This window comes from Methylobacterium sp. Ger2507 (assembly GCF_055231875.1).
In genome coordinates this window covers 1,748,802-1,802,700 of the sequence record NZ_JBUYVC010000001.1, presented here as the reverse complement: position 1 = coordinate 1,802,700, position 53,899 = coordinate 1,748,802, and the positions used below count along the sequence as shown (strand labels likewise).

The 53,899-nt window shown below is 67.0% G+C and carries 60 protein-coding genes and 1 other RNA gene (2 of these 61 only partly in view); 27 read left to right on the top strand and 34 right to left on the bottom strand.

The window, feature by feature from the left end; all coding sequences use genetic code 11:
• Both scpA and ACV7NL_RS08415 read left to right on the top strand, forming a co-directional pair.
• Positions 1–771 carry the 3' portion of a methylmalonyl-CoA mutase gene (scpA, locus tag ACV7NL_RS08420; protein WP_056484203.1) on the top strand. It extends 1,395 nt beyond the left edge of the window, so 771 of the gene's 2,166 nt are visible here — the last part of the coding sequence; its start codon lies beyond the left edge, outside the window; its stop codon occupies positions 769–771.
• A 142-nt stretch (positions 772–913) separates the two neighbouring features.
• A complete protein-coding gene (locus tag ACV7NL_RS08415; RefSeq protein ID WP_463355393.1) occupies positions 914–1,507 on the top strand; it encodes a YgjV family protein in 594 nt (197 codons plus the stop codon).
• On the opposite strand, the gene ACV7NL_RS08410 is transcribed toward ACV7NL_RS08415, so the two are convergent.
• Complete coding sequence (locus ACV7NL_RS08410) at positions 1,489–3,024, bottom strand: YifB family Mg chelatase-like AAA ATPase (RefSeq protein ID WP_056179565.1); 1,536 nt, start codon at positions 3,022–3,024, stop codon at positions 1,489–1,491. The two genes, ACV7NL_RS08415 and ACV7NL_RS08410, sit on opposite strands and share 19 nt — an antisense overlap.
• Before the next feature lie 159 nt (positions 3,025–3,183).
• Here ACV7NL_RS08410 and ACV7NL_RS08405 point away from each other — a divergent pair, with 159 nt between their 5' ends.
• The gene (locus ACV7NL_RS08405) at positions 3,184–3,447 is read left to right on the top strand and encodes a PepSY domain-containing protein (RefSeq protein ID WP_156633762.1); all 264 of its coding nucleotides are present in this window, start codon (positions 3,184–3,186) and stop codon (positions 3,445–3,447) included.
• A 39-nt stretch (positions 3,448–3,486) separates the two neighbouring features.
• Here the strand turns inward: ACV7NL_RS08405 and ACV7NL_RS08400 are convergent, their stop codons facing one another.
• A complete protein-coding gene (locus tag ACV7NL_RS08400) occupies positions 3,487–3,951 on the bottom strand; it encodes a DUF5991 domain-containing protein (protein ID WP_463355392.1) in 465 nt (154 codons plus the stop codon).
• A 153-nt stretch (positions 3,952–4,104) separates the two neighbouring features.
• On the opposite strand from ACV7NL_RS08400, the gene ffs reads away from it, so the two are divergent.
• The 4 genes from ffs to ACV7NL_RS08380 all read left to right on the top strand — a co-directional run bounded on the left by ffs (position 4,105) and on the right by ACV7NL_RS08380 (position 7,241).
• Positions 4,105–4,201, top strand: an RNA gene (gene ffs, locus ACV7NL_RS08395) — signal recognition particle sRNA small type.
• Positions 4,202–4,269: 68 nt separating this feature from the next.
• On the top strand, positions 4,270–6,192 hold the full coding sequence (locus ACV7NL_RS08390; RefSeq protein WP_463355391.1) for a DNA polymerase III subunit gamma/tau: 1,923 nt from the start codon (positions 4,270–4,272) through the stop codon (positions 6,190–6,192).
• Between the two features lie 65 nt (positions 6,193–6,257).
• Entirely contained in the window at positions 6,258–6,578 is a 321-nt protein-coding gene (locus ACV7NL_RS08385) for a YbaB/EbfC family nucleoid-associated protein (RefSeq protein ID WP_463355390.1), read from the top strand.
• Positions 6,579–6,935: 357 nt separating this feature from the next.
• On the top strand, positions 6,936–7,241 hold the full coding sequence (locus tag ACV7NL_RS08380) for a hypothetical protein (RefSeq protein ID WP_056179552.1): 306 nt from the start codon (positions 6,936–6,938) through the stop codon (positions 7,239–7,241).
• 81 nt (positions 7,242–7,322) lie between these two features.
• Here ACV7NL_RS08380 and ACV7NL_RS08375 read toward each other — a convergent pair whose 3' ends face one another.
• Entirely contained in the window at positions 7,323–8,939 is a 1,617-nt protein-coding gene (locus tag ACV7NL_RS08375; RefSeq protein ID WP_463355389.1) for a phosphoenolpyruvate carboxykinase, read from the bottom strand.
• Between the two features lie 440 nt (positions 8,940–9,379).
• Here ACV7NL_RS08375 and recR point away from each other — a divergent pair, with 440 nt between their 5' ends.
• The 5 genes from recR (at position 9,380) to ACV7NL_RS08350 (ending at position 12,738) form a co-directional block, all read left to right on the top strand.
• A complete protein-coding gene (gene recR / locus ACV7NL_RS08370; protein WP_463355388.1) occupies positions 9,380–9,985 on the top strand; it encodes a recombination mediator RecR in 606 nt (201 codons plus the stop codon).
• A 114-nt stretch (positions 9,986–10,099) separates the two neighbouring features.
• The gene (locus ACV7NL_RS08365) at positions 10,100–10,615 is read left to right on the top strand and encodes a peptide deformylase (RefSeq protein WP_463355387.1); all 516 of its coding nucleotides are present in this window, start codon (positions 10,100–10,102) and stop codon (positions 10,613–10,615) included.
• Between the two features lie 106 nt (positions 10,616–10,721).
• A complete protein-coding gene (gene fmt, locus ACV7NL_RS08360; RefSeq protein ID WP_463355386.1) occupies positions 10,722–11,666 on the top strand; it encodes a methionyl-tRNA formyltransferase in 945 nt (314 codons plus the stop codon).
• 19 nt (positions 11,667–11,685) lie between these two features.
• Complete coding sequence (gene truA / locus ACV7NL_RS08355; protein WP_056484169.1) at positions 11,686–12,450, top strand: tRNA pseudouridine(38-40) synthase TruA; 765 nt, start codon at positions 11,686–11,688, stop codon at positions 12,448–12,450.
• A gap of 96 nt (positions 12,451–12,546) precedes the next feature.
• Positions 12,547–12,738, top strand: coding sequence for a hypothetical protein (locus ACV7NL_RS08350; protein ID WP_056484166.1), 192 nt, complete (start codon positions 12,547–12,549; stop codon positions 12,736–12,738).
• A gap of 137 nt (positions 12,739–12,875) precedes the next feature.
• Here the strand turns inward: ACV7NL_RS08350 and dapE are convergent, their stop codons facing one another.
• Complete coding sequence (dapE, locus tag ACV7NL_RS08345; RefSeq protein WP_056484163.1) at positions 12,876–14,072, bottom strand: succinyl-diaminopimelate desuccinylase; 1,197 nt, start codon at positions 14,070–14,072, stop codon at positions 12,876–12,878.
• Between the two features lie 110 nt (positions 14,073–14,182).
• On the opposite strand from dapE, the gene ACV7NL_RS08340 reads away from it, so the two are divergent.
• On the top strand, positions 14,183–14,965 hold the full coding sequence (locus ACV7NL_RS08340) for a HesA/MoeB/ThiF family protein (RefSeq protein ID WP_056484578.1): 783 nt from the start codon (positions 14,183–14,185) through the stop codon (positions 14,963–14,965).
• 18 nt (positions 14,966–14,983) lie between these two features.
• Here ACV7NL_RS08340 and ACV7NL_RS08335 read toward each other — a convergent pair whose 3' ends face one another.
• The gene (locus ACV7NL_RS08335) at positions 14,984–16,831 is read right to left on the bottom strand and encodes an ABC transporter transmembrane domain-containing protein (protein WP_056484160.1); all 1,848 of its coding nucleotides are present in this window, start codon (positions 16,829–16,831) and stop codon (positions 14,984–14,986) included.
• Positions 16,832–17,009: 178 nt separating this feature from the next.
• On the opposite strand from ACV7NL_RS08335, the gene rpmE reads away from it, so the two are divergent.
• A complete protein-coding gene (gene rpmE, locus ACV7NL_RS08330) occupies positions 17,010–17,264 on the top strand; it encodes a 50S ribosomal protein L31 (protein WP_055948879.1) in 255 nt (84 codons plus the stop codon).
• 147 nt (positions 17,265–17,411) lie between these two features.
• Here rpmE and rcdA read toward each other — a convergent pair whose 3' ends face one another.
• Positions 17,412–17,945, bottom strand: a complete 534-nt coding sequence (gene rcdA / locus ACV7NL_RS08325) for a protease adaptor protein RcdA (RefSeq protein ID WP_056179522.1) — start codon at positions 17,943–17,945, stop codon at positions 17,412–17,414.
• 667 nt (positions 17,946–18,612) lie between these two features.
• Here rcdA and rpmH point away from each other — a divergent pair.
• The 5 genes from rpmH (at position 18,613) to ACV7NL_RS08300 (ending at position 22,412) form a co-directional block, all read left to right on the top strand.
• The gene (gene rpmH / locus ACV7NL_RS08320) at positions 18,613–18,747 is read left to right on the top strand and encodes a 50S ribosomal protein L34 (protein WP_055947927.1); all 135 of its coding nucleotides are present in this window, start codon (positions 18,613–18,615) and stop codon (positions 18,745–18,747) included.
• A gap of 84 nt (positions 18,748–18,831) precedes the next feature.
• Positions 18,832–19,404, top strand: a complete 573-nt coding sequence (rnpA, locus tag ACV7NL_RS08315) for a ribonuclease P protein component (protein ID WP_463355385.1) — start codon at positions 18,832–18,834, stop codon at positions 19,402–19,404.
• The gene (gene yidC, locus ACV7NL_RS08310) at positions 19,397–21,259 is read left to right on the top strand and encodes a membrane protein insertase YidC (protein ID WP_463355384.1); all 1,863 of its coding nucleotides are present in this window, start codon (positions 19,397–19,399) and stop codon (positions 21,257–21,259) included. The genes rnpA and yidC overlap by 8 nt, the downstream gene beginning before the upstream one ends.
• A 134-nt stretch (positions 21,260–21,393) precedes the next feature.
• On the top strand, positions 21,394–22,044 hold the full coding sequence (gene yihA / locus ACV7NL_RS08305) for a ribosome biogenesis GTP-binding protein YihA/YsxC (protein ID WP_056179514.1): 651 nt from the start codon (positions 21,394–21,396) through the stop codon (positions 22,042–22,044).
• A complete protein-coding gene (locus tag ACV7NL_RS08300) occupies positions 22,041–22,412 on the top strand; it encodes a DUF423 domain-containing protein (protein ID WP_056484154.1) in 372 nt (123 codons plus the stop codon). Before yihA ends, ACV7NL_RS08300 begins: the two co-directional genes overlap by 4 nt.
• A 275-nt stretch (positions 22,413–22,687) precedes the next feature.
• Here the strand turns inward: ACV7NL_RS08300 and ACV7NL_RS08295 are convergent, their stop codons facing one another.
• Together ACV7NL_RS08295 and ACV7NL_RS08290 are read right to left on the bottom strand one after the other, a co-directional pair.
• A complete protein-coding gene (locus tag ACV7NL_RS08295; RefSeq protein WP_463355383.1) occupies positions 22,688–23,311 on the bottom strand; it encodes a carboxymuconolactone decarboxylase family protein in 624 nt (207 codons plus the stop codon).
• Positions 23,312–23,346: 35 nt separating this feature from the next.
• Positions 23,347–24,792 (bottom strand): short-chain fatty acid transporter, encoded by a 1,446-nt coding sequence (locus tag ACV7NL_RS08290; RefSeq protein ID WP_056484148.1) that lies wholly within the window; start codon positions 24,790–24,792, stop codon positions 23,347–23,349.
• 229 nt (positions 24,793–25,021) lie between these two features.
• Between ACV7NL_RS08290 and ACV7NL_RS08285 the strand changes: the two genes are divergently transcribed.
• Positions 25,022–25,372 (top strand): hypothetical protein, encoded by a 351-nt coding sequence (locus ACV7NL_RS08285; protein WP_156633758.1) that lies wholly within the window; start codon positions 25,022–25,024, stop codon positions 25,370–25,372.
• Between the two features lie 72 nt (positions 25,373–25,444).
• On the opposite strand, the gene clpB is transcribed toward ACV7NL_RS08285, so the two are convergent.
• A complete protein-coding gene (gene clpB, locus ACV7NL_RS08280) occupies positions 25,445–28,075 on the bottom strand; it encodes an ATP-dependent chaperone ClpB (RefSeq protein WP_463355382.1) in 2,631 nt (876 codons plus the stop codon).
• A 230-nt stretch (positions 28,076–28,305) separates the two neighbouring features.
• Between clpB and ACV7NL_RS08275 the strand changes: the two genes are divergently transcribed.
• A complete protein-coding gene (locus ACV7NL_RS08275; protein WP_463355381.1) occupies positions 28,306–29,082 on the top strand; it encodes an MOSC domain-containing protein in 777 nt (258 codons plus the stop codon).
• A 43-nt stretch (positions 29,083–29,125) separates the two neighbouring features.
• Here the strand turns inward: ACV7NL_RS08275 and ACV7NL_RS08270 are convergent, their stop codons facing one another.
• Positions 29,126–29,401, bottom strand: coding sequence for a hypothetical protein (locus ACV7NL_RS08270; RefSeq protein ID WP_056179498.1), 276 nt, complete (start codon positions 29,399–29,401; stop codon positions 29,126–29,128).
• Between the two features lie 218 nt (positions 29,402–29,619).
• Positions 29,620–29,829: a hypothetical protein gene (locus ACV7NL_RS08265; protein WP_056179495.1), complete on the bottom strand. Its 210-nt coding sequence runs from the start codon at positions 29,827–29,829 to the stop codon at positions 29,620–29,622.
• Positions 29,830–30,086: 257 nt separating this feature from the next.
• On the opposite strand from ACV7NL_RS08265, the gene argB reads away from it, so the two are divergent.
• Positions 30,087–30,983 carry an acetylglutamate kinase gene (argB, locus tag ACV7NL_RS08260; protein WP_056179492.1) on the top strand — a complete coding sequence of 299 codons (897 nt, stop codon included), beginning with the start codon at positions 30,087–30,089 and terminating at the stop codon, positions 30,981–30,983.
• A 20-nt stretch (positions 30,984–31,003) separates the two neighbouring features.
• Here the strand turns inward: argB and ACV7NL_RS08255 are convergent, their stop codons facing one another.
• The 4 genes from ACV7NL_RS08255 to ACV7NL_RS08240 form a co-directional block, all read right to left on the bottom strand.
• Positions 31,004–32,602 carry a SpoIIE family protein phosphatase gene (locus ACV7NL_RS08255; RefSeq protein WP_463355380.1) on the bottom strand — a complete coding sequence of 533 codons (1,599 nt, stop codon included), beginning with the start codon at positions 32,600–32,602 and terminating at the stop codon, positions 31,004–31,006.
• Between the two features lie 101 nt (positions 32,603–32,703).
• Complete coding sequence (locus ACV7NL_RS08250; RefSeq protein ID WP_463355379.1) at positions 32,704–33,567, bottom strand: GGDEF domain-containing protein; 864 nt, start codon at positions 33,565–33,567, stop codon at positions 32,704–32,706.
• Positions 33,564–33,950, bottom strand: a complete 387-nt coding sequence (locus tag ACV7NL_RS08245; RefSeq protein ID WP_463355378.1) for a DUF1987 domain-containing protein — start codon at positions 33,948–33,950, stop codon at positions 33,564–33,566. The genes ACV7NL_RS08250 and ACV7NL_RS08245 overlap by 4 nt, the downstream gene beginning before the upstream one ends.
• Before the next feature lie 14 nt (positions 33,951–33,964).
• A complete protein-coding gene (locus ACV7NL_RS08240; RefSeq protein ID WP_282103752.1) occupies positions 33,965–34,501 on the bottom strand; it encodes a SiaB family protein kinase in 537 nt (178 codons plus the stop codon).
• Positions 34,502–34,927: 426 nt separating this feature from the next.
• On the opposite strand from ACV7NL_RS08240, the gene ACV7NL_RS08235 reads away from it, so the two are divergent.
• Entirely contained in the window at positions 34,928–35,656 is a 729-nt protein-coding gene (locus tag ACV7NL_RS08235) for a pyrimidine 5'-nucleotidase (protein ID WP_056484576.1), read from the top strand.
• Positions 35,653–36,075 (top strand): metallopeptidase family protein, encoded by a 423-nt coding sequence (locus ACV7NL_RS08230; RefSeq protein WP_463355377.1) that lies wholly within the window; start codon positions 35,653–35,655, stop codon positions 36,073–36,075. The genes ACV7NL_RS08235 and ACV7NL_RS08230 overlap by 4 nt, the downstream gene beginning before the upstream one ends.
• Before the next feature lie 62 nt (positions 36,076–36,137).
• Here ACV7NL_RS08230 and ACV7NL_RS08225 read toward each other — a convergent pair whose 3' ends face one another.
• The 5 genes from ACV7NL_RS08225 to ACV7NL_RS08205 all read right to left on the bottom strand — a co-directional run bounded on the left by ACV7NL_RS08225 (position 36,138) and on the right by ACV7NL_RS08205 (position 40,115).
• Positions 36,138–37,376: a peptide ABC transporter permease gene (locus ACV7NL_RS08225; protein WP_463355376.1), complete on the bottom strand. Its 1,239-nt coding sequence runs from the start codon at positions 37,374–37,376 to the stop codon at positions 36,138–36,140.
• Positions 37,377–37,507: 131 nt separating this feature from the next.
• Positions 37,508–38,032: a DUF2937 family protein gene (locus tag ACV7NL_RS08220; protein WP_056180067.1), complete on the bottom strand. Its 525-nt coding sequence runs from the start codon at positions 38,030–38,032 to the stop codon at positions 37,508–37,510.
• Between the two features lie 66 nt (positions 38,033–38,098).
• Complete coding sequence (locus tag ACV7NL_RS08215) at positions 38,099–38,278, bottom strand: hypothetical protein (protein ID WP_244476930.1); 180 nt, start codon at positions 38,276–38,278, stop codon at positions 38,099–38,101.
• A 116-nt stretch (positions 38,279–38,394) separates the two neighbouring features.
• Positions 38,395–39,396 (bottom strand): WD40 repeat domain-containing protein, encoded by a 1,002-nt coding sequence (locus tag ACV7NL_RS08210; RefSeq protein ID WP_463355375.1) that lies wholly within the window; start codon positions 39,394–39,396, stop codon positions 38,395–38,397.
• Positions 39,397–39,431: 35 nt separating this feature from the next.
• Complete coding sequence (locus ACV7NL_RS08205) at positions 39,432–40,115, bottom strand: YoaK family protein (protein WP_056179465.1); 684 nt, start codon at positions 40,113–40,115, stop codon at positions 39,432–39,434.
• 168 nt (positions 40,116–40,283) lie between these two features.
• On the opposite strand from ACV7NL_RS08205, the gene ACV7NL_RS08200 reads away from it, so the two are divergent.
• The 3 genes from ACV7NL_RS08200 to ACV7NL_RS08190 are packed head-to-tail and all read left to right on the top strand — an operon-like array spanning position 40,284 to position 42,248.
• A complete protein-coding gene (locus ACV7NL_RS08200; protein WP_056179462.1) occupies positions 40,284–40,712 on the top strand; it encodes a response regulator in 429 nt (142 codons plus the stop codon).
• A 44-nt stretch (positions 40,713–40,756) separates the two neighbouring features.
• Complete coding sequence (locus ACV7NL_RS08195; RefSeq protein ID WP_056179460.1) at positions 40,757–41,119, top strand: hypothetical protein; 363 nt, start codon at positions 40,757–40,759, stop codon at positions 41,117–41,119.
• 55 nt (positions 41,120–41,174) lie between these two features.
• Positions 41,175–42,248 (top strand): ROK family protein, encoded by a 1,074-nt coding sequence (locus ACV7NL_RS08190; RefSeq protein WP_056484114.1) that lies wholly within the window; start codon positions 41,175–41,177, stop codon positions 42,246–42,248.
• Positions 42,249–42,266: 18 nt separating this feature from the next.
• Here the strand turns inward: ACV7NL_RS08190 and ACV7NL_RS08185 are convergent, their stop codons facing one another.
• The 14 genes from ACV7NL_RS08185 to ACV7NL_RS08120 all read right to left on the bottom strand — a co-directional run.
• A complete protein-coding gene (locus ACV7NL_RS08185; RefSeq protein ID WP_056484110.1) occupies positions 42,267–42,875 on the bottom strand; it encodes a DUF2939 domain-containing protein in 609 nt (202 codons plus the stop codon).
• Between the two features lie 20 nt (positions 42,876–42,895).
• Positions 42,896–43,453: an RNA pyrophosphohydrolase gene (locus tag ACV7NL_RS08180; RefSeq protein ID WP_463357084.1), complete on the bottom strand. Its 558-nt coding sequence runs from the start codon at positions 43,451–43,453 to the stop codon at positions 42,896–42,898.
• A 61-nt stretch (positions 43,454–43,514) separates the two neighbouring features.
• Positions 43,515–44,735, bottom strand: a complete 1,221-nt coding sequence (locus ACV7NL_RS08175; protein WP_463357083.1) for a divergent polysaccharide deacetylase family protein — start codon at positions 44,733–44,735, stop codon at positions 43,515–43,517.
• A 134-nt stretch (positions 44,736–44,869) separates the two neighbouring features.
• Entirely contained in the window at positions 44,870–46,192 is a 1,323-nt protein-coding gene (locus ACV7NL_RS08170) for a S41 family peptidase (protein WP_056179446.1), read from the bottom strand.
• Complete coding sequence (locus ACV7NL_RS08165) at positions 46,192–47,481, bottom strand: murein hydrolase activator EnvC family protein (protein ID WP_463357082.1); 1,290 nt, start codon at positions 47,479–47,481, stop codon at positions 46,192–46,194. The genes ACV7NL_RS08170 and ACV7NL_RS08165 overlap by 1 nt, the downstream gene beginning before the upstream one ends.
• A 47-nt stretch (positions 47,482–47,528) precedes the next feature.
• Positions 47,529–48,032 carry a 23S rRNA (pseudouridine(1915)-N(3))-methyltransferase RlmH gene (gene rlmH, locus ACV7NL_RS08160; RefSeq protein ID WP_056484101.1) on the bottom strand — a complete coding sequence of 168 codons (504 nt, stop codon included), beginning with the start codon at positions 48,030–48,032 and terminating at the stop codon, positions 47,529–47,531.
• 13 nt (positions 48,033–48,045) lie between these two features.
• Complete coding sequence (rsfS, locus tag ACV7NL_RS08155) at positions 48,046–48,387, bottom strand: ribosome silencing factor (protein ID WP_338011489.1); 342 nt, start codon at positions 48,385–48,387, stop codon at positions 48,046–48,048.
• A gap of 172 nt (positions 48,388–48,559) precedes the next feature.
• Complete coding sequence (locus ACV7NL_RS08150; RefSeq protein ID WP_056484098.1) at positions 48,560–49,183, bottom strand: nicotinate-nucleotide adenylyltransferase; 624 nt, start codon at positions 49,181–49,183, stop codon at positions 48,560–48,562.
• A gap of 30 nt (positions 49,184–49,213) precedes the next feature.
• The gene (locus tag ACV7NL_RS08145; RefSeq protein WP_463355374.1) at positions 49,214–50,512 is read right to left on the bottom strand and encodes a glutamate-5-semialdehyde dehydrogenase; all 1,299 of its coding nucleotides are present in this window, start codon (positions 50,510–50,512) and stop codon (positions 49,214–49,216) included.
• Between the two features lie 106 nt (positions 50,513–50,618).
• Entirely contained in the window at positions 50,619–51,755 is a 1,137-nt protein-coding gene (gene proB, locus ACV7NL_RS08140; RefSeq protein ID WP_463355373.1) for a glutamate 5-kinase, read from the bottom strand.
• A 76-nt stretch (positions 51,756–51,831) separates the two neighbouring features.
• Positions 51,832–52,866: a GTPase ObgE gene (obgE, locus tag ACV7NL_RS08135; RefSeq protein ID WP_247636945.1), complete on the bottom strand. Its 1,035-nt coding sequence runs from the start codon at positions 52,864–52,866 to the stop codon at positions 51,832–51,834.
• A 159-nt stretch (positions 52,867–53,025) separates the two neighbouring features.
• Positions 53,026–53,292 (bottom strand): 50S ribosomal protein L27, encoded by a 267-nt coding sequence (gene rpmA / locus ACV7NL_RS08130; RefSeq protein ID WP_056179428.1) that lies wholly within the window; start codon positions 53,290–53,292, stop codon positions 53,026–53,028.
• Between the two features lie 39 nt (positions 53,293–53,331).
• Positions 53,332–53,646, bottom strand: coding sequence for a 50S ribosomal protein L21 (rplU, locus tag ACV7NL_RS08125; RefSeq protein WP_055947814.1), 315 nt, complete (start codon positions 53,644–53,646; stop codon positions 53,332–53,334).
• A 210-nt stretch (positions 53,647–53,856) separates the two neighbouring features.
• Positions 53,857–53,899: the 3' portion of a helicase HerA-like domain-containing protein gene (locus tag ACV7NL_RS08120; RefSeq protein WP_463355372.1), read on the bottom strand. It continues 1,490 nt past the right edge of the window; only the last 43 of its 1,533 coding nucleotides appear in the window; its start codon lies beyond the right edge, outside the window; it ends in the stop codon at positions 53,857–53,859.

The window sequence follows — 53,899 nt, the reverse complement described above, 5'->3', positions numbered from 1 at the left end:
GACCGGGCCATCGAGCTGATGCGGGTCGACAACGGCAACGTCCGCACCCTGCAGATCGACAAGCTGAAGCGCCTGCGCGCCGAGCGCAGCCAAGCCGACGTCGACGCGGCGCTGGCCGCCCTCACGGCCGCCGCGCAGGGCCAGGGCAACCTGCTCGAACTCGCGGTCAGTGCGGCGCGCGCGAAGGCGACCGTGGGCGAGATCTCGGATGCGCTGGAGAAGGCCTGGGGCCGTCACCGGGCCGAGATCCGCTCGATCTCGGGCGTCTACAAGCGGGAGGTGGGTGGCATGTCGCCAGTGGTCGAGACCGTTCGCAAGCTCGTTGAGGCCTTCGAGGAAAACGACGGACGTCGCCCGCGTATTCTCGTCGCCAAGATGGGGCAGGACGGGCACGATCGCGGACAGAAGGTCATCGCCTCCGCCTTCGCCGATCTCGGCTTCGACGTGGATATCGGGCCGCTGTTCGCGACCCCGGCCGAGGCGGCCCGTCAGGCCGTGGAGAACGACGTCCATATCGTCGGCGTGTCGTCGTTGGCTGCCGGCCATCTGACCCTGGTGCCGGAACTGAAGGCGGCGCTGACCGAGCAGGGCCGCGGCGACGTGATGATCGTCATCGGCGGCGTCATCCCGCCCGGCGATTACGATGCGCTCTACGCCGCCGGCGCCTCGGCGATCTTCCCGCCCGGCACCGTGATCGCCGACGCTGCCGTGAAGCTGATCGAGGAACTGAACGGCCGTCTCGGCTACGCCGCGCGGCAGGCCGCGGAGTAAGGCGGGGCACCCCCCGGTCTGCCCCTGTTGCGCCTGAACGACAGGCGCGAGGGGGTGCGTCCTTCGTTAACGAACCGGTTACCATGACGACCTAGCGCCAGCGGCGAATGCGGCGCGCTCCTGCGCCGTTCGAGCGCAAACCATGGCCGTCACCGTCCTCGCCCAGAGCCTCTGGGATGCCGCGAAACTTCACCTCGACCTGTTCGGGACCCTCGGTCTCCTCCTCGGCTTCATCGCCGGAATCATGCCCCATCGGCATGGAATGCTCCTCGCCTCCGCGGCCTGTGCCGCCTGCTTCGGCCTTCACTATCTGCATCTCGGTGCTCTGACCGGCACGGCGATGTGCGGCATCGCCCTCCTGCAAAACCTTGTCTCGGTGCAGGCCATCCGACCGACCGGCCGAGCGGCCTGGGTTGCCCCGCTCTTCGCGGCCACCACCCTGATGGCCGCAAGCCTGACGGTGATCACCTGGAACGGCTGGCCCTCGGCCTGCGCCGGGCTCGGCACCCTGCTGGCAACCGCGGCCCGGCTTCAGGGCGATCCACAGGCGATGCGGCGGTTCTTCGTCGGCGCCAGTCTGTGCTGGGCCGGGCACAACCTTCTCGTCGGCTCGGTCTTCGGCCTCACCTGCGATCTTCTGACCCTGTCCGGCCTCGGCCTGTCACTGGCCCGCCACCACTTCCGGCGTCCGGACACGCAGGCCCATCCGGTGGCGCATCACGCCGCCGCCGGCTGATCCGAGCGTCCGCGATAGGACAGGGCCTCGGCCAGGTGGATGCGGCGCACGCGAGCCTCCCCGTCGAGGTCGGCCAAGGTTCGGGCGACCCGCAGCGTGCGGTGGAAGCCGCGCGCCGACAGCCGCATGGTCTCGGCGGCCGAGCGGATCAGCGCGGCGCCCTCGGCATCGGGGGCCGCGACCTCCTCGATCACCGGGGGCGGACAGGTTGCATTGGTGAACGATCCAGCAGCCTCGTGTGCGGCGTAGCGCCGGGTCTGCAACGCGCGGGCGACCGCAACCCGCGCCGCCATCTCGGCGGACCCCTCCGGGGGCGGCGGCAGGATCAGGTCCGCGGCCGTGACCGCGCCGACCTCGATGCGCAGGTCGATGCGATCGAGGAGCGGCCCCGAGATGCGGGCACCATACTGTGCGATGCAGCGCGCATTCGGCCCCTTGCGACAGGCATAGCCCGGCTCCAGCGCCTGACCGCACCGGCACGGGTTCATCGCGGCGATGAGCTGGAAGCGGGCCGGATAGGTCACGCGATGATTGGCCCGCGCGATCATGATCGTGCCGGTCTCCATCGGTTGGCGCAGCGAATCGAGCACCTGCGGCGTGAACTCGGGCAACTCGTCGAGGAACAGCACGCCGCCATGGGCCAGCGATGCCTCGCCCGGGCGGGCATTGATGCCGCCGCCGACCAGGGCCGCCATCGAGGCGGAATGGTGCGGCTGGCGAAACGGGCGCCGGCTCGAAAGAGCGCCGTCCTTCAGTTCGCCCGCCACCGACTGGATCATCGAGACTTCGAGAAGTTCGCGCGGTGCCAGCGGCGGCAGGATCGAGGGCAGGCGCGCGGCCAGCATCGACTTTCCGGCCCCGGGCGGCCCGTTCATCAAAAGATTGTGCCCGCCGGCCGCCGCGATCTCGAGCGCGCGCTTGGCGCCCTCTTGGCCCTTGATGTCCCGCAGGTCCGGAAGGGCGGCGCCCGGCGCGGCGATCGCCGGTTCGGGCCGGGCCATGACCTGGGTACCTTTGAAGTGATTGGCAAGCTGGATCAGCGAGCGCGGCGCCAGCACGTCGAGGTCACCGCCCGCCCAGGCCGCCTCCGGTCCGGTCGCGGCCGGGCAGATCAGCCCGAGGCCGAGGGCGTTGGCCGCCATCGCGGCGGGCAGGACGCCCGAAACGGCGGTGATCGTTCCGTCGAGGGCGAGTTCCCCGAGGACGCAATACCCCGCCAGCGCATCGGCCGGCAGGGCGCCGATCGCCCCCATCACCGCCAGCGCGATCGGCAGGTCGTAATGCGACCCCTCCTTGGGCAGATCGGCCGGGGCGAGATTGACGGTGATGCGCTTGGCCGGAAGCGCGAGGCCGGAGGCGATCAGCGCCGAGCGCACCCGCTCGCGGGACTCCGCCACGGCCTTGTCGGCGAGGCCCACCACCGTGAAGGCGACGATTCCCGGGGCGATCTGGACCTGAACATCGACGGCTCGCGCCTCGATGCCCTCGAAGGCCACGGTGGCGACGCGCGTGACCATGCTGGACCGACCCCGGCTGGAAGATCGGATGACCCTAGGGGGCAGTTCACCCGCACACAACCGTAAGACGCACGACTCCAAGGACGGCGGCAGGAACCTCGTCCTCGCTCGGCGGTTCGGGAGGGGCAGGAACAGTTCCTCCAACGGTAAGGAGACATCATGTCGATCAAGATCACCGGCCTCGCCGCCATCGCTCTCGGCCTCGCATTCACTGGTTCCGCCTTCGCAGACCGGATGCCGACTCCAGACGAGCAGACCAAGATCGAAGCCGTGCTGAAGCAGGAAGGCTTCACCAAGTGGAAGAAGATCGAGGTCGAGGACGACGAGATCGAGGTGGATGACGCCATCGACGCGAACGGCAAGCAGTTCGACCTGGAACTCGACCCGAAGACCTTCGCGATCGTGAAGCGCAAGGCCGAATAGTCCGCAGCCGACAGGCGAGCCGGCCCGCCCTGCGAGCCGTCAGCCCTTGCGGGCGAAGGAGGTGCCGGCCGGTGCGGACGAGCCGGCACCGCTCGGATTCAGGGCCCGCCACTGGGTCGAAACGTCCTCGCCGACCCGGCGTATCTCGAACAGATTCGTTCCGACGTCGTACAGACGCGTGCCGGAGGCGTTGACGATGCGGCCGTCACCGAAGGTGTGGAAGGACACCGTTATGCTGTCCAGCGTGCCTGCGGCTTTGCAGACGATGGTCTCGTTGGTCTGGAACCCTTCGATCCGTAGCACGCAGTCGCGGTTGCCCCGGCCCGGAGCGATGTCGAGACGATAGGTGACCACGATCGGCGAGCCGCCCACCGTCCGGCTACCGTCATGCTCGTAGACGTAGCTGCCCGCCCAGACCCACGGGGCTTTCTCCGCCGCCGACGCGACGGATGCGATCATCAGGCAGGGCAGCAGCGCCAGGGCGTGGGTGAATGGTCGCGTCATCGATGGACTCCGGCTCGGATCGTGGGCCAAGACCATCAAGGCTCGCGCGCGGATCGGGCAATTTCCAGGCATGCCGATCCGGGCCGGAGGCCGTCCATCGGTTCCTGTCTTCGCCGGCTTGCATCCGCCGCACAGCCCGGCCATATAGCGCCTGGGAGGTTGGCGAGGGACGTTTCACTCGCCAACCGGGTCAGGTCCGGAAGGAAGCAGCCCTAACGAGACCGAGCGGGTCTTCGTCCAGCCTCCCACCTCGATCGATGCCTCGGGCTCGCGTGGCGGCACCCTCCGACCGGAGCCGCACCAACCCAGCAAGGCGGCATGGACGCGACCTCCGGCCCTATGAGCGATTCCGGGCTCCTGCCTGGTCTTCCCGAGCCTGCGCCGGCGGCCACGCCCTACCGGGTGCTGGCCCGCAAGTACCGCCCCCAGAATTTCGACGATCTGATCGGCCAGGGCGCCATGGTGCGGACGCTCGCCAATGCCTTCGCGGCCAATCGCATTCCACAGGCCTGGATGCTGACCGGCGTCCGCGGCGTCGGCAAGACCACCACGGCCCGCATCCTGGCCCGCGGGCTGAACTATGTCCGCGACGGACACCCCGATACCGGTCCGACCATCGCGATGCCGGAACTCGGCCGACATTGCCGGGCGATCATGGAATCCCGGCACATGGACGTGCTGGAGATGGATGCGGCCTCCCATACCGGCATCGACGACGTGCGCGGGATCATCGACGGCATCCGCTACTCGCCGTCCGAGGCCCGCTACAAGGTCTACATCGTCGATGAGGTCCACATGCTCTCGGAGAAGGCGTTCAACGCCTTCCTCAAGACGCTGGAGGAGCCCCCGCCGCACGCCAAGTTCGTGTTCGCCACCACCGAGATCCGCAAGGTGCCGGTGACCATCCTGTCTCGCTGCCAGCGCTTCGACCTGCGCCGCGTCGAGGCCGAGACACTGGTCGGGCATCTCGCCCGCATCTGTGCCGCCGAGAACGTGGAGGCCGACGCGGAGGCACTGGCGGCGATCACCCGGGCGGCCGAGGGCTCGGTTCGCGACGCCCTCTCGCTCCTGGACCAGGCCATCGCGCATGGGGCTGGCCTCGTCAGCGCCCAGAGCGTGCGCGACATGCTCGGGCTCGCCGATCGCGGCCGCATCGTCGACCTGTTCCAGGCGGTGATGCGCGGCGACATTCCGGCCACCTTCTCGGAGGTGCGCGGCCAATACGAGGCCGGCGCCGATCCGGCCGTGATCCTCTCCGACCTTGCCAGCTTCACCCACCTGGTCACCCGGCTCAAGCTGGTGCCCGACGAAGCCGCCGCCGACCCGACCCTGAGCGAGGCGGAGCGCGAGCGCGGCCGTGCGTTCGCCCAGACGCTTTCGGTGCGGGTGCTGTCGCGGGCCTGGCAGATCCTGCTGAAGGCGATCCCAGAGGTCCAGACGGCGACGCGGCCCCTGGCAGCGGCCGAGATGGCGCTGGTGCGGCTGGCCTACGCGGCCGACCTGCCGACCCCGGACGAGGCCCTGCGTCAGATGAAGGCGCAGGCCCTCGCCGCGCCGGCCGCCGCGCCGAACCCGTCCGCTGCCGGCTCGAACACCGCCCCCGTCCGTTCGCAAGATCTCTCGCCGACCCCGTCGCCGGCCCCATCATTCTCCGGGCCGGCAATGGCGGATGCCCGCCCGGCCCTGCCGCCGATCCCGCGCTTCTCGGCCGAGGCGTCGCCGCGCCCCCCCTTGGCGATGGCCGCCGGCGGAGGCGCATCGCGACCGGCCATGATCAGCCCGACCCCGGCTCCACAGCCCGAGGGGCCACGCCTCCTGCGATTCACCGATGTCGTCGCGCTGGCCGACACCAAGCGCGATATCGGCCTGAAGATGGCCCTGGAGCGCGAAGTCCACTTGGTCCGTTTCGAGGAAGGCCGCATCGAGTTCCGCCTGGCGGAGGGCGGCCGTCAGAGCATCGCCAACGACCTCGCCAGGGCCCTCGACGCCTGGACCGGCCGGCGCTGGATCGTCGCCCTGTCCAAAGAGGCCGGCGAGCCGACCCTCGACGCAACGGCACGCGCCGCCACCGAGACGCGCCATCAGAACGCCGCCGCACATCCGCTGGTGCGCGAGGTGATGGCACGGTTCCCGGGCGCGCAGATCGTCGATGTCCGCGACAAGGCGCCGGAGGTCTCGCCCGCGGCCGAGGCTGCCGTTACCGGCGAGGCCGAACGCGACGAGCCCGACGACGAGGCATAGCCTCAGGGGCCGCCGCGCCCCAGATGTGATCCATCCCGGTTTCGGAACGAGAGAGGACAGACCCGATGCGCGACCTGATGGGTATCATGAAGCAAGCTCAGGCCATGCAGGAGAAGATGGCCTCCCTGCAGGAAGAACTCGACACCGTCGAGGTCTCGGGTGCCTCGGGCGGTGGGGCCGTACGGGTGACGATGACGGCCAAGGGTTTGGTGAAGGGCGTACAGCTCGATCCCGCGATGCTGATCCCCGACGAGCGCGAAATCCTCGAGGATCTGATCGTCGCCGCCGTCAACGACGCACGCGGCAAGGCCGAACAGGTGGCGGCCGAGCGGATGGCCGAGCTGACCAAGGGTCTGCCGATCCCGCCCGGCATGAAGTTGTTCTAAGGGCGACGGATCGTTCTTGGCTCAAGGCAGACTGGACTTTAGCCCCGACCACAACCGCTTCGTGCCGGTGGGCTCAAACAGAGCGGCCACGCTTCCTTGTCGGGACGCCAAATCCCGACGTTGTTTCGCATCTTGAAGCACAGTTGGTTCGGCGGGAATGCTCGGTCGGACAAGCACGCTCGGACGTGGGGCCTATCGCGATCTGGCCCAAAAGGCTTCCGAGCCTCGTCCGCAGGCAACCGCTCACGGCGAGCATCGGCCCGCGCGCTCTGGATAGCGAGAACAACTCTCGGGTAGGCACTGGTTTTGACGATCGCGGTGGCGAGCTCTTAACAGTTGTCGATGCTTCCTGGCGGCATGGATGAGCAACGCAAGATGGTCCGCGCCGAGACCCACCTGGCCGGGCGCGCCGCCCTGAAACAGGCATCGGCCGAAACCGAGCCCTGCCTGATCCGGAACCTGTCTCCGGTCGGCGCCCGCGTGGTCTTCTGCACGCCGGTGACGGCTCCAGAGGCCTTCGATCTTTTCCTGGATTCGAGCGACCAGACCTATCGTGCGCGGACGATCTGGCACGGGGAGAACGAGGTCGGCGTCGTGTTCCGGGAGGCGCGCGAGAACGCGCCCGACGTCCTCGTCGACCCATCTCCGACCGACGACCCCTGATCGGGATCGGACGGACACGGTCTGCGGGGCGAGACGCTCGGACCAGGACGCGGAGGGCTCCTCCGCGCCCCGGGGTACCTGTCAGGCTGCGGCCGAGAGCACCGGCTCGGCGGCGCGCACATCCGCGTCGACATGGGCTGCGAAGCGCTTGAAGTTCTCCTGGAACATGGTCACGAGCCGGGTCGCGGTCTCTTGGAATGCCGGCTTGTTGTTCCAGGTCTCGACCGGCGACAGCACCTCCGTCTCGACTCCCGGCACCGCCACCGGCACCTGGAAGCCGAAATAGGGATCGCGACGGAACGCGACATGCGCCAGCGAACCTTCCAGAGCGGCCGTGAGCAGGCGGCGGGTGACGCGGATCGGCATGCGTCGGCCCGTGCCGACGCCGCCCCCGGTCCAGCCGGTATTCACGAGCCAGCAATCGACCGCATGGTGAGCGATCAGGTCGCGCAACAGGTTGCCGTAGACGCTGGGATGGCGGGGCATGAACGGGGCACCGAAGCAGGTCGAAAACGTCGCCTCGGGCGCAGTCAGGCCCCGCTCGGTTCCGGCGACCTTGGCGGTGTAGCCGGAGAGGAAGTGGTACATCGCCTCTGCGCCGGTCAGCTTCGCGATCGGCGGCATCACCCCGAAGGCGTCACAGGTCAGCATGACGATGTTCCTGGGGTGCGCCGCCCGGCCCGTCGCGCTCGCATTGGCGATGAAATCGAGCGGGTAGGCGCAGCGGGTGTTCTCGGTGAGCGAGGCATCGTCGAAATCCGGGACCCGGGTTTCGGGGTCGATCACCACGTTCTCCATCACCGTGCCGAAGCGCTCGGTGGTGGCGTAGATCTCCGGTTCGGCATTGCGCGAGAGGCGGATCGTCTTGGCGTAGCAACCGCCCTCGAAGTTGAAGATGCCATCCCGGCTCCAGCCGTGCTCGTCGTCACCGAGAAGCTGGCGTGAGGAATCGTTGGAGAGCGTTGTCTTGCCGGTGCCGGAGAGACCGAAGAACAGCGCCGAGTCGCCAGCCTCGTCGAGGGCCGCGTTGGCTGAGCAGTGCATCGGCATCACGCCGGCTTTCGGCAAGATGTAGTTGAGGTAGGTGAAGACCGACTTCTTCATCTCGCCGGCATAGGCCGAGCCGCCGATGAGGACGAGCTTGCGCGCGAAATCGATGGCGATGACGGTCTTCGAGCGGCAGCCGTGCCGGTGCGGCTCGGCCTGGAAGCTCGGCAGGTCGATGATCGTCACCTCGGGCACGTAGGATTCGAGGGTGGCGCGGTCAGGCCGGATCAGCAGGTTGCGGATGAAGAGCGAGTGCCAGGCGAGTTCGGTGAACACCCGGGCATTGACGCCGTGCGCCGGGTCGGCGCCGCCCCGCAGGTCCTGGGCGAAAAGCTCGCGACCCTCGGCATGGGCGAGGAAGTCCGCATACAGGGTCTCGAACTGTTCGGGCGTGATCGCACCGTTGTTGTCCCACCAGATCTCGTTCTCGGTGGCGGCGTCGCGCACGACGAATTTGTCCTTCGGCGAACGGCCCGTATGCGAGCCCGTGGTCGCCACGAAGGCGCCCCCGCGGGCCAGCTGTCCCTCGCCGCGGGCCAGGGCCTCCTCGTAGAGCCGGGGCACGTCGAGGTTCCAGTGAAGCGCCTTCAGATTGCGCAGGCCGATAGCCTCGGCGCCATGGGCGGGATTGTACGCACCGGTCTGGGTCACTGTCGTCTCTCCTTGGTCACCTGATCGCGTCGCCGCCACATCGCGGGAAGCCTTGGCGGCTTCTCCAGATTCGTTCAGTCCCGAAGCGTCCGCACGGTTGGTCAGGTCCACCGCACGCAGGTTCTCCGCTCCACGACCGCGCGTCCTCTGCATAAAGGCAGATCGTCTGCCGTCAACTTTCCCGTTGGCTGACAAAAAAATCCACACGACGAAGGTGAGTTGCTGAGTGGAGCTTGAATCGGGCCGCCGAAGCGGTGCATTTCGCAGCGTTTCGGCCCGTCCGGGGGGCGAAATCCGGCCGCGAACCCCCTATCTCAGAGCTTCGGAACGAAACGGGCGCGACCGGGCAGATCGATCCTCCACTGCCGCCTCGCCTGTTCCTGCCACGTCCTACGCATTGTGCCGTGTGGGCGTCTCAACCGTCACGAGATTGTTCATCCATGGCACAAGCCGTCGCCGGTCCCGAGATCGAGCGCCTGATTCAGCTCCTGGCCCGGATGCCGGGCCTCGGGCCTCGGTCTGCGCGCCGCGCCGCCCTGCAGCTCATCAAGAAGCGCGAGACGCTGCTGGCTCCTCTGGCCGACGCCATGCGGGTGGCGTCGGAGCGCATCGTCGTCTGCCACGCCTGCGGCAACGTCGATACGCGCGACCCCTGCACGATCTGCTGCGACGAGAGCCGCGACCCGACGACGCTCGTGGTGGTCGAAGACGTCTCCGACCTTTGGGCGCTGGAGCGCTCGGGGGCGGTGACGGCGCGCTATCACGTGCTCGGAGGCGTGCTCTCGGCCCTCGACGGCGTACGACCGGAGCACCTCAACCTCGATAGCCTCGTGGCCCGCGCCGCCGATCCGGCCATGCGTGAGATCATCCTGGCGCTGAACGCCACCGTGGATGGGCAGACAACAGCCCATTACGTCACGGAGTCCCTGAAGGCGCACAACCTGAAGGTCACCCGGCTGGCCCATGGCGTACCGGTGGGCGGGGAGCTCGACTACCTCGACGAAGGGACGCTGACCGCGGCGATCCGCAGCCGTACGCCGTTCTGAGCCTCGTCGTTCGTCCGGTCCCACCCCGGCATTTGACCGGCCTGTGACGCGCCCGTATCTGCGGGGGTTCAGGCAGCCGCCGGCCCCGCACCCCAGTCCAAGTCCGATCGCCCCATGACCATCCGTCCCCTCGTGATCCTGCCCGACGCGCGCTTGCGCCTAGCCTCCGAGCCGGTGGGCTCCGTGACGGACGAGATCCGGACGCTCGCCGCCGACATGCTGGAGACAATGTATGACGCACCCGGCGTCGGTCTCGCGGCAATCCAGATCGGCATGCCGAAGCGTGTCGTCACCATCGACACCTCGAAGGACGAGAACGACCGCCAGCCGCAGGTTTTTCTCAACCCGGAGATCGTCTGGGCCTCGGAGGAGAAGCGGATCTACGATGAAGGCTGCCTCTCGATCCCCGAATATTACGGTGAGGTCGAGCGGCCCGACCGGGTCCGGGTGCGCTTCCGCGACCTCGAGGGCCAGGAGCAGGAGATCGAGGCGGACGGCCTGCTCGCCACCTGCATCCAGCACGAGATCGACCACCTCGACGGGGTTCTGTTCATCGACCACCTGTCGAAGCTGAAGCGCGACCGGGTGATGAAGAAGTTCGCCAAGGCCGCCAAGCGCGACGGCGTCTGACGCCCGAACGCGGAATGCTGCCAAGACCGGACACCCGGACTGCCGAGCCGGGCAGAAACCGGAAGCTCCGGGCGCCGGAGCCCCTGAAGGGCGGAGACCAAGAGCCATGCGCGTCGTCTTCATGGGCACGCCGGATTTCGCCGTGCCGACCCTCGCGCGCCTCGCGGCCGACGGACACAGCATCGTGGCGGTCTACACCCGTGCGCCGGCGAAGGCCGGGCGCGGCATGGCACTGAAACCCTCCCCCGTGCAGGCGATGGCCGAGCGCCTCGACCTGCCGGTGCTGACGCCCGCCAGCCTGAAGACGCCCGAGGCCTCCGCGACCTTCGGGAGCCATGATGCCGACGTCGCCGTGGTGGTGGCCTACGGCCTGCTGTTGCCGCAGGCCCTACTGGACCAGCCGCGCCACGGTTGTCTGAACCTGCACGGCTCCCTGCTGCCGCGCTGGCGCGGCGCTGCCCCGATCCAGCGGGCCATCATGGCGGGCGACGCGATGAGCGGCGTCGGCATCATGCGCATGGAAGCCGGCCTGGATACCGGCCCGGTGGCGATGGAAGCGCACTGCCCCATCACGCCCGGTATGACCGCGGGGCAGCTCCACGACGCACTGATGCCGCTGGGCGCCGACCTGATGGGTGAGGCGCTGCAGACCCTGGAACGCGGCGCGCTCACCTTCACGCCGCAATCCGAGAGCGGCGTGGTCTACGCCCATAAGATCACCAACGACGAAGCCCGCATCGACTGGACCCGACCGGCGCGCGAGATCGCCAATCACATCAACGGCCTGTCGCCGTTTCCCGGGGCCTTCTTCGAAGCCGATTTCGGCAAGGGGCTGGAGCGTGTGAAAGTCCTATCGGCTGAAGCCGTGTCGGCCGCGGCCGTGTCCGGATCAGGGGCGCCCGGCACCCTTCTAGACCTCGAGGCGACGATCGCCTGCGGAGACGGGGCCGTGCGCCTTCGCGCGTTGCGCCGGGCCGGCAAGGGTGGCGTTTCCACCGGAGCCGAGTTCGTGCGCGGCACCCACGCGACGCCCGGAACGGCATTGGCATGACCCGCCCGGAGCAGGCCTGATGCCGCGCTACAAGCTCATCGTCGAGTATGACGGTTCGCCGTTCTGCGGTTGGCAGCGACAGACATCGCAGCCCTCGGTTCAGGCGGCGATCGAGGCCGCCGTCACGCGCTTCTCCGGAGAGGTCTCCGGCCTCACCTGCGCCGGCCGCACCGATACGGGCGTCCACGCCACGCACCAAGTCGCCCATCTCAATCTCGCGAAGGCTTGGCGGACCGATGTGGTGCGCGACGCGCTCAATGCACACCTGCGCCCGCACCCGGTGGCGATCCTCAGCGCGGAGATCGTCGCCGGGGATTTCAACGCCCGCCACTCCGCCACCCGCCGGCACTATCGCTACCGCATCCTCAACCGACGCAGCCCGCCGGTGCTGAACCGTGCCCATGTCTGGCAGGTGCCCTGGCCCCTCGACGTCGCGCTGATGCAGGCGGCGGCCACGCGCCTTCTCGGCCTGCACGACTTTACGGCCTTCCGGGCCGCCGAGTGCCAGGCGAAGAGCCCGGTGCGGACCCTGGATCAGCTCGATGTCGTCGCGATGCCGATGGGCCTGCACGACGAGATCGTCGTCGCCACCTCGGCCCGCGCCTTCCTGCACCATCAGGTCCGCTCGATGGTCGGTACCCTGATGCTGGCCGGCAGCGGCCGGATCACCGCCGACGACGTCTCCGATATCCTCGCGAGCCGCGACCGCAGCCGCTGCGGGCCGTTGGCGCCGGCCTGCGGCCTCACGCTTGTGGGTGTGGAATACGGAGTTTCGACAATCTAAAGGCAATACATTTTACTTTAAGTTGAAATACCGTGGGAATTAGACATCATCGCGAACACCCGGTGCGTGCCGCATCGCGCGATGGATAGGCCCGCAATGAATTTTCCAATTCACGTCTTCATTCTGGGAGCGACTGTCTTCGCAGCACTCTCGCCCTTCATTTTCATCGCGATCCGGGAAGCCGTGAAGCGGCAGCGGCAGGAGATCGCGCGTGATCTGGCAGCCGTCTTCGACATTGCCGGGCAAACCAGCCAGCGACTGATCCCCTCGTTCGAATTCATCAAATAAAGGTACTTCACCGGGCGTCTACGGCTGGCCGGAAAGAGCAGCCCCGTGGATTTACTGACAGAGGAAGCGGCCTGACTCTGACCTGACCACTCCCGCCCCCGAACCTTGAGGCGAGACCGCCACCCCGGAGGGCCGAGTCATGCTGTCCGGGTGATCGCCTCGGGACCGAAATACGCCGCCAGCACGCGCGTGTAGATCGCCGTCAGGCGGTTCAGGTCGGCCACCGGAACGCATTCGTCGGTCTGGTGCATGGTCTGGCCGACGAGGCCGAACTCGATGACCGGGCAGGCCTCCTTGATGAATCGGGCGTCGGATGTGCCGCCCGTGGTGGAGAGCACCGGACGGCGGCCGGTCTCGGTGGCGATGGCGCCGGCGACGAGTTCGGTGAAGGCATCCGGCTCGGTGAGGAAGGCCGGCGAATTCGAGGGCAGCAGGTCGAGATGATAGCGCACGCTCCGGCCGGCGGCCGCGTCGAGGCGGGCCCGGATCTCGGCGCCGAGGGTCTCGGCGGTCCAGCGGTCGTTGAAGCGGATGTTGAAGGTGCCGTGCGCCTCGGCCGGGATCACGTTGGTGGCCGTGTTGCCGACGTCGAGGGTGGTGAATTCCAGGTTCGAGGCGCCGAAATGCTGGGTTCCGCCATCGAGTGGTTCGGCCAGCAAGGCTCTGGCGAGGCGAAGGAGGCCGGGAATCGGGTTCTCGGCCAGATCCGGATAAGCCACGTGCCCCTGTCGGCCCTGCACCGTGAGGTGTCCCGAGAGCGAGCCGCGCCGGCCGATCTTGATCATGTCGCCGAGGGAATCCGGGTTGGTCGGCTCGCCGAGGAGGCAATGATCGAAGCGTTCGCCACGCGCCCGCGCCCATTCGAGGAGCTTGACCGTCCCATTGATCGCCGGCCCCTCCTCGTCGCCGGTGATGAGAAATCCGATTGAACCCGGAAAGGTCGGACCGGCCACGTCGAGATAGTCGAGAGCGGCGGCGAGCATGCAGGCGATGCCCCCCTTCATGTCGACGGCCCCGCGCCCGTACAGGATTCCGTTCTCGACCGTCCCGGCGAAGGGGCCGTGGCGCCAGCGGGCGAGGTCACCCGGCGGCACCACGTCGGTGTGCCCGGCAAACAGCAGGTAGGGCGCGCGGGTGCCGATGCGGGCGTAGAGGTTGTCGATATCGGGCGTGCCGGTCTGTGAGAATCTCGGGCGCTCGACCGCGAACCCGGCCTCCTCAAGGACGCCGCCGAGCCAGGTCAGGGCTCCCCCCTCCTCCGGCGTCACCGAGGGGCAGCGGATCAGGCTCTGGGCAAGGGCGAGCGGGGAGTGGTCGAGGGCGACGTTCGGCACGGGCGAGACTCTCGCTTGATGTCCTGTGGGCAGGCCATAAGCGCCAGCGCGCGGGGGTGCAATTCGCCCGCGGTCTTTCGCGCCGCGTCGACCGGGCTTATCTGCGGGGCATGGCCCTCTCCTCCGACGAAGTCGAACGCTATGCCCGCCACCTTGTCCTGCCGGAGGTCGGTGGACCGGGGCAGGCCCGTCTGAAGGCCGCCCGCGTCCTCGTCATCGGCGCCGGCGGCCTCGGCGCGCCGCTGATCCAGTATCTCGCGGCGGCCGGGATCGGGACGATCGGAATCATCGACGACGACGTCGTCTCCCTGTCGAACCTGCAGCGACAGGTCATCCACGCGACCCCCGATATCGGCCGCCTGAAGGTGGAGAGCGCGCGCGATGCGGTGGTCCGCCTCAATCCGCACGTCGCCGTGGAGACCCACGCGGCGCGGCTCACGGCGGAGACCGCGCAGAGCCTCATCGGTACCTATGACGTGGTGGCCGATGGCTCCGACAACTTCACCACCCGCTACGCCGTGTCGGATGCGTGCTTCCATGCCCGGAGGCCGCTGGTGACGGCGGCCCTCGGGCGTTTCGACGGATCGCTGACGACGCTCAAGCCTTATGCGAGCGATGCGCGCGGTCGCCCGAACCCGACCTATCGCTGCCTGTTCCCGAATCCGCCGCCGCCCGGCAGCGTCGCCCCCTGCGCCGAGGCCGGCGTGCTGGGAGCACTGGCGGGCATCATGGGATCCTTCATGGCGCTCGAGGTCATCCGCACGATCACGGATTTCGGCGAGCCCCTGGTCGGGCGCCTGCTGATGGTCGACACGCGATCGATGCGTTTCGAAACGCTCGGCTACGGCTGGGACGACGCCAACCCGCTGAACGGGACCGACGCAGGGACCTGACCCCCGCGCCGGTCCACCCTACTCCGCCGGAAGGGGCGTGAGGCGCGGGCGGGCCTCCTTGCCCCGCGCGGTCTCGTCGTAGGCATCGGTGAATTGAAGCGCGGCGAGTTGCGCGTAGAGCGCGCCCTGCGCCAGCAGGCTCTCGTGGGTACCGCTCTCGACGATTCGGCCCCCGTCGAGGACCAGGATCCGGTCGGCCTTGCGGATCGTGGCGAGCCGGTGCGCGATGACCAGCGTGGTGCGCCCGCGCATCAGGGTGTCGAGGGCCGTCTGCACCGCGCGCTCGCTCTCGGCATCGAGGGCCGAGGTCGCCTCGTCGAGAAGCAGGATCGGCGCGTCCTTCAGGATGGCGCGTGCAATGGCGACGCGCTGGCGCTGGCCGCCGGACAGGGTGACGCCCCGCTCGCCCACCGTCGTGGCATAGCCCTGCGGAAGGGCCTGGATGAAGCCGTCCGCGTTGGCGAGTTCGGCGGCGCGCTGCACCTGCGCCTCCGTCGCCTCCGGGCGCCCGTAGCGGATGTTGTCGAGAACGCTCCCCGAGAACACCGTCGGGTCCTGCGGTACCAGGGCCAGGCGCTCGCGCAGAGCGTCCGGATCGGCGCGCGTGATATCGACGCCATCGACCCGAATGGTGCCTGCCTGCGGATCGTAGAAGCGCAGCAGCAGTTGCAGCACCGTGGTCTTGCCGGCTCCCGAAGGGCCGACGAGCGCGACGCGCTCGCCCGGCGCGATGGTGAAGCTGATCCCGTCCAGGGACGGGTGGTCGGGGCGAGCCGGATAAAGGAATCGGATCGACTCGAAGGTGACCGCGCCCCTCGCCGGAACCGGCAGCGGAAGTGGGTCGACCGGAACCTGAATCGCCGGCTCGGCCGCCAGGATTTCGCCGAGCCGCTCGGCAGCGCCCGCGGCCTGGGCGAGTTCTCCGTAGACTTCCGAGAGCTGCCCCAGCGCGCTCGCCCCGAACACGGCGTAGAGCACGAACTGCGAGAGCTGACCGGCCGTCATGGTGCCGGCGAGGACGCCTTGCGCGCCGTACCACATCACGCCGACGACGCTGGCCGAGATCAGGAAGATGGCGACGCCCGTCAGCAGTGCGCGCGCCTGGATCGAATCACGGGCCGCCGCGTAGGCGTTCTCGGACGCCTCGCCGAATCGGGCGGCCGTGCTCCGGCCCATCCCGAAAGCCTGCATGGTGCGGATCGCATTCACCGCTTCGGCCGCGTAAGCGGAGGCGTCGGCCAGGCGATCCTGCGCGGCCCGCGATCGGCGACGCACGCCGCGGCCGGAGAGAATCAGCGGAAAGACGATCAGGGGAATCGCGGCGAGCACCAGGATCGAGAGCTTCGGACTGGTGATGACCATCATCACGACCGCCCCGGTGAAGAGGAACGCGTTGCGCAGAAGGATCGAGATCGAGACGCCGAACACCGCCTTGACCTGCGTCGCATCCGCCGTGAGGCGTGAAATGATCTCGCCCGACAGCGAGCGGTCGAAGAAGGCCGGGTCGAGCTGGGTCAGCCGGCGAAACACGGCGGTGCGCAGATCCGCCACAACCCGCTCGCCCAGCGTCACCACCGTGTAGTAGCGGGCGCCGCTGGAGAGGGCGAGTACCGCGACCACACCGATCAGCGCCGCAAAGTAGGTGTCGATGACCCCCTGCCCCTCCGGCGAGAAGCCGTGGTCGATCACCCGGCGCAGAGCGAGCGGGACCACAAGGGTCGCACCGGACGCGGCCAGCAAGGCCAGGAAGGCAGCGAGCATCCGGCCGCGATAGACCATCGCGAAGGGAATCAGCGGGCGCAGCGAACCCAGCGGTGCCTTCGGCCGGGCTTCCCCGGAAGATTTCTTGTCACGGCCGCGAGCCATGGTGCCTCGTCATCATTGGTCTTCAAGGAAAAGCGACCGACCGGCGGCCTCTTCGATCGGCGCACGCTTGTCGGGCGAAGGTGCGTGGGGTATAGGCGCGCCTTCATCCGATTGCGCGTGATCTATGGCCGCGGGCCGCCAGACGGGCCGGTCGGCTTGGCTATTCAAGGATTTCGTCATGGCAAAGAGCGCGGCCGACAAGGCCAAGGGTACCGAGCATCCCGACTACCACTTCATCAAGGTCGTGATGACCGACGGGTCCGAGTACATGACCCGGTCGACCTACGGCAAGGAGGGTGACACCCTCAACCTCGACATCGACCCCAACACCCATCCGGCCTGGACCGGTGGCGAGCAGAAGATGCTCGATCGCGGCGGTCGCGTTTCGCGCTTCAACTCGCGTTTCGGTGCTCTGTCCTTCGGCAAGAAGTAAGGCCATCTCGGCGTGCTGCCGCGACGACGCGGCAGCACCTTCGGACCGATGCAGAACGGGCGGCACCTCAAGTGCCGCCCGTTCTGCGTTTCGGGGGTCATCGCGGGACAGTCGGCCCGGCCAAGTGGCCGGGCCCCCGGTGTCGCTTCAAGAGGCGGATGCCGGGGCAAAGGCGGAGCGCAGGAGGCTCAGCTGCGCCACCACCGGACTCTCCTGGGGAAGCGGCGACGGGCGCTCGTCGGCGATCAGTCCATCCAGATGCAGAATTCGGGTGTGGAGCCGGCGTGAACGGACGATGAGATCCTGGAGGGTGGGCGGCAGCACGCCGAATACCTCGCTGCGGAAAGTCTCCGGCGTGGTCAGCCGGACGCGGGTCTTTTCCTGCATCGCCTCGGCCGGGGTCAGCTCCCCTTCCGAGACGGCGCGCTGCACCAGAAGCCAGGATGCGATCTGCATCAGGCGGGTGGTGAGACGCATGCTCTCGCTGGCGTAGCTGAGCGTGCCATCTCGGGACATCAGCCGGGACTCCTCGCGGCCCGTGCCGTCGAGATAGGCGGCGGCTTCCTCGACCAGGGTCATGCCCTCGCGGAAGAGCGTCTTGAACGCATCGGATGTGACGTAGGTGTCACCGAAATTCACCCAGTCGCGCTCGTCCCGGAACATGACGTCGTATCCGCTCATAGTGCCTCCTGTGCCGCAACCGGGATGATGCGTCCCGTGGTGGGACGAAAGCGGCGCGCTTGTCCCTTGTTGCGCAACTCTAGCGCCGAACGCCGAGGCACGCGGCCTTTACCGGACGTTAACGTTAATTGAGGCGATCGGTGCCGCTGAAGGGAGGGCGCCGGAGGGCACGCCCGGCGCGGAGGCTTGCGAGAGGACTTGGTGCAAGTTCTTGGTGCAAGTCCCTGGCGAAGACCCTCGCGAAGACACGCGCCATGAAAAAAAGGCCGCCCGGTTCGGGGCGGCCTGAAAAGCGAGTTTCGGGAGGAGTCCAGGCGTGCGGACCGGAGGTTCGCGCGGTGTCCGGGATCGCCGAACAGGATCACAGGATGCCGCAGCTTGGTTAATGAAAGGTTGCGCCTAGCGACCAGCTTGCCGACGAGCTTCGCGACCAATTCGGCGGCGAATCGGGAGTGGACCTTGGCACCGATCCCGTTTGCCGATTTCGACGCCTGACGGTCATCTGGAATTGACTTGCAGGGGTCGTTGCCGCATAAGCCGCGCCATCGCGACGCGGCGCCCTTGATGGGCGCTGTTCGCGCTTGCAGACACATTTCAGGGCGAGTGAATATCCGGCGCGGCCTTCGGTGCGGCCCGGATCGATCCTCGGCCATTCGGAGATCGCGCCATGAAGAGAACCTATCAGCCCAGCAAGCTCGTGCGTAAGCGCCGTCACGGTTTCCGTGCCCGCATGGCGACCGCTGGCGGCCGCAAGGTCATCGCTGCCCGTCGCGCCCACGGTCGCAAGAAGCTCTCGGCCTAAGAGCTTGGCGGCGCCGTCACGGCGGCGCGCCACACCATCATGTCACCCAGGGACCGCAGGACCGGCAGCGAGATCGGGTCGACCTTGTCGACGATCGGGAGGCTGACGCGGCGCTCCGAGTTCCTGGCTGCTGCCAGCGGGCGTCGTTTCCACAACGAACGTCTATCGGCACAGGGCCTGATCCGTGCCGTGGACCCGTCTCTGGACGGTTCAACCCACGCTCAGCCCGGCGACGGACTGCGAATCGGTTTCACCATTACGAAGCGCGTCGGTCACGCCACGGAGCGCAATCGCATCCGGCGGCGTCTTCGTGCTGCCGTGACGCAGGCCGCTGGCGACCTGCCGGTCCGCCCGGCCGATGTGGTGCTGGTGGCCCGACGACCGGCACTGCATGCCCCTTTCGCGACTCTCATCGACGATCTGCGCCGCGCCGTCTCGGTCGTGACCAAGCCGCAGGGCCCGAAATCCGACCCGGCGGAGTCGCGTCCCGGCCGGCGCGGACGCGGCAAAGGCGCGCCTGCGTCTGGCGCATCGGCGACGGCTCCGGTATTGGCCTCGGGCGCGACGGCCTCCGTCGCGGTGCCCGGTCCCGGACCGGCTCGCGCGAACGCGCCCTCCCCACTTCCCAACGCATGCGACGGACCAACCGATGGGTAATGACAAGACGAACATGATCGTCGCGATCGCCTTATCGCTGGCGGTCCTGCTCGGCTGGAACTACTTCATCGCCGCCCCACGCGTGGAGCAGCAACGCCAGGCCACCTTGCAGAACAAGGCAGCGACGGAAGCGACGGGTCAGGCTGCCGGTCCGGACGGCGTGCCGAGCGCAAGTCCGAAGGAAGGCGGCCCGGCCAGTCCCGTCCCCGGCACCCTGCCGGGCGCTTCGAGCGCCGGCGGCATTGTCTCGCGTGAAACCGCGATTGCTCGCTCGCCGCGGGTGACCATCGATACGCCGGCGCTGGCCGGCTCCATCGCCCTGAAGGGCGGGCGCATCGATGACGTCTCGTTGAAGAATTACCACGAGACCGTCGACGACAAGAGCCCGAATATCGTCCTGCTCTCGCCCACCGGCACCGAGAATCCGTACTACGCCGAATTCGGCTGGGTCGGTCAGAATGCCGGGCCGCTGCCCAATGGCGATACGGTGTGGACGGCCGACGCCAACACCCTGGCACCGGGCAAGCCGGTCACGCTGAGCTACGACAACGGCGCCGGTCTGTTGTTCAAGCGCATCATCGCGGTGGACGACAAGTTCCTGTTCACGGTTCGCGACGAGGTCGAGAACAAGGGCGGCAACGCCGTCAGTCTCTATCCCTACAGCCTCGTCTCGCGCTGGGGTAAGCCGCACACCCAGGGTTATTACGTGCTGCACGAAGGCATGATCGGCGTGCTCGGCGCCGACGGCCTGCAGGAATACACCTACGATCACCTCGCCAAGGAACCGGCGCTCGGCAATGCCAGCACCAAGGGAAAGACCTGGACGGGCGTGACCGGCGGCTTCGTCGGCATCACCGACAAGTACTGGGCCGCGGCTGCCATTCCCGACCAGGCGACGCCCTATACCGGTAGCTTCACCGAGCGGACCGACGGTGCCACCAAGGTCTACCAGGCCAATGTCCTCGGCAACGTCCAGGTGGTTCAGCCTGGCGCCTCCGTGACCACGACGCAGCAGCTCTTCGCCGGTGCGAAGGAAGTGAACACCATCAACGCCTATCAGGCGAACCAGAACATCAAGCAGTTCGACCTACTGATCGACTGGGGCTGGTTCCACTTCATCACCAAGCCGATGTTCCGGGCACTGGACTTCTTCTTCCACCTGTTCGGCAATTTCGGCATCGCGATCCTGGTGGTGACCCTCTGCCTGAAGCTGCTGTTCCTGCCGATCGCCAACAAGTCCTATCAGTCCATGGCCAAGATGAAGGCCGTGCAGCCCGAGATGGCTTCGATCCGCGAGCGCTATGCTGACGACAAGATGAAACAGCAGCAGGCGATGATGGAGCTGTACAAGAAGGAGAAGATCAATCCGGTTGCCGGCTGCTGGCCGGTGCTGATCCAGATCCCGGTCTTCTTCGCGCTGTACAAGGTCCTGTTCATCACCATCGAAATGCGGCACGCGCCGTTCTTCGGGTGGATCCAGGATCTGGCGGCGCCCGATCCGACCAATATCCTCAACCTGTTCGGCCTGCTTCCCTTCGCGGCACCCGACTTCATTCACCTCGGCATCTGGCCCATCATCATGGGCATCACGATGTTCATCCAGATGAAGATGAACCCCGCGCCGCCGGACCCGGTTCAGGCGCAGATCTTCACCTTCATGCCGATCGTGTTCACCTTCATGCTGGGCTCGTTCCCCGCCGGTCTGGTGATCTACTGGGCCTGGAACAACACCCTGTCGGTGATCCAGCAATACGTGATCATGCGACGGAACGGGGTGAAGGTAGAGCTCTGGGACAACCTGCGGGGCATGTTCCGGCGCAAGACCGCCGACAAGAACGCCGTCGCCAAGAGCTGATCGCTTCGTCGATACGCAAGACGACGCTTCCCCACCCGGTCCTCTCCGTTTCGCAACGGGGAGGACTTCCTGTTTTCGGTGTGTCGGCTCGCGAGAGTGGTGGGCACGCCCTCTCCTTCGTCCGGAGCCGCCCGATGTCCCAAGCCGAAGACGATGCCGCCCTGCTGGAGGCCGGTCGCCTGCTGTTTGCCGGTGCAGCCGATTTCATAGCCTCCGCTCCGAACGTGCCCGCCCTGCCGCCGATGAAAGGCGTCGAGATCGCGTTCGCGGGCCGCTCCAACGTTGGCAAGTCGAGCCTCGTCAATGCGCTCACCGGCCGCAATACCCTGGCGCGGACGTCGCACACGCCGGGACGGACGCAGCAGCTGAACTTCTTCGATATCGGCGGCCGGCTCACCCTGGTCGACATGCCCGGCTACGGCTACGCGGCCGTGGAGAAGACCAAGGTCGAAGCCTGGACTGACCTGATCCACGACTACCTGAAGGGTCGATCGAATCTCGCCCGCGTCTTCATGCTGATCGATTCGCGCCACGGCCTGAAAAGCATCGACACCGACGTCCTCGACGGCCTCGACAAGGCCGCCGTGAGCTACCAGATCGTATTGACCAAGGGCGACGCGCTGAAGAAATCCGAAATGGATGCCCGCATCGCCGGGGTGCAATCTGCCATCGCCCGGCGCCCGGCGGCCTATCCGGAGATCCTGCTCACCTCGAGTCGCGATGATCGCGGCGTGCCGGAACTGCGTGCCAGCGTCGCCCGGCTGCTCCAGGAGCGCGGCGCATGAAGGGCCTTGATCGCGCCCTCCTGGCGCTCGGCGCCCTCGCCGGGCTCCTCGGCGTCGCGGCGAGCGCGGCCTCTGCTCATGTCAGCGGGGCCGACAGCCTGAAGACCGCGGCGCAGTTCCTGCTGTTTCACGCGCCCGCACTTCTCGCCCTCGCCGCACTTTCAGCGACGGGCACGACGCATCGGCCGGTCACGCGCCTTGCCGGCGCCGGCCTCGTCCTTGGGCTCACGCTGTTCGCCGGCGATCTCGCCCTGCGGGCATTGCACGGCACGGCACTGTTTCCCATGGCGGCGCCGATCGGTGGCGTCCTGCTGATGGGGGGCTGGTTGCTGATCGCCGTCGCGGCGCTCATTCCGACCCGGCGTTGAATCCGATCGTCATCGAGGCGATCAGGCGCCTCGCGGCCGACGTTCCAGCGCCGGTGGCCTTCGCCATTGGCACCGCCTGAATCTGCAATCGACATCAAGCCGGTGATCGCTCGAGCTTGGGCGCCAAAGATTGGCTTGTCGCAGCCATCGGTGTGACGACCGGCGACGTCGCGGTGCGACGTCAAGCGGAGGCTGGACGCAGATACGTCGCCGCATTGGCGCCAAGCCGAAGGTCGATCAACCCACCCCGTCGCCAGGATCGACGCCATAGCCCTCTACCTGATCAGGGGCGGCAGGGGCGGCGATACGCCCTCGGGGAGCGCCGTCCGCGCCATGTTCATGCTCATGGCGAGCAGCGTGTAGTAGCCATTGATCCCCGCCATCTCCACGGCGGCCTGCTCGCCGAAGGTCTGAACCGCACGCGCGTAGGTGGTGTCGCTGACCGCCTTGTTGTGGTGCAATTCCGTCGAGAACGCGTAGACCAGCGTCTCCTCTGGGCCCATCGCGTCCGGCCGCCGGCCTTCCTGAATCGCCGCGACGATGGCCGGATCGAGGCCCGCCTTCAGGGCGATCGGCGCGTGAATGTGCCACTCCAATTGCTGCGTCCATTCCCGGGCGGTGATCAGGATGATGAACTCGCTCAAGCGCAGGGGCAGCACGCTGCGGTAGCGCAGGTGCAGGCCCATGGTGCTGGCATTGGTCATCAATTCGGGACTGCGCAGCAGCGGCACGAACGGCCCGAACACCGGTGTCTGGCGCGCGCCCAGGAAGGCCTCCGCCGCATCCTTCTGTTCGGCGCTGAGGGCATCGGCCGGTATCGGCGGCAGGCGGTCTTGGGCCAAAGCGGACGAACTCCCGACAAGAAGGATCGACACGACCGGGAGGATGGCGAACCGCATGAGTTTGCTCCTCCCGTCCGGCTTCCGGCTCCTGCCTACGGCATTACCGGCGGGTGATAGGTCAGCGTGAAGGCCAGGGCCCAGAGCAGGAACAGCACCACCGGCAGGTGGATGAGAAGCTGCAGGAAGCTGAATCCGACGATATCGCGCGCCTTCAGTCCGAGAATGCCGAGCAGTGGTAGCATCCAGAAGGGGTTGATCAGGTTCGGCAAGGCCTCGGCCGCGTTGTAGACCATCACGGCCCAGCCGAGATGGACCTGCAGTTCGTTGGCCGCCTGCATCACGTAGGGCGCTTCCAGCAACCACTTGCCGCCACCCGAAGGCACGAAGAAGCCGAGCACCGCCGAGTAGACACCCATCGAAATCGGGAAGCTGCCCGTGGTGTTCAGGCTGACGAAGGCGTGGGTGATGACCTCGGAAACCGAGATGCCGGCCGCGTTCTTCGGCCCGGTCAACATCGCGCTGATGGCTGCGTAGAGCGGGAACTGGATCAAGATGCCGGCGGTCGCCGGCACGGCCTTCGCCACCGCCACGAGAAAGCGCTTGGGGCGCCAATGCAGCAGCAGACCGAGAGTGATGAACAGCAGGTTGTAGGTGTTGAGGTTCGAGATCGCGGTGATCCAGGATTGGCGCGCGAACTCCTGGTAGATCCAGCCGCCCGCGATCACCACCAGCAGGATCGTCAGGATCGGGGAATGCTCCAGCCACTCGCCGGGCTGCTCGGGCCGCCCGAGATCGGTCTTTTCGCGGGCAACGTTCACGCCGAGATCCTCGGCGGTCACGGCCGTGTTCGGACGCGGCGCCGATGCGTAGGCGATGATCACCGACATCACGAACAGAACCGCGGCGATCAGCATCGACTGCCACAGGAAGATGGTCTCACTGAAGGGGATCACGCCGGTGATCGGCAGGAGCGCCTTGGGCAGGCTCGCAGCATTGGCCTGGAGCTGGGCGGCCGAGGAGCTGAGGCCCATCGCCCACGTGGCGCCGAGCCCCAGATAGGCGGCGGCTCCGGCGGCACGGTAATCCATGCGGAGTTCGGTGCGGCGGGCCAGGGCGCGGGCGAGCAGGCCGCCGAAGATCAGACTGAGGCCCCAGCTCAGGAACGAGGACAGCATGGTCGCCGCGGCCACGAACCCGACGGCCCCACGCCCGGATTTCGGGATGGCGGCGAGGCGGTCGATCAGCGCCTGGACCGGTGGCGCCGTCGCCACGACGTAGCCGCCGATCGTCACGAAGGCCATCTGCATGGTGAACGGGATCAGGCTCCAGAAGCCATCGCCGAAGCTCTTGGCGATGGCGGGAGCCGGTGCCCCGTTGGCCAGGGCGCCCAGCGCCACGATAACCACAGCGATGGCCACGAAGATGAAGGCATCCGGAAACCACTTCTCAGCCCAGGCGGTAAACCGGATGCCGGCCCGTGACAGGGCGCTCTCCATCGCGGCGGAGTCGGCCTTTCGCTCCGGCGTGGGTGTCGACATCGGGACGTCCTGAGAATGAGGGAAGCAGTGGTGCGCGCGCATTCTCCGCAAATGCTGCCGCTGCTCAAGGCGAATTCACGCCCGTTCACAAGCTTGACGTCGGTTTGTCAGGGGGAAGGCGGCTGCGAGGATCCGCGCCTTCAGGTTTCCTTGATGGTTCGACCGCGATGATCACGGGGCTGGGGCGCGAGGCTTCGCGTGCGAGACTGGGAAGTAGAAGGGACTGTCGGTGACGGAGATCTTGAAGGTCCGTGACCTCGATACGCGGATGGCGGAGCGTCGGCGCGGAAGCGCGGCCGTACGCGACCTGCGGCGTCCGGACGAGGATACGGGCGCCTCGGACAAGCCGTTCCTGTCTCCACTCGGCTGGCTCGGTGCCGTTCTCCTGAACATGGCGCTGGTACTTCTCGTTGGATTGAGCGCCGTGCTGGTCCCGCCCCTGCTGGCCTGCCGCGAGCAAGGGGCACGGGGCTTCTTTGCCGGCGACACCTTTCAGACCTGCGCCGTCCGGGGCATCGGCGCCCGCTTCCGGGATCTCGACGGCCGCCTCCGGCGGGTGATCCTGCATTCGGGACAGTAAACCTCTGAAACGGCGAGGCCCGCGGCGGCGGGAGCCGTCGCGGGCCTTTCTGATCGCGTCGTGCGGAACCGATCAGTTCAGAGTCACGCTCTCCGGACGGCGCTCGGTGCTGAGGCCGGACTTGCCGACCGTGAGACCAAGCGGACCGACCTGCACCGGCACGGCTTCCCCGTCGTGGATCAACCCCGACAGGAGCTGCTCGGCCAGCCGGTCCTGCACCGCCTTCTGGATCACCCGCTTCAGGGGGCGCGCCCCGTAGGCCGGGTCGTAGCCCTTGTCGGCAAGCCAGTCGCGCGCCTCAGGCTCGACGTCGAGGGTGATCTTCCGCTCGTCGAGGAGCTTCTGCAGGCGCTTCAACTGGATCTCGACGATCGCCCCCATCTCGGACCGCTTCAGGCGGTGGAAGAGGATGATCTCGTCGATCCGGTTGAGAAATTCCGGCCTGAAGTGGCTGCGCACCACTCCCATCACTTCCTCGCGCACGGCATCGGTGTCGTCGCCCTCGCCCTGATTGACGAGGTATTCCGAACCGAGATTCGAGGTCATGATCAGGAGCGTATTGCGAAAATCCACCGTCCGCCCCTGGCCGTCCGTCAGGCGCCCGTCATCGAGCACCTGCAGCAGGACGTTGAACACGTCCGGATGCGCCTTCTCGATCTCGTCGAACAGCACGACCTGATAGGGTCGACGCCGCACGGCCTCGGTGAGCGCACCACCCTCCTCGTAGCCGACATAACCCGGAGGCGCGCCGATCAGCCGAGCCACGGAGTGCTTCTCCATGTATTCCGACATGTCGAGGCGAACCAGCGCCGTGTCGTCGTCGAACAGGAAGCCGGCCAAAGCCTTGGTCAGCTCGGTCTTTCCGACGCCGGTCGGCCCCAGGAAGATGAACGAGCCGATCGGCCGGTTCGGATCCTGGAGGCCGGCGCGAGCCCGACGGACGGCAGTCGCCACCGCCTCTACCGCCTCGCGTTGACCGACCACGCGCTCGCCCAGCGCGTTCTCCATAGCCAGGAGTTTGTCGCGCTCGCCCTCCAGCATCTTGTCGACGGGCACCCCGGTCCAACGCGAGACGACGCCCGCGATATGGGCCGGCGTCACCGCCTCCTCGACCATGCCGTCGCGCACGATGGCGCTCTCGGCCTGCGCCTCGATCTCGGCGAGTTGACGCTCCAGGCCCGGGATCACCCCGTAGGCGAGTTCGCCGGCGCGCTGGTACTGGCCCTGACGCTGGGCCGAGGCGAGATCGTTGCGGGCCTCGTCGAGCTTCTTCTTGAGCTCGGCAGCCGCCCCCAACTTGTCCTTCTCGGCCTTCCAGCGCGAGGTGATCGCGGCGGACTGTTCCTCAAGGTCGCCCAGCTCCTTTTCCAGCCGCACCAGACGGTCGCGGGAGGCGGAGTCGGTCTCCTTCTTCAGGGCCTCGCCCTCGATCTTCAGGCGCACGATCTCGCGGTCGATATTGTCGAGCTCCTCAGGCTTCGAATCGACCTGCATGCGCAGGCGCGACCCGGCCTCGTCCATCAGATCGATGGCTTTGTCCGGCAGGAAACGATCGGTGATGTAGCGGTTCGACAGGGTCGCGGCCGCCACCAGCGCCGCATCCTGGATGCGCACGCCGTGGTGCTGCTCGTACTTCTCCTTGATTCCGCGCAGGATCGACACCGTATCCTCGACCGTCGGCTCGGACACGAAGACAGGCTGGAAGCGCCGCGCCAGGGCGGCGTCCTTCTCCACGTGCTTGCGGTACTCGTCCAGCGTGGTCGCGCCGACGCAGTGGAGCTCGCCCCGTGCCAGAGCGGGCTTCAGCAGGTTCGAGGCGTCCATCGCCCCGTCCGCCTTGCCGGCTCCGACGAGGGTGTGCATCTCGTCGATGAACAGGATGATGCCGCCTTCCGCCGCCGTGACCTCGGAGAGCACGCCCTTCAGCCGTTCCTCGAATTCGCCGCGGTATTTCGCACCGGCGATCAGCGATCCCATGTCGAGGGCGAGAAGGCTCTTGTCGCGTAAGGATTCCGGCACGTCGCCGTCGACGATGCGCAACGCCAGCCCCTCGACGATGGCAGTCTTGCCGACGCCGGGCTCGCCGATCAGGACGGGGTTGTTCTTGGTGCGCCGGGATAAGACCTGGATCGTGCGGCGGATCTCCTCGTCGCGACCGATCACCGGGTCGAGCTTGCCCTCGCGCGCCGCTTCCGTGAGGTCGCGGGCGTATTTCTTGAGCGCATCGTAGGCGTTCTCGGCAGTCGCGTTGTCGGCGGTGCGGCCCTTGCGAAGCGCGTTGATGGCGCCATTGAGCGACGTGGCCGTTACGCCGGCAGCCGCAAGCGCCCGGCCGGCTTCGGTGTCCTTTTCGACCGCAAGAGCGAGCAGCAGGCGCTCGACGGTGACGTAGCTGTCGCCGGCCTTCTCGGCGGCCTTCTCGGCCGTGTCGAACAGGCGCACGAGTTCGCGCGTCGCCTGCGGCTGGGACGCGTTGCCGGACACCTTCGGCTGCTTAGCAAGCCAGGCTTCGGTCTGTGCGAGCGCAACCCGCGACTGGCCGCCCGCCCGGTCGATCAGACCGGCGCACAGACCCTCGGGATCGTCGAGCAGGACCTTCAGGATATGGCCCGGCTGGAATTGCGGATGGCCCTCGCGCATCGCGAGGCTCTGCGCGGCCTGCACGAAGCCGCGGGCGCGTTCGGTATAGATCTCAAAATTCATCGGTGTTCCACCTCCCCGTGTCGGCTCGACCCACCGCCCGCTTCACGCGGCACGGCCGGTCGCCGAGACGTCGCCCCCACGGCCGGTGCCGCTGGAGACCCCGGCGCCACATCGCCACCGGTCACCAGGATGTGGTGTTGCATATCGGCACCACAAGGGTTCGGATCGCGACGGATTTCAGAGCCGGTGCGGACTTGCGCTGCGCCGCCTTTCAGGGCCACGCTCGGCACATGACCGACTTCCCCTGCCTGCACCTCGACGCCCTCTATCGCTACCCGGTGAAGGGGCTCTCGCCCGAGGCGATGACGCAGGCGAGCCTGACGGCGGGGGATTATTTTCCAGGAGACCGCCTGTTTGCGGTGGAGAACGGCCCTTCGGGCTTCGATCCGGAGGCTCCGGTCCATCAGCCGAAGATCAAGTTCCTGATGCTCATGCGCGACGAGGCGCTGGCGCAACTCGACACGCACTACGATCCTCAGGATGGAACCTTGACGATCCGCCAGGGCGGCACGGTGGCGATACGCGCCGACCTCGCCCGTCCGGAGGGACGTGCAGCCATCGAGGCCTTCCTGACCGGATACATACCAGGGTCCTTACGTGGACCGGCCAAGGTTTTGACCGCGCCGGCGGGATACCGATTCACGGATTCCCCGCGCGGCTTCGTCTCGCTCCTCAACCTCGCCAGCGTCGCGGCCCTGGAGGATCTCACCGGCGCAGCCGTGGACCCGCTGCGCTTCCGGGCGAATCTGCACGTCTCGGGGCTGGCACCCTGGGCCGAACTCGATCTCGTCGACCGCACGATCACGACGACGGGCGGGGTGCGCCTCCACATCCACAAACGGACCCAGCGCTGCGCGGCGACGAATGTCGATCCGGCGACGGGCCAGCGCGACCTCGCGATCCCGCGCACACTTGCCCAGCACCTCGGCCACACCGATTGCGGCGTCTACGCCGAGGTGCTGGCAGGCGGCGTACTGACCACGGGAGAGACCTTGACGCTCACCTGAATCGGGCTTTCCCCGCAGACCCACATCGGCCGGCGCCGAGGGTTCAGATCGCGTCGCGGCGCACGAGGACGATGGCGGCGGCGTAGCCGGCCCGGCGCAGGTGACGCAGATCGGCGTGGCGACGTTCGCAGGTCACCTTGAGATAACGATCATCGCCGCCGGGCAGACCGGTCGAGGCCGCCAGGGTCTGCCCGTGCATCAGGCACTCCATCGGCGTTCGCGCCGGCGAGACGATGATGTCGAGGGCGGTGTCGCGCGAGCAATCCTTGGCCAAGAGGGTCGCGGCGCAAACGAGGGCAACGGACAGCAATTCGGACATGACGGACCCCTTGTTCGAGATGGCGAATAAGGTCCGCGGGATGGCTCCGGCGTTCGAGCGGCCGCGTGATCGTTGCCTTGGTGTTCCTCGTCTCGTTGTTCTTGGAAGAAGCTTTTCCCGAGTCAGGCCAAGCATGGCGTGTGCCAGCATCGGTTCTTATCGTTGGATGCAGTGCCGTCAGCGATGACGCGCGCGACAATTGACCTGTCGTGGTGCTGTCAGCCGCGCGTCCGCAGCCAATGCGGCTCGGGCTCCGAGCGCGGCAGAAGGGCTGCGACCGCGTCGAGATCGACCGTGAAATGGTCGGTCAGGAGCCGCCACATCTCGGAGGAAGACCCGGCCTGCGGGCCGAGTTGATCGACCGCGATGGCGATATGGCTGGGATGGAGCAGCGTGGGACGCGGATGGAACGGATCGGCATTCAGCATGGTGCAGGATCCCCGGCGATGGGACGATCATCAATCATCAACCTTAAGGAAGGCTTACGCTGAGCGAAGCTGGAACGGTCGGGCGCATTGGACACGCTCCCGCAGTACCGAACCGTCCCATCGCCTTGCCGGCCCTGGCGAAATCCGTCGCTCCCTCGCGAAATTCGTACCGGTGCTGCTTCGCACCGTCGCGTGGCTGCGTTAGAAGCCCGGCGTCGCGCGCGGTGCCCGACGCGCCATCGAGGACGAGCCCCACGATGAAAGAACCGCTGCCCAACGTTCATGTGCGCGCCGAGGTGCTGGTCCAGGCCCTGCCGCACATGCAGCGCTACGATCAGGAAATCGTCGTGATCAAGTATGGCGGCCACGCCATGGGCGACCGCGCGGCGGCCGAGGATTTCGCCGAGGACATCGTGTTGCTGGAGCAGTCCGGCCTGAAGCCGATCGTCGTCCATGGCGGCGGCCCGCAGATTGGTCGGATGCTCGGTCGACTCGGCATCGAATCGGAGTTCCGCGGCGGCCTGCGCGTCACCGACGAGGCCACCGTCGAGGTGGTCGAGATGGTTCTGGCCGGTTCGATCAACAAGCAGATCGTCGGTTGGATCTCGGCCGAGGGCGGTCGCGCGGTCGGTCTTTGCGGCAAGGACGGCAACATGGTCCGGGCCAAGAAGGCCACCCGCACCATCATCGATCCCGAGAGCCAGACCGAGCAGGAAGTCGACCTCGGCCTCGTGGGCGAGCCCGAGCATGTCGAGCGTGGAGTGCTCGACGCGGTGCTGAAGGCGGAACTGATCCCCGTCCTCGCACCGGTGGCGTTCGGCGCCGATGGCCAGACCTACAACGTCAACGCCGACACGTTTGCGGGCGCGATCGCGGGCGCCCTGCGGGCCAAGCGCCTGCTGCTGCTCACCGACGTCCCGGGCGTGCTCGACAAGGACAAGAAGCTGATTCCCGAGCTGTCGATCGACGATTGCCGCCGGCTCATCGCCGATGGGACCATCACCGGCGGCATGATCCCGAAGGTGGAAACCTGCATCTACGCGCTGGAGCAGGGCGTCGAGGCGGTCGTCATCCTCGATGGGAAGGTCAGCCACGCCGTGCTGCTGGAGCTGTTCACCGATTACGGTGCCGGCACCCTCATCCGCCGGGGCTGACCCGGCCGCCTGCCTCGCGCTCACATCGCGCGAGGCATCGCCTTCGGCCGGAAGGCCACGAGGGTCATATCATCGCGGCGGCCTTCGCCGGCCCGGTAAGCCGCAAGGTTCGTGTCGAGGATCGCCACCTGCTCCGACAAGGGTGCCTGCTGGTGGCTGGCGAGGATGTCCGTCACGCCGCGATGGCCGAGGAGACGCCGGGTCGGCCCCGCGCCGCCCATCTGGTCGGTAATGCCATCGGTCATCAGGTAGAGGGTCATCCCGGGAGTGACGCGCAGGCGCGACTGCTCAATGGCGATGTGTTCGCCCGTTCGCCGAGGATAGCCGATACCGCGCTTGGCACCGCGGATGCGGGTCACCGCCGCGCCGTCGAGGGTGGTCAGGGCCGTGCCGGCACCGGCAAAGCGAATCTCCGCCGCCTCCGGGTCCCAGATGCAGAGGCCGCAGTCGAGCCCGTCATCCGATTCCGAGCCGCGGCCATCCTGGCGCAGTTGCGTCCGTACCATTCCGTCAAGGGCCACCAGGATGGCGGCGGGATCACGCAGGCCGCGCTCGTGGATCAGCCGGTCCAGGGCCGTGGCGACGATGAGGGTGAGGAAGGCGCCTGGCACGCCGTGCCCGGTACAATCGGCGACCAGCAGGATGCCGAGCCCGTCGATCTCCTCGAGCCAGAAATAATCGCCGCCTACGAGATGAAGCGGCTCCCATAGAACCGCGACCTCGAGGCCGGTGCCATCGAGGGCCTTGCGGTCGGGAAGGACCGAACTCTGAATGCGCCGGGCATAGCCGATGCTCTCCATGACGAGGTGGTTGGCGTCCGCGAGCTTGCGATGAGCCTGCTCCAATTGCTGCAGAAGCTGCTTCGCCTCGTCCCCGGAGCGCAAGCCGTCGACCATACGGTTAAAGGCCTGGGAAATGACGTCGATTTCGTTGCTGGCCCGGAAGGCTCCGTCGAGTTCCACCGCCACCCAGCGCTTGTGCTCGACCTCGCGCATGGCGAGCAGCAGGCGCTTCAAGGGTGCCAGCACGTGGCGCCGCACGTTGGCGTGCAGGGTCAGAACAAACGCCAGCATCAGGATGAGACTGGTGACGACCGCGAGGATGCCCTGCTTCTCGGCATTGCTGCGCAGGTCCTCAGCCGAGATCGACAGGGTCAGCCGGCCCAGCGGCGCAGTGCCGGGGGCGGCAACCAGATCCGCCTGAGCGGAGATGAGTTCGAAGGACCGCGCGCGCCGCGTCTCGCCAAGGGTCATCAGCACCGTCCCGTTCGCATCGCGGAGCGTGGCCGAACGGAAAGCCGGGTCGAGGGTCAGAGCCTCCATCTGCCGGTGGTAGACCTGAGGGCTTGCGCTCCACTCTGGCCGGGCAATGGAACTGGCGGTGATCGCCGCCATCAGGTCGGCCCGCTCGGTGTAGAGGTGCAGCTGGTCGCGATAGTTCACCCAGGCGATGCCGATCTGCGTGACCAGAACGACCACGGCGATGACGGGATAGATCCGCAGGAACAACGTGTGTGCGAGACTGTCGAGGTCGCGTCCCTGCGCCGAACCGCGAAGCGCGCCGGGCCGCATGGTCCCGGGATCGTTGGAGGTCACGTCCAGGAATCCGGCAGCGCTCATGAAATCGCTGCTTTGCCGCGGACCGGCTCCCCGCAGGGAGCCGCCACGCTTCGATGCGGACGCCCCGCTGGCGGGCAAGGCTTCGGTGATGGCCTCGTCCGTCATGGCTGAATCGAATGCTCGGAGATCTCCGATGTGTCGGGTTTCGGCGCGACTCGGTTCCGGCCGCCATCCTTGGCGGTGTAGAGGGCCGCATCCGCCCGCTGCATCGCGCTCTCCAGGCTCTCCCCCTGCCGCGCCTGGGCGAGACCGATGCTCACCGTGATCGTCACCGCGGCGTCCATCGCTGGCACCGACGTCGCGGCGACCGCGTCCCGCAAGCGCTCGGCGAAAGCATGCCCGACCTCCAGGCTCGTATCCGGCAGGACAATGGCGAATTCCTCGCCGCCGGTACGGCCGATGAAATCGAGGGTCCTCAGGTTGGCCCGGCAGGTCGTCACGAAGGACATCAGAGCGGCGTCCCCGGCCGCGTGACCGAAGCTGTCGTTGAGAAGCTTGAAACGGTCGAGATCGAGCATGAGAATGCAGACCGGCGTGCCGCTGCGCTCGTGGCGCAGCCATTCGCGGGCCGCGATCTCCATGAACCGGCGCCGAGCGAGGGCACCCGTGAGATCGTCGGTGTCGGCCAGACGCCGCAATTCGGCCTCCAGTCGCGTCCGAAGCTCAATTTCACTGGAGAGCGCCGCGTTGAGCGACTGCAGATCACGGCGCTGCTCCGCGAGGCAATGATTGGCCTTCTGCAGCTCCAGTTGCATCCGGTCGCTCATCCGCACCAGACGGCGCTGCTCGCGGTAACCTCGGCGATAGGCATCGGCCAGGGCCTGGACGCCGCCAGCCACATCGGAGAGGCCGGAGAGCATCGCCTCCGTCCGGGTCAGCACGGCCTCTTCGGCGTCGTAGAGACTGAAGGAATCCGACGCCTTCTCCGGCGTGTTTCCAGTCGCGGCTCTGACTGCGCGCGTCATGCGGTTTCCCTCACCAGCTCGAAGCGTGCATGGGAGAAGTCGGCCGCGAAGTCCTCGCCCGCCTCCTCGATCGTCTCGTCGCCATCCAGGAAACGCCACTCGACCGTGACCCGACGTCCCCCTTCGGCGGCATCCTCGAGCGGCATGAAGAGGTTCATCAGCGCCTTGGCACTCGACGAGTTGAAGTAGGCCAGCCGGACCTCGAACACGATCGGGGTCTCGGACGCGATCGCCAGGTAGGCGCGCAGGGCCTGCAGCAACGGCCCGAAGAAGGCGGCCGCATCTTCGGGGTAGGATTCGCCCCGCAGGGACAGGTGCCCGGCCGCGAAGTCGAAGTCGACCTGCGGAGAGCGGTCCGTGGCGGGAATCTGGATTCGATCCATCGGTGGCAGGCTCGTCAGATATAGGCTTTGAGACAGAAGAAGCTGCGCGCGGCGCCGAGCTCCTGAAAGTCGTACTCGACCGGCGCAGAGGACCGCCGTGCGATCTCGATCAGACCGATGCTTCCCCCGAGGCTGCCCTCATCCGGCGGCTGACGCAGCTTCTCGCGGTAGAACGCCTTCAGCTCATCGCTGTTGAGGCTGGCGATATGGTCGAGCCGGGCCCGCAGCGAGGGCACATCCGCCTCGGGCAGTTCGTTGCCGCAGACGACGTAGAAGCGCCCCGCTTCCATGCCGACGACGATGACCCCGTTGCTGATCAGTCCCGGCGAGGGTCCGGACGGCTGCGCGACCTTGTCGGCGGAGTATCGGATGACGTTCTGCGCCTGCTCGACGAAGATCGCGAAGACGCGCTTGGCCACGGTCGCGTCCGTTTCACCCTGGCTCATCCGCAACCTCAGCACCTCGCCGAGCGAGAAGAGGACATTCTCGGAGATGTCGCCGCCGAAGGAGAGAATAACGCCCTGACGCCGGGAGGCATCGAAGAAGTTCATGAAATCGCGAGCGAGCAAAGCAATTTCTCCCGGTTTACGGGGTCGTACGCCGCGGCACACCTTGCGCTGTACGGCCACACTGCAATAGCCGCTCATTCGTATATGTCGGGTTAAGGTGATACGCCGGAAATTTCAACCGCATCTTGAGCAGCATATCGCCAAATCAATGCCGGCAATGCCTATTCACCATTCAAATATTGCCGGATTGCCTAAATGCCAATCATTTTACGCTGGAACAGAACGGCCTCGATCGCGACCTGATCTCATTGCGATGGCCTCATGCCGATGGTCTGGCCGGCCACCTGCTTGCCGGATCGCTGCGGCCATGCTCTGAAAAGGAGCGACGCCACGCTTTCCTTCTCGGAGTCCGGCCCCCACTTGGAGCGGCCGGGCTTCTCCGCCCACCCCGAACCGCATTGCGACACCGTGTTCCTGCCCGGCGAGATTCACTTTACCACCGCCCAGTCCCGCGGCTTTCGCCACGTCGATACTTGGGTCTTCGACCTCGACAACACGTTGTATCCCAGCGATGCGCGCGTCTGGCCACAGGTGGACGAGCGCATCACGCTCTACGTCATGCGCCTGTACGGCCTGGACGGGTTGTCGGCCCGCGCCCTGCAGAAATACTTCTATCATCGCTACGGGACGACCCTGAAGGCGCTGATGGTCGAGGCTGAGATCGACCCGCACGACTTCCTCGATTTCGCTCACGACATCGATCACTCCACGATCCGTCTCGACCCTGCCCTCGGGGACGCCATCGAACGGCTGCCCGGTCGCAAGCTGATCCTGACCAACGGCTCCCGCCGCCATGCCGAGAACGTCGCGGCCAAGCTCGGTATCCTCGACCATTTCGAGGACGTCTTCGACATCGCGGATGCGGACTTCGTTCCAAAGCCCGAACGCTCGACCTATGAGCGATTCCTGAAGCGCCACGGGGTCGACCCTCGTCGGGCAGCCCTGTTCGAGGACATCGCCCGCAACCTGGTCGTTCCGCACGACATCGGCATGTCCACCGTTCTGGTGGTGCCCCCGACGGTCGACCCGTTTCGCGAAGCCTTCGAGCAGGAGGCCGTGCGCGAGCCGCATATCGACCATATCACCAGCGATCTGGCCCGGTTCCTGGAACAGCGCGTGCTGCCGGAACTCGTATGACCCGCGAGATCCCCCGGGACTGGACGTCGGCCCGAGCGCCGGGGCTCGTGGATTTCGAGGACTTGGCGCACGCCGCCTTCTCCAACCTTCCGCTGGTGTTCCGCAATCTCTGCGCGGGCCTCGTCATCCACATCGAAGACTTTCCCGACGACGAGACCTTGCAGGAAATGGACTGCGACAGTCCCTTCGATCTCCTCGGTCTATTCCGCGGCATCGGCCTGGCGCAGGGGGGCGATGTCGCGACCGGACAGATGCCGAACCAGGTCTGGCTCTATCGCCGCCCCCTTCTCGACGAATGGGCCGAACACGACGAGACCCTCGGCCATCTCGTCACGCACGTCCTCATTCACGAGATTGGCCATCATTTCGGCTTGTCGGACGCCGACATGGCGGCGATCGAGGCCGCTGCGGACGCGTAACCCCGCGCCCCCTTATCGGAAGCGATCGTCCGGCGCCCGAAAGACGTCCGCCGCTGTCGGGGTCAGGCCTTCAGCGCGGAGGGCAACAGACTGGCCTTGGGCCGGCGGGTTCGGAACTGCCCGCGCTCCACCGCCACGAAGACCAGGATGGCGACCGCCAGAGTGGTGAGCCACCACATCACGGTCATACCGACGCCGATACACGCGATGACGAACGCGGACGCGAAGGCCGCCATCGCTCCCGGCACCAGAACGGAGGCCTCGCGTCCCGCTCGGCGAATGGCGGCATACAGGGCGAACGCGGCGGCGAAAGCGCCCACCAGCCCGAGTTCGTACCAAAGTTCGAACAGCAGGGTGCGCGGCGCATTCATCGGCAGCAGGTTGACGAAGCGGCCGCGCAGGGCCGTCTCCAGGCCGTGCCCGGTGATGAGGCGCACCGGCTCGCTGGTGACGATCGTCTGCCATGCCTTCAGGCTGAGGACGCCGGGCGCGCGGCCGCCGAACAGGGTCGCGCCGATCGGGCGCGCCAGGAACGGGAGAACCGGACCCAGCACGAGAAGCGTCGCAGCGGTGCCCGCCAGGAGACGCGGAGTGGAAACCGGCCGGAAGGCGGTGAGCGCGAAGGCCACGGCTCCGATCGCGAGCGCGACCAGGGTCGTCGGGCCCGGGGAAATCAGGAGCGCCACCGACACAACCAGGCCGAGGCCAAGTGCCTCGCCATTGCGCCCGCGCGACCGAAGCCATGATACGGCAGGCCAGACGAACAGGATGAGAAGGATCAAACCCCGGTCCAGGATGGAATCCTCATCGGCGCGCAGGAAGCCCTGGCCGAACGGCCCTTGTCCCGTGAGCCCGAGTCCGATGGCGAACAGGGCTGCCGCCGCGACGCCTACCGGCAGCAGGTAGAGGTTGGCCGAACGCATCCGGTCGGGGAGAGCAAGATATCCCCCGATGGTCATCAGCAGGGTCGCGACGAGGTTGAGAAGCCGCTCGGTGGCGAGACTGAGGAACGGAGTCCAGATCAGCGACAGCGCCGACCACAGGATCACCAGGGCGCCGGCCAGGAAAGCGGACGAACGAAGCAGGCGCGTCGAGGCCGGCCGGACCGAACGGGACTTGCCGTCGATGGCGCTGGCGAGCACCAGCAGCGCAATGGAGATTGGTGCGAGGATCACGACCGCGCGCCGGGCGACTTGAGCGGCGACCGGCATGACCACGAACAGGCCGATGAAGCCGATCCGGCGTAGAAGCGCGGCGGCGTCGAGGGCTGGATCGATGGAGGTGATAGGCGCGCGCGGCATGGGTTCGATTAAGGCCGTGAATCGACGCCAGGATGGGGCCCGCGTGCTGAGGCACAGACCCTAGTCCACCCAGTTCGGCCGGGCTGTAGACGTCGTGCAACAGTCGGGCCTCAACGGCCCGGCGCTCTGGTTCATGCCCGCCGGGGCACGGGTCGCGTGCGTCGGCCAACGACGCGCTGGCCGAGATCTACGAGCAGGCGAAGACCCGCCCAGGCGACGAGAAAGCCGAGCAGTCCCGCCGTCACGCCATCGGCCGTCGTGGGAATGGCGGGCGCGTAGTCCTGATAGGTTGCGCGCGCGAGAGCGAGGTCGGGATCACGCAGCAGGACGACGACGCGTCCGAGAGGCCCGGCTGCTTCTGCGAGCGCTTGGCGCTGCCGGGTCAACGCAGCGAGGCGCGCGATGTCCTGGCGAGCTGCCTCGCCGCGTCGGGCCACCAGTGCATCGCCGTCGCTGCGCAGGCGTGCGACAGCATCGTCCCGGCTTCGGCCAGTCGCGACAGCATCGGCTTCGAAGCCGGAGACGACACGGCGGAGTTCATCAAGGGTGCCGCCGAGTCGCTGGGCATATTGCTGAGCGAATTCCGGGGCCTGCGCCGCGATGGCGCCAACGAGGAGCCCGAGGGCGAGCCCGAGAGTGCGTAGGACGCGAAACATCGGCACCTCTGCGCGCTTGCGGGTGTGGGACAAAGCGTGGCGGCACGGCCGGTTCCGGTCGTTCCATCACGCCTCGCGCTCGCCCTCCTCCCTGGCGAACGCTTCGACGATGTCGGCCTCCGTAATCTCCGGCATCGCACGTACGACCTTGATGGCACGAGTCGGCCGTCCGGACACCATGATGAGGATCACAGTCTCCAAGCCGGGGCAGGCCGGATCAGCACAGACAATCTCGCTGGCCTTCACGACGGCAGAATCCGGCAGGGCGCTACAACGTCGGACCCAGGCGACGATCGCCGCGCGGGCCGCCTGATCCGCAGGGGGGCGGCGGGCTCCAAATCCCAGCAAGGCCACGATGCGCCTCAGGCCGGAAGGTTGAGGATACCGGCCTGCCCATCGGCGCAGCCAAAGGCAAGACGATTGCCGCGGCCATCCCAGGCCAGGGCCGAGATGGCGCTGTCTTTGACCGCCCGGCGCACCAGCAACTCGGAGGCGTCCGCGAATCGCACGAGCAGGATGCAGCCGTCCTCGTAGCCAATGGCCAGCACGAGTGCCTTGGGGTGAAACGCGACGCGCGAGACGCGCGCCGGGCGCACGCCGCACTCGCGGGGGGCCTTACCGGTCGGGCCTTCCTTCGAGTCGAACGGCCAGACGATGGCCGCCTCGGCGCCGCTTGTGGCGAGCCAATGGCCGTCGCCCGACCAGGACACCGAGCGCACCTTCGCCGGGTAGCCGGACATCCGCATATGGCCGCGGTCGGGCTGAAGGCGCCAGCCATGCAGGGAGTTCTCTTGCATGGTGGTCACCACGAAACGACCGTCCGGCGACCAGGTCACGTCGATATGAGACCCCTTCCACTCGACGAAATCGGGCGCGGTTTCGAGGTTCGGATACCAGAGGGTGGCGCCGTTGTAGTGTGCGACCGCGAGCCGGTAGCCCTTTGGCGCGAACGCAAGCCCGCGCGCTGTGGAGGGAGCCGCGAAGGTCTTCTCGCGGCCTTTGGCATCACGGGCGACGACGTTGCGGCCGGCCGCATAGGCGATGCCACCATCGGCATGCAGGGCCAGAGCATCGATCCAGGCGCCGTTCTTCACGCTCGCAACCTCGATGACCTCGCCCCGGCCCGATATCGCCACAACCCGTCCGTCATCGCCTCCCGTGACGAGGCGGCGCCCGTCACTGGCGCCCACGAGAATACCGGAGTCCGGATGCGCCTCCACCCGCTTGGCTTCTTCATCCGACACGACAAGGACGCCGCCGTCGCCGAGCGCGAACGCGACCGTGTCCTGCAGCCAGACCGCCTGCGTGACGTGGGCGCCGGCCACAACCGGCATGACGTGATCGAGGAGGGAGGGGGCTCTCATGCGGACAGATCTCTTGAAGCGCGAAACTCGCGGCCTCACCTCGCAACGATCTTGGTGCCGCTCCCCTTGGACACGGGAGTGCGCGCGATCAGGATCGTCGCGACGAGCGCGAGGACACCGGCGATGCCGGCGGGAATAGCGAGGGCATACAACGCCAGCTTCCCATAGGCGACCGTTCCGGCGATCGATCCGATCAGGAGCGAGAACCACACGACGGCATCGCCGACCCAGGCCAGACGGGCGCCGCGGCGTGCGAGTGCCAGCGCCAGTTTCTGCCCGAAGCCGAACAGCGCTCCCGTGACGAAGGTGGTTCCGGCCCGGAAGCCCTGAACATGCGAGAGCACGGCGTTCTGCGCACCCATGGCGAGGGCCAGCATGAGGGACGCGATGCCGGAATCGGGAGCCGCCGTCGCAGCCTGGAAGGCCGCACTCACCACCGCCGTTTCAAAACCGAGGATGACCGGCGTGACCCAGCGCGCCGGGGTCAGGGCCGAGAGGCCGCCGCCGCAGATCCCACCAAGCAGGAACGCGAGAATCAAGAGCGCCGGCAACAGCGCGTGGTGCAGGTTGCCGTGTCCGAGCGAGACCGCGAACTGGGTGGTATTTCCGCTCATGAACGAGGTGTAGAGGCCGCCGAGCCGGATGAAGCCAAGAGCGTCGACGTAGCCTGCAAGGGCCGTGAGGACGACTCCGAAGCCGAGGTGCCAGGTACGGGTCATGGATGCTGCGCGCACCCGTTCACCACCGAGCCCGCAAGGTTAAAGCTTCGCTTACCAAGTCCGCGCAATTGGAGTGAATGGCAGCGAACGATGCCGACCGGCCGCCCGTTTGTCTTGCGATCCGGCACGGGCCTCAGGGCCTCACGCCGGGTGAGTCGGAGTTGCGTCATGATTTCCTTCGCTTGCGCTTTTCCCACCGTGCCCGCCTTCCGTCCGCGCATCGCCACCGAGACCGTTCTGGTGGTCGAGGATGAGGCGATGGTTTGCGAACTGGCTGCCGAGGCCTTGCTCGACGAGGGCTACCGGGTCCTCACGGCAGCCGATGCCGACGCAGCCGAGGACATCCTGGCGCGGGAACGGGTGGACCTGCTCTTCACCGATATCGATTTGGCTCGCAACACGAACGGCATCGCGTTGGCGCATCGCGCGCGCCGGCACTTGCCGAACCTGCCGGTCGTCTACACCTCGGGAGGGCGCGGACATTTGTCCCAGGCCGATGCGGTCGCGCATTCCATCTTCGTTCCTAAACCCTACCGGCTGAGCCAGCTCGTGGCCCTCGCCAACGAGATCCTGCGTTCCGACCCTCAGCACGCCTGAACCGGCCGCGCATCGTGCGCGCGCCGCCCCCCTGGAGCCCCACGATGCGCACCCCCCTCGCCACTGCCCTCGTTCTTTTCGCCAGCGCTGCCGCGGCACAGGCCGCCTGCGATGTGAAAGGCGCGAAGCTCGAAGAGGCGATCGCGGCGAAGAGCGAGCTGCGTGAAACCGCCAATAAGCAGACGGTGCGCGACCTGCGCACCCTTCGGGATGCCGCCATCGTGCTCGAAACCTACAAGTACGCCGCCGAGTGCGAGCGCCTCGTGGAGATCGTGCGCGCGCTGGCGGCCAATCCCGAGAAAACGATCGAGCGCGGAGGCGATACGGACGAGGACAAGGCCGAGGATCTCATGGAAGCCCGCGAGCCGAAGGCTCCGACCGCCGGAGAAACCCTGAAGCCCAAATAAACGGCTTGGGCGTTGAGGTGCGCATGACAGCGAGGCGAGGGGTAGACGAATCGGCATGGTCAAGGACATTCAGTTCCGCGAGGCGGGTCTCGCGCACGCGGCCCAGAGGCTGCCCTCCGTCGTAGTCGACGACTACAACATCGAGCTGAAGGACGGTGACGGCTTCATCGGCGATCGGGTCTCCAAGTCAGCTTTTCGCGAGATGCTGGAAGCGTGCCGCGACAGCCTACGCGCGCTCGGTCCAGATCCTCTCGGCGACAAGAAGAGCTGTGATTTCTCGAAGCGGCGCCTCGACCAGATTCTGGTCGCCGACGACCCGCTCGCCTCGGGCGTCGTGTTCAGCGCTATCGAGGGCTTCGGACAGGAACTCGCGCGAGTGGTCAAGATCTTCCTGAACCAGGACGGGTGGGCCGGAACGCAGGCGATCGTGGTCGGCGGCGGGTTCAGCGACAGCCAGGTCGGCTACCTCGCCATCGGTCGAGCCGGTGTCCTCCTGCGCGCAGCGGGTATCGATGTGACCCTCGAGCCCATTCGGCACCATCCCGACGAGGGCGGCCTGATCGGTGCGGTGCATCTGGCGCCCGCATGGATGTTCGCGGGATATGACAGTCTGCTCGCCGTTGACATCGGTGGCAGCAACATCCGTGCCGGCGTGGTGACGACGAACCTGAAGAAAGCGCCGGACCTCTCTCGCAGCGAAGTGTGGCGCTCGGAGATCTGGCGACATCGCGACGAAGATCCGATGCCGAGTCGGGACGAGGCCGTGGACCGGCTGATCGGTATGCTGTCGGATCTCATTCGCCGAGCGGACCGGGCCAGCTTCAGCTTGGCGCCCTTCATTGGCATCGGCTGCCCGGGCATGATCGAGGCCGATGGTACGATCAAGCGTGGTGGCCAGAACCTGCCCGGACACTGGGAAGGCGACGACTTCAACCTCGTAGAGCGGATCGCGGCAGCAATCCCCAGGATCGGCGATCACGCCACCATGGTGGTGATGCACAACGATGCCGTCGTCCAGGGACTGAGCGAGGTCCCGAATCGCCAGGATGTGACCCGCTGGGGGGTGCTCACCATCGGCACCGGGCTCGGCAATGCCCGATTCACGAACCGGGGTGCGGACGAACCCTGATCCGCGGCACCTTAGCTGTCAGCGCGTCTTCGCGCTGGTGCGTACGAAGGACTGGGCGATGCGCTCGCGCAGCTCTTCGTTCAGTTCGATATCGACGAGGCGCCAGGACCAGCCGCGGAGGCGCAGGCGGATCCGCAATCGCCGATCCCTCCCCGCCTCGGGTGGTATGCCGATCACGACGGTGCGGAACCCGCGCATCTCGGAGGCGAGATAGAACGGGATCAACCGCCGGACGCTTTCGATGTGCAGGCCACCTGCGGGCTTGGTCTTCGGCCCATCGCGTCCAAGCTCGACGGATTGCGGCCAACCGTCGTCCAGGAGGTCGACCACCGTGGCGGGTGTCACCAGAGCCTCGGCGATTGGGATCGCCAGGGCGGCGGCGGCCTCGGCGATGCGCTGCCGATCCCGGGGCTCGACATCGGGTGCCGCCGGATCGCGCGCCTGGGCGGCCGCGACCGCCTGTCGGATGACCGACAATCGGAGAGTCCGGAAATTGACGTGCCGGGCGATGTAGTCCGTGTCGTGGGCCTGAACGGCGCGGGCCAGATCGTATAGGGCCCAGAGCGGGGTCAGCGTGAACGCGAACCAACCGATGACCAACAGAATCGGAATCGACCACCAGCGCATCGTGACCCGGCCTCAGGCGATCACGTGGCGGCGTTCCATGTGGTGAGCCCCGCGAAGGCATCCACCACACCCTCGTAGACCGGACGCTTGAACGGAACGATCAGGTCCGGCAGGCCGGACATCGGCTCCCACCGCCACGCATCGAACTCCGACGGGAAAGCCCCCTCGCCTGGATTCGCAACGTCGATCTCGTCGTCCGAGCCGAGGAAGCCGAACGCGAACCACTTCTGGGTCTGGCCCCGGTATCGCCCCTTCCAGGCCTGCTTCAGCACGGCCGGCGGTAGATCGTAGGACAGCCATTCCGGCGCCTCGCCGAGGCGGACGACCGACGCCGAGGAAACATTGGTCTCCTCGTAGAGCTCGCGCAGCGCCGCGGCCTCGGGGTCCTCGCCGGCGTCGATCCCGCCTTGAGGCATCTGCCAGGCACGACCATCAGCAACGTGCTCCGGACCTGCATCTGCCCGGCGCCGTCCAATGAAGACGAGCCCAGCACGCGAGATCAGAGTGATACCGACGCAGGAACGGTACGGAAGATCGGCGCCGTCGGCGGTCGGAGATGCGGTCATGGCGGGGACCATAGGCAGGCCGGTGAGGTGTCGCAACGCACGAAACGGCGTCGCCACGCAATTCAGAGTGGGGTCATGGCCGGTTGCTGGTCAGACGGGTGCCTGCACCGCTGCCGCCCAGGGCCACGCTGACGGGGACAAGCCTGATCCCCCGCATCTCCGCCTCGGCGGCCCAGCGGGCGATTCGGTCGATGCTCATCGGGAGCGCGCTGGCAGAGGCGAAAGCGAACCCCTTCTGCCGCGCCTGAGCTTCGAGGCGAGCCAGCTCCCGATCAATGGCGTCGGGACGCGGAAGAGCGTCGAGGACGATCTCGGCGCGGGCGACAGGCACTTTCGCTTTGGTAGCCAAAGACGCTGCCAGTGAGCGCGGCGAGGTGCCGTCATCGACGAAGCCGAGGCCACGGGCACCGATCTCGCGCAGGATTGGCTCCAAAGCGGCCGGGTCGCTCGTGAGTTTGGCACCCATGTAGTTCACGATACCGACGAACCCGGAGAACCGGCTCATCACCCAGCTCAAGCGATCGAGATTCTCGGGCGGACGCGAGCTGGTCAGCAAGGTCTGTGGACCAGGGTCGCTGTCGGGATAGTCGAAGGGCTCCATCGGGGCCTGAAGCAGGGCTTCGTGCCCAGCTTCGCGGGCTCGCGCGACGGTTCGCTCAAGATCGCTGCCATAGGGCGCGAAGGCGAGGCTGACCGCCGGTGGAAGCCGGGTGATGGCGCTGGCCGTGGCCGCTTGGCTAATTCCGAGACCCGAGACCAGGATGGCAACCCGAGGGCCGACTCCGCCGGTATCGGGCCGCGCATAGACGTCGAGCGCACGCAATCGGCCTTCGCCGAGACGCGGTATGTTGCCGTGGCGGCCGCGCTCGACGAGGCGCGGATCGGGAGCGGCGCTCAGGCGGATTGGTGCCGCGGAAGGGACCTGGATCACGACCGCGTCGGTTGGCGCCGCCGTTCCAGTCGGGCGCACCACCGTCACACCGGAGGCGTTCTCGACATCGCTGGCACTGCTGGAACCTGTTTTCGGACGTTCGACATTGGCTTGCACCTGGGCCGAAGCTTCGGGAGCAGCCTCCGACTGGCGCAGCGCGATGATCGCGGTAGCGCTCGGCTCGCCGCCCCCAGGATCGCCCACGACCATGAGGATGCTGGTACCCAAGACGAGACCCGCCACGAGGCCGCCCAGCACCATCGGGGCGGTGACGCGCGCCTGCCGTAGCGACCGCAGCCAGGAACCGGCTTTGGGCTTGCCGCCAAGCGGTCGGGTCAGGATGTCGTCGGTGGCCACGCGCAGCCGCTTCCCCAGGCTCCCGGTCCGAGGTTTGTGGCGGTTCCGCCCGAAACGGCGACGGCCCCCAACATCGGTCCTGAACCGACATTGGGGACCGCGGTGGTTAAGGCTTCGCTAAGGGCCGCCGGGCATCCGCCTCAGTTCGGCACAACTGCCTTCGGCGTGTTGGCCGCGCCCTTCTGGATTCCACGCAGGAAATCGAAGGCTGCCGTGAGCTGCTTGTCCTTGGCCGGGTCCGGCGGAACGTAAGCAGACGACCCGCCGCGCTCCTCGACGTCCTTCTGCTTCAGGTGCCCCTTCAGGCCGGCCTCGCCCTTGGTCTCGTCCTTGCCCTTCAGTTCGTCCGGCACTTCCTGCAGGACCTCCTGATCCGGCTCGATCCCCTTGGCCTGGATCGAACGGCCCGACGGCGTGTAGTAGCGCGCGGTGGTCAGGCGGAGTGCACCGCTTCCGCCGAGCGGGATGATCGACTGCACGGAGCCCTTGCCGAACGACCGGGTGCCCAGCACCGTGGCACGCTTATGATCCTGCAACGCACCGGCAACGATCTCGGAGGCCGAGGCGGAACCGCCATTGACCAGGACAACAATGGGCTTGCCCTTGGTCAGGTCGCCGGCCTTGGCCGAGAACCGCTGAGTCTCGTCCGGATTGCGGCCGCGCGTCGAGACGATTTCTCCGCGATCGAGGAAGGCATCGGAGACCATCACGGCCTGGTCGAGAAGGCCGCCGGGATTGTTACGCAGATCCAGCACGTAACCCTTGAGCTTGTCGGCGCCGATGTCGGTATTGAGCTTATCGATCGCGGCACGCAAGCCATCGAAGGTTTGCTCGTTGAACTGAGTCAGGCGGATGTAGCCGATGTCGCCGCCCTCGGCGCGCGAGCGCACCGGCTTGATCTTGATCACATCGCGATTGAGCGTGACTTCGATTGGATCCTTCGACTCCTTGCGGCTGATCTTCAGCTTCACGGGCGAGTTCACAGGACCGCGCATCTTGTCGACGGCCTGGTTCAGGGTGAGGCCCTGAACCTGATCCTCGTCGATCTGAGTGATGATATCGTTGGTGAGGATACCGGCCTTCGAGGCGGGGGTGTCGTCGATCGGCGTGACGACCTTGATCAGGCCATCCTCCATCGTGACCTCGATACCCAGGCCGCCGAACTCGCCGCGTGTCTGCACCTGCATGTCGCGGAAGCTCTTGGAGTCCATGTAGCTCGAATGCGGATCGAGCGAGGTGAGCATGCCGTTGACGGCCGCTTCGATCAGCTTCGCCTCATCGGGCTTCTCCACGTAGTCCGTGCGGATTTTCTCGAACACGTCACCGAACAGGCTGAGTTGACGGTAGGTCTCGGCGGAGGCCGCAACCGCGCTCGTCCCCGAGAGAAGGCGGGTCTGGGTCGCGACCATGGAAGACCCGACGCCGAGGAACGCGCCGACTAGAACGAGGGAAACCTTGCGCATTATCCGCGAACCTTCTCGCTGGGGCTTTTCGCCCACCAAGGCTCCGGGTCGATGGAGCCGCCGTCTTTTCTGAACTCAACGTATAAGACCGGATCGCTGCGATCACCGCCCGCCGCTTCGGGACTGGTGCCGCCCTCCCCCATCGCCGCCACCGGCTCGCCCGCGAGCACGAACTGGCCGACCTCGACGTTGATCTGGTCCATCCCCGCCAACAAGAGATAGTAGCCATCGCCGGCGTTGATGATCAAGAGTCGCCCGTACGACCGGAACTGGCCGGCAAAGGACACCCAGCCATCGGCCGGTGAGGAAACCACCGCTTTCGGCCGGGTCGAGAGCGATATGCCGCGGGTGCTTCCGCCATTACCATCGGGCTGGTTGAAGCTGCGCAGGAGGGCGCCGCTGACGGGACGCGGCAGGTCCCCCCGCGTGTCGACGAAACGGACCTTCGGCGCCAAGCGAGCCGGGTCACGCGCCGCGGCGACCGCGAAGCGCTCCTGGGTGGCGCGGACCTCGCGGGTTTCAGCGGCCCGGGCCTCATCGGCGGCCCGGCGCGCCGACGCGACCTCCCCCTCCATCCGGTCGAGCAATTCCTTCAAGCTTCGAGCCTGAACCGAGAGTTCGGCAGTGCGGGTCCGCTCGGCGGCCAGCCCGCTCTCGACCTCGGCCTGTCGTGTCCGGCGCGCCGCGATGAGAGCATTCAGGCGCTGCTGTTCCCGCGCCCAACCCGCCAGATCGTTGGTCAATCCTTCGCGATCGGCAGCGATGAGACCCTTCAGGCGGACGAGTTCGGTCAGGTCGCCGGCCAGGGTCTCGGCTTCCCCGCGCAATTCGGGCACGACTGCACCAAGCAGCATCGACGTGCGGATGACCGCGAGCACATCCTCGGGACGGACCAGGACCGCCGGCGGCGGCCGGCGACCCATGCGCTGGAGCGCGGCAAGGATCTCCGCGATAACGCCCCGCCGGGATTCGAGCGAGCGCCGAAGTGCCGTCTCACTGGTTCCGAGGGTCTTCAGGCGGTCCTCGAGTCGGCTCATACGAACTTCGGTGGCCTGGGCCTGACGCGCGGCATCGACGAGGGCGGTGTTCAGCTTGGCCCGGTCGCCGCCGATGGCGGTAATCTCCGCCTCGAATTTGGCCCTGGCTCCCGTACTGGCCGCAAGCGCGTCTTCGATGCGCTTCAGGTTGTCGGCGCGGCGGGTCTTCTCGTCGAGCGCGTTCTGGACAGCCTCCGGCGTCGAGGGCTCCTCGGCGCGGGGTACGCACGTGAGAGCGAAGAAAGCGGCCATCATCAGGCCGCTCCTCACCCCAGTACGTCTACGTCGGGTGCCCGATGTCATCGGTCGTCGAGGTTTCCGCGGTGATACGGGTGGCCGGCAAGGATCGTCAGCGTGCGGTACACCTGCTCCAGGGCGAGGACGCGCACAAGCCCATGCGGCAAGGTGGCGGCTCCGAACGACAGGGCCAGTTCGGCACGTGACCGGACGGACGGGTCCAGACCATCAGCGCCCCCAATTGCGAGGATGAGGGCTGAGCGTCCTGCATCACGCCAGCTCCCGACACGCTCCGCGATGAGCTCGCTGGTCAGATCGGAGCGTCCGCGCTCATCGTAGACAGCCAGCACGGCACCGGTTGCGGAAGCAAGCCCAAGGATGGCCGCCCCCTCCTCGGACGCACGGTCCTGTGCGCGCCGTGCGCGGCTCTCGGGAATTTCGGCGATGTCGCAGGCTGCGAACCCGAGTCCCCGCCCGACTTGAACGGCTCGCTCACGATATCGCGCGGCGAGATCTCGTTCGGGACCGGGCTTCAGACGGCCAACTGCCGCGACCAGCAAGCGCACGATGCGCTGGACTTCATTCGGCCAGGGCAGCGGCGGGACGGTCGGCCCCCCACATTTTTTCCAGATTGTAGAAGCCGCGCACTTCCGGTCTAAAGATGTGCACGATGATGTCGCCGGCATCGATCAACACCCAATCGCAAGCCGGAAGCCCCTCGACCCGAGCCGTACCAAGCCCTTTGGACTTGATCTCCTGGAGGACGCGATCCGCGATCGCGCCGACATGGCGCTGAGAGCGGCCTGACGTGATAATCATCGTATCGGCCAGGGAGGTTCGGCCCATGAGATCGATCTCAATCGTCTCCTCGGCTTTCATGTCCTCGAGGCATTCGAGGGCGAGGCTCCGGAGATCGTCGATCTTCCGGTTGGTGGATTCCTCGGAGCCCGGGGCTCCGGTGTGGACCGCGTCGTTCAGCGTCTGGGTTCCTGCAATCGCCATCGTCATCCCACCATCGTACTCCGAATAGGGATAAAGTGGAACGTGGCTCTTGCCTTTTCCATCGAAGGCACCCGCCGTCTCGTACAGACGCCTATGCGAACACGTCTGGGCCGGCTCGCAGAGCCGTGGACGAGAGGGTCGAACGCGGCCCGTGGAGGAAAACCCAAGCTGGAGCTGCGCGATCAGACAAGCTTGCCGCGTTCGATTCCGCGATGCGCCAGCGCGCAAGGACGTGGGCGGCGCGAGCGGCCGGTGCGGTCAGGGTGAAGCCCGGACGATCGACGATGGCGAGCGGCATCAGGGCGGCGATCTCCAAATATCCCTGCCAGCGGTGAAATGTCGCGAGGCTGTCGGCTCCCATGATCCAGACGAACCGCACAGCCGGATTTCTCTGTGTGAGGAACCGCAAGGACTGACGGGTGTATCGGGCGCCGATCTGCGACTCGAAATCCGTGACCCGGATTCGGGGATGGTCGGCGACGCGCTGCGCCCGTTCGACCCGGCGGTTGATGGCAGCGAGGTCGCCCCGATCCTTCAACGGGTTACCTGGCGTCACCATCCACCAGATCGCATCAAGCCGCAGCCGCTTCAGGGCGACGAGGCTGACATGCCGATGTCCGAGATGCGCCGGATTGAACGAGCCCCCGTAAAGACCGATGCGCAGGCCCGGCGAAACGGGTGGCAGATGCGCCGGGCCCGACGCCTCAAGGCGCATCGCGCCTCGATCGGATCGCGGGAGTTGGCGTCAAGGGCGCGTCTGCCCGTTGCCGTGAACCCGGTACTTGAAGGTGGTCAGTTGCTCGACCCCCACCGGCCCACGTGCGTGCATGCGTCCGGTGGCGATGCCGATCTCGGCACCAAAGCCGAACTCCCCGCCGTCGGCGAACTGGGTCGAGGCATTATGTGTGACAATGGCCGAATCGACCTCCGCCAGGAAGCGTGAGGCTTCCGTCAGGTCATCGGTGATGATCGCGTCGGTGTGATGCGATCCGTTGGTCTCGATATGTTCGATGGCGGCATCGAGACCGTCGACGACCCGAACCGAAATGATGGCGTCGAGATATTCGGTGCGCCAATCGACCGGCGTGGCGGCGCTGACGCGGGCATCGATCGCCTGCGTGGCCGAATCGCCGCGCACGGCGCATCCGGACTCGAGAAGCGCAATGACGAGCGGCGCCAAATGCGTGTCGGCGCAGGCGCGGTCGACAAGCAGGGTTTCGGCGGCCCCGCAGATGCCGGTGCGCCGCATCTTGCTGTTAAGAACGATGGTGCGGGCCATCTCGAGGTCCGCGCCCGCCGCGACGTAGACATGGCAGATACCGTCGAGATGGGCGAAGACGGGGACGCGAGCTTCCGCCTGCACCCGCTCGACCAGCCCGCGCCCGCCGCGCGGCACAATGACGTCGATACCACCGTCGAGGCCGGACAGCATGGCGCCGACCGCCGCGCGATCCCGGGTCGGCACGATCTGGATGGCGTCGGCCGGAAGACCCGCCGCCTCCAGCCCTGCCCGCATGGCACGCGCAATGGCCATGGCAGAGCGGTGGCTGTCGGACCCGGCGCGCAAGATCGCCGCATTGCCCGCTTTAAGGCAGAGCGCGCCCGCATCGGCCGTGACGTTGGGCCGACTCTCGAAAATGACGCCGATGACGCCGAGAGGCACGGCAATGCGTTCGATCAACAAGCCGTTGGGCCGCTCGAAGGCAGCGATCTGCCGCCCCACCGGATCAGGGAGCGCTCCGATTTTGGCCACCGCGTCGGCAATCGCCCCCAGACGCCCTTCGTCCAGGGTGAGGCGGTCGAGGAGCGCCTGGGTCTGGCCCGCGGCGCGGGCCGCCTCGACGTCGAGAGCGTTTTCCGCCAGAATCGTATTCCGCTCCGCCCGGAGGCGTTCGGAGATGAGGCGAAGCGCGGTGTCCTTGATCTGAGCTGGAGCGAGAGCGATCTTGCGGGCCGCAGCACGGGCACGCTGGCCCAGGGCGTTCATCTCCGTGGAGAGATCGGCGGGGGGCGTAAACTCGGATCGCAGGTTCAGAACGGGCACGGCCTTAATCCTCGCGACCGTCGCGATGGCACGCGGCCGCCTTGTGTTCCGACCCGTCATGCCACGCCAGAGGCCATTAGAACAAGCATACGGGCTGACGGATCAGCTATTCCCCCACCATCGCGAGGTCATCGCGGTGTACCATTTCCGCGCGTCCCGGATGGGTCAGAAGATCGGCGATCTCCCGGCTCGGCCGGCCGATGATGCGCAGGGCCTGGTCGCTGTCATAGGCCACGAGTCCGCGTCCAAGGGTCCGTCCAGCTTCATCCCGGATCACCACGGCATCGCCGCGTCCGAACCCGCCCTGGACGCGGGTCACGCCCACAGGCAGCAGGCTGGCGCCACCCTGGAGAGCACGCGCGGCGCCAGCATCGACGGTGAGGATACCACGTGGCTCCAGGGAGCCGGCGATCCAGCTCTTGCGCGCTGTCACCGGGTTGGAGCCTGATAGGAACCAGCTGCAGCGCCCCCCCTTCAGGATGGTTCGCAGCGGATTCTTCTCGCGCCCATCGGCAATGACCATGTGGGTGCCGCCGCTGGCAGCGATCTTGGCTGCTTCGACTTTGGTGCGCATACCGCCGCGCGAGAGTTCGGAGGCCGGACCACCAGCCATCGCTTCGATCTCCGGCGTGATCCGCTCGATGATTGGAAGGTGCTGCGCATTCGGATCGGTATGCGGCGGAGCCGTATAGAGGCCGTCGATGTCGGAGAACAGCACCAGGACGTCGGCTCCGATCATCGTGGCGACGCGGGCGGCCAGACGATCGTTGTCGCCGTAGCGGATCTCGCTGGTAGCGACCGTGTCGTTCTCGTTGACGACCGGGACGGCGCGCACTTCGAGGAGCTTGAGCACCGTGGCGCGGGCATTGAGGTAACGCCGACGTTCCTCGGTGTCCTGCGGCGTCACCAGGATTTGCCCGGCGGCGATGCCGTGATGCCCAAGGGCCTCGGACCAATGGCGCGCCAGGGCGATCTGCCCCACGGCCGCTGCGGCTTGGCTCTCCTCCAGGCGCAGGGTGCCGGGCGGATAGCCGAGCACCGTCCGGCCGAGCGCGATGGCCCCCGATGAGACGACCAGCACATCCGTCCCGCTGGCGTGAAGATCGGCGATGTCCTCTGCCAAAGCGCTCAGCCAGGCATGGCGCAGACGACTGCGCACGCGGTCAACGAGCAGAGCCGAGCCCACCTTGATGACGATACGGCGGAAGTCGTGGAGATTGGGGATCTGGACGTCGGTGGTCATCGGCAGTGTCGGCGGGAGGACGGTGAAGCGTTTGTGACGAGCGCGTGTCGCCGGCACAAGGGCCGTGCGCTCCCGTTCAGGGCTGCCACGCCTCGGCCGGCTGCGCCTCGGCCTCTGCCAGCTTCGCCGCATCCATCTCGCGAGCAAGCGCCCGCAGGGCATCCTGCACACCGAGGCCCGTGGCTGAGGAAAGCACCAGCGGCTTCTTCTTCGAGGCACGCTTCAGACGGGCAACCTGCTCCTTCAACACATCCGGATCGACGACGTCGGCCTTCGAGAGCGCGACGATTTCAGGCTTTTCGTCGAGGCCGTTGCCGTAGGCTTCCAGTTCGCGCCGGACGAGCTTGTAGGTCTGGCCGGCATGCTCGTTCGTCGCCTCCACCAAGTGGAGCAGCACCCGGCAGCGCTCCACGTGGGCCAGGAACTTGTCGCCCAAGCCGACGCCGTCATGAGCGCCCTCGATCAATCCCGGAATGTCGGCAAGCACGAATTCCCGCTCATCGGAGCGTACGACGCCGAGTCCCGGATGCAGGGTGGTGAAGGGATAATCGGCGATCTTGGGCTTGGCCGCCGTCACGGTGGCGAGGAAGGTCGACTTGCCCGCATTGGGAAGCCCGACCAGTCCCGCATCGGCGATCAGCTTCAGGCGCAGCCACACCCACTGCTCATGGCCTTCCAAGCCCGGATTGGCGTGCTTCGGTGCCCGATTGGTCGACGTGGTGAAGTAGGCATTGCCAAAACCGCCGTTGCCGCCCTTGGCGAGACGCACACGCTGGCCGACATGGGTCATGTCGGCGATCAGGGTCTCGCCGTCCTCGGCCAGGATCTCGGTTCCGGCAGGAACCTTCAGCACCACATCGGCGCCGTTGGCACCGTGGCGGTTGGAGCCCATGCCGTGCTCGCCTTTCTTGGCCTTGAAGTGCTGCTGGTAGCGGTAGTCGATCAGGGTGTTGAGGCCGTCGACGCACTCGACCCAGACATCGCCGCCGCGCCCGCCGTCGCCACCGTTCGGGCCGCCGAACTCGATGAACTTTTCACGGCGGAAGGCCACGCATCCGGCGCCACCGTCGCCGGAGCGGACATAGACCTTGGCTTCGTCGAGGAATTTCACGGGCGGGCTCGGATCAGTTCGGATGTCGGGATGTCGTGTGTCGCCGGAACGACAAAGCATGAAACGACAACGGGGAAGATGGTTTCCCATCTTCCCCGGGATCATGTGGTGGCTAGGCCCTCTCCCGGGAAGATCCCGTGAGAGCCTCGGGGAAGCGCCTTACTCGGCAGCTTCCTGCATCGGGACAACGGTGACGAAGGCGCGACCGCGCTTCGTCTCAAACAGCACGCGGCCGGCCGCCTTGGCGAACAGGGTGTGGTCCGTGCCGATGCCGACATTGGTGCCGGGATGCCACTTTGTGCCGCGCTGGCGCACGATGATGTTGCCCGGAATGACGGCTTCCGAACCGAACTTCTTCACGCCGAGGCGCTGACCAGCCGAGTCGCGGCCGTTGCGGGACGAGCCGCCTGCTTTTTTATGAGCCATGGGAAATTACTCCGAAGTCTTGGATCTCAGGTCGGATCGTCAGGCGCTGATGCCGGTGATGCGGACCACCGTGTGATGCTGGCGGTGGCCCCGCTTGCGGCGGGAGTTCTGACGGCGGCGCTTCTTGAAGGCGATGACCTTCGCGTCGCGGCCGTGGCTGACGATCTCGCCGGTGACGCTGATGCCCGAGAGCAGCGGCGCGCCGACCTGAGTGGCGCCTTCGCCGTTCGTGAACAGGAGCACGTCACCGAAGGTGACGGCCGAACCGGCTTCGCCTTCGAGCGTGGCGATCGTGATGGTGTCGTTGGCGGCAACGCGATACTGCTTGCCGCCCGTCTTGATGACTGCGAACATCGTTCTCTCTTCGTGTTCTCTGCCGGCCTCCGGCGCGCCTCGCGGCGAATCCTGGACCGTCTTCTTGTTCAGGTCATCCGCACCATCGGATCGAGCCGGGGGCGAACGCGAAACGCGCGGACTTCGTCGAGGAAGCCGCGCGAGAGGGGGTGGATAGGCGGGGATGGGGTGATTTGTCAATGACGGCGGGTGGCACCGAGGTGACCGGGCCTACCGCTTCGTCAATCCGCCGAGCACGTTGCGAAGGATCGCA

Excerpts from the sequence above, each read along its gene's own strand:
- truA (WP_056484169.1), top strand. The coding sequence starts at position 11,686 with ATGCCGCGCTACAAGCTCATCGTCGAGTATGACGGTTCGCCGTTCTGC.
- ACV7NL_RS08350 (WP_056484166.1), top strand. The coding sequence starts at position 12,547 with ATGAATTTTCCAATTCACGTCTTCATTCTGGGAGCGACTGTCTTCGCA.
- rcdA (WP_056179522.1), bottom strand. The coding sequence starts at position 17,945 with ATGAGCGGATACGACGTCATGTTCCGGGACGAGCGCGACTGGGTGAAT.
- ACV7NL_RS08225 (WP_463355376.1), bottom strand. The coding sequence starts at position 37,376 with ATGCCGCGCGCGCCTATCACCTCCATCGATCCAGCCCTCGACGCCGCC.
- ACV7NL_RS08205 (WP_056179465.1), bottom strand. The coding sequence starts at position 40,115 with ATGACCCGTACCTGGCACCTCGGCTTCGGAGTCGTCCTCACGGCCCTT.
- rpmA (WP_056179428.1), bottom strand. The coding sequence starts at position 53,292 with ATGGCTCATAAAAAAGCAGGCGGCTCGTCCCGCAACGGCCGCGACTCG.
- ACV7NL_RS08255 (WP_463355380.1), bottom strand. The coding sequence starts at position 32,602 with ATGAGCGCTGCCGGATTCCTGGACGTGACCTCCAACGATCCCGGGACC.
- ACV7NL_RS08390 (WP_463355391.1), top strand. The coding sequence starts at position 4,270 with ATGGACGCGACCTCCGGCCCTATGAGCGATTCCGGGCTCCTGCCTGGT.
- ACV7NL_RS08185 (WP_056484110.1), bottom strand. The coding sequence starts at position 42,875 with ATGCGCTGGTGGTCGATTCCGATTCTGTTGGTCATCGGTTGGTTCGCG.
- recR (WP_463355388.1), top strand. The coding sequence starts at position 9,380 with ATGGCACAAGCCGTCGCCGGTCCCGAGATCGAGCGCCTGATTCAGCTC.
- ACV7NL_RS08265 (WP_056179495.1), bottom strand. The coding sequence starts at position 29,829 with ATGCTGAATGCCGATCCGTTCCATCCGCGTCCCACGCTGCTCCATCCC.
- proB (WP_463355373.1), bottom strand. The coding sequence starts at position 51,755 with ATGACCACCGACGTCCAGATCCCCAATCTCCACGACTTCCGCCGTATC.
- ACV7NL_RS08200 (WP_056179462.1), top strand. The coding sequence starts at position 40,284 with ATGATTTCCTTCGCTTGCGCTTTTCCCACCGTGCCCGCCTTCCGTCCG.
- ACV7NL_RS08270 (WP_056179498.1), bottom strand. The coding sequence starts at position 29,401 with ATGTCCGAATTGCTGTCCGTTGCCCTCGTTTGCGCCGCGACCCTCTTG.
- argB (WP_056179492.1), top strand. The coding sequence starts at position 30,087 with ATGAAAGAACCGCTGCCCAACGTTCATGTGCGCGCCGAGGTGCTGGTC.
- ACV7NL_RS08195 (WP_056179460.1), top strand. The coding sequence starts at position 40,757 with ATGCGCACCCCCCTCGCCACTGCCCTCGTTCTTTTCGCCAGCGCTGCC.
- clpB (WP_463355382.1), bottom strand. The coding sequence starts at position 28,075 with ATGAATTTTGAGATCTATACCGAACGCGCCCGCGGCTTCGTGCAGGCC.
- ACV7NL_RS08295 (WP_463355383.1), bottom strand. The coding sequence starts at position 23,311 with ATGCGGTTCGCCATCCTCCCGGTCGTGTCGATCCTTCTTGTCGGGAGT.
- ACV7NL_RS08180 (WP_463357084.1), bottom strand. The coding sequence starts at position 43,453 with ATGGTCCCCGCCATGACCGCATCTCCGACCGCCGACGGCGCCGATCTT.
- ACV7NL_RS08240 (WP_282103752.1), bottom strand. The coding sequence starts at position 34,501 with ATGAACTTCTTCGATGCCTCCCGGCGTCAGGGCGTTATTCTCTCCTTC.
- rplU (WP_055947814.1), bottom strand. The coding sequence starts at position 53,646 with ATGTTCGCAGTCATCAAGACGGGCGGCAAGCAGTATCGCGTTGCCGCC.
- ACV7NL_RS08365 (WP_463355387.1), top strand. The coding sequence starts at position 10,100 with ATGACCATCCGTCCCCTCGTGATCCTGCCCGACGCGCGCTTGCGCCTA.
- rpmH (WP_055947927.1), top strand. The coding sequence starts at position 18,613 with ATGAAGAGAACCTATCAGCCCAGCAAGCTCGTGCGTAAGCGCCGTCAC.
- ACV7NL_RS08220 (WP_056180067.1), bottom strand. The coding sequence starts at position 38,032 with ATGTTTCGCGTCCTACGCACTCTCGGGCTCGCCCTCGGGCTCCTCGTT.
- ACV7NL_RS08210 (WP_463355375.1), bottom strand. The coding sequence starts at position 39,396 with ATGAGAGCCCCCTCCCTCCTCGATCACGTCATGCCGGTTGTGGCCGGC.
- fmt (WP_463355386.1), top strand. The coding sequence starts at position 10,722 with ATGCGCGTCGTCTTCATGGGCACGCCGGATTTCGCCGTGCCGACCCTC.
- ACV7NL_RS08300 (WP_056484154.1), top strand. The coding sequence starts at position 22,041 with ATGAAGGGCCTTGATCGCGCCCTCCTGGCGCTCGGCGCCCTCGCCGGG.
- rpmE (WP_055948879.1), top strand. The coding sequence starts at position 17,010 with ATGGCAAAGAGCGCGGCCGACAAGGCCAAGGGTACCGAGCATCCCGAC.
- ACV7NL_RS08250 (WP_463355379.1), bottom strand. The coding sequence starts at position 33,567 with ATGACGCGCGCAGTCAGAGCCGCGACTGGAAACACGCCGGAGAAGGCG.
- ACV7NL_RS08380 (WP_056179552.1), top strand. The coding sequence starts at position 6,936 with ATGGATGAGCAACGCAAGATGGTCCGCGCCGAGACCCACCTGGCCGGG.
- ACV7NL_RS08290 (WP_056484148.1), bottom strand. The coding sequence starts at position 24,792 with ATGTCGACACCCACGCCGGAGCGAAAGGCCGACTCCGCCGCGATGGAG.
- ACV7NL_RS08190 (WP_056484114.1), top strand. The coding sequence starts at position 41,175 with ATGGTCAAGGACATTCAGTTCCGCGAGGCGGGTCTCGCGCACGCGGCC.
- ACV7NL_RS08335 (WP_056484160.1), bottom strand. The coding sequence starts at position 16,831 with ATGGCTCGCGGCCGTGACAAGAAATCTTCCGGGGAAGCCCGGCCGAAG.
- ACV7NL_RS08150 (WP_056484098.1), bottom strand. The coding sequence starts at position 49,183 with ATGCGCCTTGAGGCGTCGGGCCCGGCGCATCTGCCACCCGTTTCGCCG.
- ACV7NL_RS08415 (WP_463355393.1), top strand. The coding sequence starts at position 914 with ATGGCCGTCACCGTCCTCGCCCAGAGCCTCTGGGATGCCGCGAAACTT.
- ACV7NL_RS08275 (WP_463355381.1), top strand. The coding sequence starts at position 28,306 with ATGACCGACTTCCCCTGCCTGCACCTCGACGCCCTCTATCGCTACCCG.
- ACV7NL_RS08165 (WP_463357082.1), bottom strand. The coding sequence starts at position 47,481 with ATGGCCGCTTTCTTCGCTCTCACGTGCGTACCCCGCGCCGAGGAGCCC.
- ACV7NL_RS08340 (WP_056484578.1), top strand. The coding sequence starts at position 14,183 with ATGGCCCTCTCCTCCGACGAAGTCGAACGCTATGCCCGCCACCTTGTC.
- ACV7NL_RS08400 (WP_463355392.1), bottom strand. The coding sequence starts at position 3,951 with ATGACGCGACCATTCACCCACGCCCTGGCGCTGCTGCCCTGCCTGATG.
- yihA (WP_056179514.1), top strand. The coding sequence starts at position 21,394 with ATGTCCCAAGCCGAAGACGATGCCGCCCTGCTGGAGGCCGGTCGCCTG.
- ACV7NL_RS08385 (WP_463355390.1), top strand. The coding sequence starts at position 6,258 with ATGCGCGACCTGATGGGTATCATGAAGCAAGCTCAGGCCATGCAGGAG.
- ACV7NL_RS08410 (WP_056179565.1), bottom strand. The coding sequence starts at position 3,024 with ATGGTCACGCGCGTCGCCACCGTGGCCTTCGAGGGCATCGAGGCGCGA.
- yidC (WP_463355384.1), top strand. The coding sequence starts at position 19,397 with ATGGGTAATGACAAGACGAACATGATCGTCGCGATCGCCTTATCGCTG.
- ACV7NL_RS08405 (WP_156633762.1), top strand. The coding sequence starts at position 3,184 with ATGTCGATCAAGATCACCGGCCTCGCCGCCATCGCTCTCGGCCTCGCA.
- ACV7NL_RS08170 (WP_056179446.1), bottom strand. The coding sequence starts at position 46,192 with ATGCGCAAGGTTTCCCTCGTTCTAGTCGGCGCGTTCCTCGGCGTCGGG.
- ACV7NL_RS08230 (WP_463355377.1), top strand. The coding sequence starts at position 35,653 with ATGACCCGCGAGATCCCCCGGGACTGGACGTCGGCCCGAGCGCCGGGG.
- ACV7NL_RS08245 (WP_463355378.1), bottom strand. The coding sequence starts at position 33,950 with ATGGATCGAATCCAGATTCCCGCCACGGACCGCTCTCCGCAGGTCGAC.